The sequence below is a fragment of the Maribacter algicola genome (assembly GCF_003933245.1).
In the GTDB taxonomy this organism is placed as follows: Bacteria; Bacteroidota; Bacteroidia; order Flavobacteriales; family Flavobacteriaceae; genus Maribacter; species Maribacter algicola.
On sequence record NZ_QUSX01000001.1, the window covers coordinates 2,018,232 to 2,075,902 of the forward strand.

Below are 57,671 nucleotides of genomic sequence, written 5' to 3' on the forward strand. Positions count from 1 at the left end.
TGACAATCATCATATTTAGTCTTATTAGTATTGGTATGACCGAAATCATTTCTTTCCCTATAAATCCGTAATATATTTAGTAAACAATTTACAACAAGTTCTTCGCCAAGTAAATTCCTAATCAGTGTAATGGTATTAGCCGGAATTAGGATGTAAAGAATCAAATGTATAGCATGTTAACCAAAGGAAGTATTTGTTAATCCATTAAAAACGACATAGATGTACTTTAATTAAATAGATTCCTAAAAAGCTAGAAGAAAATGAAAACAATTCTATTGATAGAGGATAATGAAACTGTAAGGGAGAATACGGCAGAAATAATGACTTTGGCCAATTATAACGTAATAACTGCAGAGAACGGAAAAATTGGATTGGAAAAGGCCAAGAAATTTTTACCTGACTTAGTTATCTGTGATATCATGATGCCACAAATGGATGGATATGAGGTGCTAAGGTCTTTAACCAACAACAGTGGAACATCAAGTACTCCGTTTATTTTTCTAACGGCAAAAACAGATAGGTCTGATAGACGAATGGGGATGAACCTTGGTGCCGATGACTATTTGACCAAACCTTTTGAAGAGGAAGAGTTATTGGATGCGATTTCTTGTCGTTTAAAAAAGCATGATAATTTAGAAAAGGAAATTACAAAAAAACTAGAGGGTATCCATTCATTTCTAGTGGAGGCTTCAGAATATGTTGATTTGGAAGGACTTTCTAAAAACCGCACCGCTAGGCCTTTTGAGAAAAAGGAAATGGTTTTTTGGGAAGGCGATAATGCTCAGTCTCTTTATTTCATTGTAGCTGGATCTATAAAAACATATAAAGGTACCGAATCTGGTAAGGAACTTGTCACTGGAATTTATGGCCCAGGTGATTTTATAGGACAATTATCACTGCTCAATGTGGCCGGGACATATGTAGAGAATGCAGTTGTTTTGGAGGATGCTGAAATTGGTGCGATACCCAAAAAGGACTTCCTAAAACTGTTATACGAAAACCCTATGGTATCCCAAAAATTCATCAATATCATTTCAAATAATCTAATTGACGTTCAAACACAGTTGGTAGACATGGCCTTTGCATCAGTGAGACAACGTGCCGCAAAGGCTCTATTAGAGCTATATGACAAGGGATTGATCAAAGATAAACCAGAAGATGGAAAGTCTATTCCCCGTGAGGATTTTGCCGGCATGATAGGTACAGCAACTGAAACGGCCATTCGTACCCTTTCTGATTTTAAGGATGAAGGCTTAATCACCACAGATCGTAGCAGAAGAATTGTTATTTTGAACAAAAAAGAACTAGAAACCGTTGCGGATTCCGGATAAAAAAACTGAATTTATGATTGGCGTCTATTGCGAATCAAATCCATTACTTTTTTTACAAAATATGCCACTATTAAATTTTTCCATCCACCGGTGGTTCCAATATTCGACCCTAGGCTTTTAATTAAATTCAAAGGAGCTAAATCTGTCCTGGCTCGGTGATAATGAATTTTAAGGCTTTCTAGACTTATTTCCCGCTGCAGCTTTAATATTTTTAAGCGGGTATCTACTTCCTCAAATGAACTATACTCCCTTTTCATGGTTGTTCGAAATAATAATTAGAAAATTTCCTTAGGATAGGAGCGTTAAGTTTCTTCCTGAAAATATAAAGCATGATTCCTACGAGTACATAAAAAGTACCAATTATGATAAAACCGCCATAGTAACTGTCCAACGATTCTGATATTGCCAAACAGGCGGCGAACGATAAAAAGAGTAAAGCAAAAACGGAACCTATACCAATGAGCAGGGATTGCGTGATAGAGGTAACAAAGAGCATGAGAATCTTGAAAATCCTTAGTCTCACATACTCATCGCTAGTTTCCACATAAGACCTCATTTCGGCTTGCGCACCCATGAGGTCTTCTTTGAATTCATCAAAAGCCATAGCCGCTATTTTTGTAGTTGGGCGTTCTTCCTTTTAAGCTCTTCGAGTTTACGCTCTAGATTTTCAATAATATCATCTGCCTTGTAGCTCATTGTTGAGATGGCTTCATCCAATTTTCTATCAAAAGCGTCCTTTTTTTCGTTTGCTGTTTTTGTAAGTTCTTCTTTGGCATGAGTTATACGCTCTGCAAGATCGTGAGCGGTATCGTCAACCTTCCTTTTAATTTTATGGCGTGTCTCAACGCCCTTATCGGGAGCATAAAGAATTCCTATTCCCGCGCCTATGGCGGCACCTGTTAATAGTGCCAGTAAAACACTTCCGTTATCGTTTGTCATAATTTTGATTTTTAAATTACTATGTTCATTAAAATTCTACTTAAAAATAGGTTGGAAATAATGTACTTGAAATGATTTTGGTCATGCTTCTCGAATTTGATGATTTGCGGGAGTTTTATAAAATCCTTATAGTTGTAAATGTGCGCTAATGATATTCCTTTAATTCCCGTGCATTTGGGAATAATACCATATGAAGGCTATAGCTTTTGACAAAAAAGGATTTTTAACAGAAGACCATATCAGCAAGAAATTAAGATTGCTTTCTGTACGACTTCTAACCAAGATTTTTGAGGTATAATTTGTCTATAAGGCATATAAAAACAGGAGACTAAAATCTCCTGTTTTCCGTGAAACGTTCAAATTTGTTTATGCTTTCTATCTAGCTCGTAAATCGCTTTATTTCTAAAATGACCTAAAAGACGATTTTAGCATTAACGGTATCTTCCGTTACACTATGGTCCATTTTTCCTTTCGGAACTATAGACCAATTTCGTATGTTAAAAGAAACCGAGGTACCAAGGTGCCTCGGTTTCATAGAAGATGTTCTTCAACTCAATCTCCACTTACATTGATTCATATGGAATATATTGCTATATCCCTTGGTGATACAAACGGTTTAAAATGGGTGTCCTTAACCTCTTCTTATCTAACAACTTAGTTTTCGAAATCGATTACTAAGTGTATTAAATTTATCAATGAACTTTTACTTTTGAATATACAGCTAAAATACAGTGCTAAATGTTTATACAAAATGACCTAGGTCATTTTGCCTATATTTTTCTAAAAAAATTCAGCATAGTACTGAACGACAATATCATGCTGAACATACCGTACACCAAGTGCTTTATAAGCGGTTTTATCTGCAAGTTCCCGTTCCTTAAAAGAATGTACTCTACCCTTAAGCTGCACCGTATCACCATCTACCTGTACGCGTATTCCCTTAGCTTCAAGACCGGCCAAGCGCTCGTAGGCTTTTGTTATTTGACTCTCAATAATATTTGCATTTGTTTTAGGTACTATTTCTATTCTTATCCCTAAAGGATCTTGTAAAATAAGTTGGGCCAATTTCCTTTGATAATCCCAAGAAACTTGCCCTGACAAATGAATATAAACATCTTCCGCAAATACCATTTTTTTACTTTGGGTATAGCTTTATTCCATTCTAAGGCATTCACAGCCGCTCTCGCAATTTCAGTATCCGTTTTTTCGTAGTCCGCCCCATAGTTTACTTCAATGTTCTATTTTTTGGGGTATCATCATAGGGAGGTGTTTGGGTACACAGTAATGAGTTGCCATCAAGGTACAATAATGCTAAATAAGCGCGCTCGCGTTATGAAAGAATTCAAAATTATAGTGAGGAGAATATTAGTAGTGATCATCAAAATAACAATACAAATCGAGGAAGGAGTAATAGTACTGTTAAAAGAAATAATTAATGACTAAGAAATCAAATTAAATACTTGTTTTGCAATCTCCAATTCCTCATTAGTAGGAATGACCAAAATCTTGACCTGAGAGGAATCGGTATTAATTTCTCGTAATACATTTGACCGTTTTTCATTTTTGACCGAATCCAATTTAATACCCAGATAATCCATGTCCAAGCAGGTAAGTTTTCGAATTAAACTGGAGTTCTCACCAATACCGGCAGTAAATATGAGAGCATCGAGTCCGTTCATCACCGCAGTGTAGCTTCCAATATATTTTTTAATTCGGTAGGCGTTCATTTCAAGTGCCAATTGACAGTTTTTGTCCCCTTCTTCAGCTTTTGCTTGTATATCCCGTAAATCACTAGATCCTGTTAGGCCAAGCATTCCACTTTTTTTATTCAATAATTGTTTTACCTCGTTTAGGGAGTAACCTAAACCATCCACCAAGTGAAATATAACGGAATGGTCTATATCTCCACTTCTTGAGCCCATAACCAATCCATTGGAAGGGGCAAAACCCAAACTATGGTCCACACTTTTACCGTTAACTATAGCCGTCATACTACATCCATTTCCTAAATGAACAGATATTATTTTTGAGGTTTCCCGGCCAAGATATTTTATGGCTTTTTCGGAAACGTATTTATGACTGGTACCGTGGAATCCATAAACCTTAATGTTGTCCTCGGTATAAAATGTATTGGGAATAGCATATTTTCTAGCCTTAACAGGCATGGTTTGATAGAAGGCCGTATCAAAAACAGCCACCTGTTTTGCCGTTGGAAATAATTTTTCTGCGATTTCAATACCTTCCAGGTTAGGTGGATTGTGCAATGGGGCCAATGCAGAATAGTAATTTATTTCATCTTTTACAGCCCCGTTGATTAGGGTCGTTTCCGCAAAGGAATCCCCACCATGTACGACACGGTGACCCACCGCAAAGATATCTTGCGGATTTTTAATTACCCCTTTTTCTGGATGTGTCAAATAACTGACAATGATACTTAAACCTTCACGATGCGACTTTATTGGAACGGTTTCTTGAATATTGATTTCATCCTTTTTAATACTCAAAATAGCATCTTCATAACCAATACGTTCCACCATTCCGGAGCAAATCATCTTTTCCAAAGGCATTTGCAATAGTTTGAACTTAATCGAGGAGCTTCCGGAATTGAGAACAAGTATTTTCATTATTCATTTTTCTATTAAAGACCTTGGGCCTGTATTGCCGTAATAATGACTGTATTGTAGATGTCCTCTACAGTACACCCGCGGCTAAGATCGTTTACCGGTTTATTAAGTCCTTGAAGCATTGGACCAATGGCCAGTGCCCCTGTTTCCCGTTGTACGGCCTTATAAGTGTTGTTTCCTGTATTGAGGTCAGGAAAAATGAAGACGCTTGCTTGGCCTGCTACCTGGGAATCAGGTAGTTTGGCGAGACCCACCTTACTGTCAACGGCTGCATCATATTGAATTGGACCTTCAACTTTGAGTTCCGGTCTTTTTTTCTTGATGATTTCAGTTGCTTTCCTTACACGATCTACATCTTCACCAACGCCCGATGCTCCCGATGAATATGAAAGCATGGCTATCTTGGGTTCAATGCCAAAAGCGATACTGGTAGCCGCAGATGAGATGGCAATTTCCGAAAGTTGTTCCGCGGTAGGATTGGGATTGATGGCACAATCTCCAAAGATAGTTACTCTGTTGGGCAAGCACATAAAGAACACAGAGGAAACAATGGAGACCCCTGGCCTTGTCTTAATAAATTGTAGGGCGGGCCGTATGGTATGTTGTGTGGTATGCACGGCTCCGGATACCATACCATCCGCATGTCCCATGTAAACCATCATTGTGCCAAAATAGGAAACATCCTCCATCAAGTCTTTTGCCATGGCCAGATTAACGTTCTTATGCTTTCTAAGTTCAAAAAGAGTAGTTGCATACTCCATGAAATGTGGTGACTCCGCTGGATTTACGATGTTTATGGTCGATGCATCCAAAACTATATCCAATTCAATGATTTTACTCTTGATTTCTTCTGGGTTTCCCAATAGGGTAAGGGTTACGGCATCTGCATCTATGAGCCTTTTAGTGGCGAGCAAAATACGCTCATCCGTACCCTCTGGTAATACTATGTGCTTTTTTTCCGATTTTGCCCTTTTTAGGAGATTGTACTGGAACATTCTAGGAGTGATACCACGGGGCTTGAACGTTATTAGGCGTTCCGCCAATTGGGTGGTGGGAACATGTTTCTCAAATTCCTGTATGGATGTATTGATTTTTACGGTGTTCTCAGCGTAGATTTTGGGTCGAATGGTACCAATTTGGTTTGTGACGGAAAAAGTACCTCCCTGTACGGATAGGATGGGTACAATATCGGAAAGTCCTTTGATCAATTTTACAATTGATTTCTCCGGCAACAATCCACCAGTTAATACAATTCCGGAAATATTGGGATAATTAGCAGAAATATTTGCCTGTAAAGCGCCTAATATTATATCTGCCCTATCGCCAGGTGTAATCACTAAACTGTCCTTTTTAAGATGGGTGAGATAATTCCTTAATTGCATTGCCCCAACACTAAAGCCACCGGCTTGGTTGTTCAAAAATTCTTCACCAAATAGAACTTTGGCCTCCAGTTCTTTTGAGATTTCTTTGACAGTTGGGTTCCCCAATAGCGGATTTATTGGAATGACACCCACCAAAACACTATTTGGAAGTTTCTTTTGTAACCCTTTAGTTACAATATCTATATTTTTTGGCTCAACTTTATTGGCAACGGTCAATAACACTTCTACACCCTTTTCTTTAAAGGAATCATAGGCCATAAAAAGGTTGCCGATGAGTTCTTCCAAAGTTTTACCGGTTCCGCTTGCAATAATTACTGTAGGAATGCCAAGGTTTTTGGCCACAAGCACATTGATGTCCCACTCGATTATCGCACCTTCGCCAGAAAAATCTGTTCCCTCAACTAGGATAAAGTCGAAACGGTCCTCTATAGCCTTGTATTTATGTATTATATGACCAAGAATTTCGTCGTCCCTGTCTAAGTTTTTTTGTTTTACAACTTCACTTCTAGTATAGGCGTAGGCATCTTTAAATGCCAAATCCAACTCAAAATGGGTAATAATAGTGTGGATATGGCTGTCCATAGTCCCTTTTTCAAAGTCGTCTATTATTGGCCTGAAATAGCCAACTTTTGCGGCTTTTCCCAGTAGGAGTTGCATTAATCCCAAAGAAACTATCGATTTTCCACTATTTGTTTCAGTGGTAGCAATATAAATGGCTTTGCTCACAGGTAAAGGGTTTTGTGGCTAACAAATTTATGGGATTCTTTAATGTTAACCCATTTAGTCTTTACAAACAAAAGAAGAAATCTTTAATTATACGTTCTAGATTGAATTTCCTTTTTATAGGATCTTAGTGAAGATAGGGCAAATACCAGCTTCCATAATAAGGATTTAGTGCTAATTGCTACTTTCTGCCGTTCCAAAAGTTACTTTCTGTTGTTCGGCCTTGTTGATATTTTCGATACCCTGTAGTAAAGCATCAGGATTAAAAGAAATGCTATCAATCCCTTCTAGAATAAGAAATTTTGCAAACTCAGGAAAGTCACTGGGAGCTTGACCGCATAATCCGATTTTTATATTTGATTTTTTTGCGGATTTAATTGCCATGGAAATCATGCGTTTGACGGCTTCATCATTTTCATTGAACAGTTTTCCCATAATTTCAGAATCCCTATCAATGCCCAATGTCAATTGGGTAAGATCATTAGAGCCAATGGAGAATCCATCGAAGATTTTCGCAAACTCCTCGGCTAATATGACATTGCTTGGAATCTCTACCATGGTATAAACTTCCAAACCATTTTCGGTACGTTTAAGTCCATTATCTTCCATTACTTTAAGCACTTTTTTACCTTCTTCGACAGTTCTGCAAAAAGGAACCATTACCTTAAGATTGATTAGCCCCATTTTTTCCCGAATTTTTTTAATAGCGGCACATTCCAAGGCAAAACCATCTTTATATAAATCACTATAGTATCGTGAGGCACCCCTAAAACCCAACATAGGATTTTCTTCGAAGGGTTCAAAATCCGATCCCCCAATAAGGTTCGCATATTCGTTTGTCTTAAAATCACTTAGTCTTACGATGACCTCTTTTGGATAAAAGGCCGCTGCTATAACTGCTATTCCTTCCGCCAGTTTATCAACAAAATAGTCAGCTTTGTTGGTGTATTGGCTTGTCAATTGCATTATTTTATTTTTTACTTTGGAGTCTTTTATTTCCTCAAATTTCACCAAGGCCATAGGGTGTATCTGTACGGAATGAGTAATGATAAATTCCATCCTTAATAAACCGATTCCATTATTGGGATAAAAGGAAAGTTGAAAAGCGTTTTCGGGATCGGCCAAAATCATTTTAGTTTCCGTTTTTGGAAGATGGATTCCTGTAAAATCAATTTCGCGCTCCTTAAAAGGGAGTTTCCCTTCATAAATATACCCAATCTTTCCTTGGGCACAGGACATGGTAATCATTTTACCGTTCACTATTTCTTCGGTAGCGTTGCCACAACCTACAATGGCCGGAACTCCCAATTCACGGGAAACGATGGCCGCATGACTGGTTCTGCCCCCTTTATTGGTGATAATTCCGCCCACTTTTTTGAGCAAAGGATCCCAATCTGGAGTAATAGTGTCCGTCACAATAATGGAATCTTTGGTCAAAGGTCCCGTTTCTATGGGAGAATTCAATAGTACAGGATATCCTATTTTAATTTTGGACCCTACAGCATCTCCTTTCACCAGCACTTTGCCCTCCTTCAATAGTTGATACTCTACATGTATATTTTTATTCTTAGTCTGATGGACCGTCTCTGGACGGGCTTGTGTGATGAACAATTCCTTTGTAATTCCATCCTTGGCCCATTCAATATCCATGGGTTTTTGGTAATGTTCCTCTATTAGTAGGGCCCACTTGGCCAAGGTAATAATTTCATTATCGGTCAATACATATTGTTCTTGTTGCTTTAATGGGGTATCGATGTTCAAGGTTGTTTCCTTCTCTTTTTCCGAAGCATAGACCATGGTCAGTTTTTTATCGCCCAGTTTTTTCTGAATTATGGGATACATATCTTTCTTAATGCTGGGTTTAAAGACATAAAACTCATCTGGGTTTACTATGCCTTGTACAATGTTCTCACCCAATCCCCAAACCCCCGAGAGTAATACAACGTTCTCAAAGCCGGATTCCGGTTCTATGGTAAAACCCACCCCAGAACAGCTTTTATCTGAACGTACCATTAGCTGTACACCAACTGATAGGGCAACATCTTTGTGTTTGAATCCCTTATCCTCTCGATATTTAATAGCGCGATCGGTATAGAGCGATGAGAAGCATTTTTTGACTGCCTCCAAAAGCTCTGGTTCTCCTTTAACATTTAAAAAAGTATCGTGTTGACCTGCAAAACTGGCATCTGGAAGGTCCTCTGCCGTTGCACTACTGCGCACTGCTACGGCCAATTCACCATCGTCACAGAGTTCCTTATAGGCACGTATAAGGGCGTTAGAAAATTCTTTGGAAAATTCGCTTTCAAGAATCAGGTTCCTTGCCCGATTACCTATCAGATTTAAATTTGTGTATTGGTTTCTGTCCAATTTTGATATGATATTTTCCAGGGCACGCTGTATATCATTTTCCTTTAAGAAGTTCCAAAAAGCAGAGGACGTACTGGCAAAACCATTAGGAATACGTACTCCTTTTGGTAACAATTGATTGTACATTTCTCCAAGAGAAGCATTTTTTCCTCCTACCGTTGATACATCCGTGATACCAATATGACTGAATTTTTTTATAAGCATTACAAAGAGAATTTATGGATTTAATAGAGGTAACTTGCCCAATGTCTTCATAAGACACCTTAACTTATGTTGGACGTTTCTAAGATTCCCTTTTCTTACCTGTAATCTCATTAATATTAATTCGGAATACGATGGGCGAACAATCCGATTCAATCTTGGCCGAAAATTCACTAATGTATTCGCTGTCCATCCCTTTAGTGCGACTCAAAATATTTTTTATACCCTCCGAAAACTCATGAAGCATATGTTTTGCGTCTATACCCTTTAACTCTTCAAAAGTGCCAAGTACTTGAACAGTTTGCCAATCTGCCACTGTTTCAATCTGATTAACTATAAAAGCTACAGCATTATTTTTGCGCATTGCTGCGATCTTGTGTCCTTCTGAAGAGTAACTAGTAATGGTATGGCTTTCTCTATCATAGTAATAGGTCATTGGCACTATAAATGGACTTGTACCCGATATATATGCTAAGTTTCCCATATAGTTGCTGGATAGTATTTGAAGGTTTTCAGCAGGTTCTAAATTTCTTCTCATAGCTTTGGTTTTATCTTCTTCCAAAACTAGTTTTTACAAAGTGAAATCCATATGACATTGGTCATCTAGGAAAAAATGGGAACAATGTTTATTTAATTAGGGATATTTAAAAACCTAAAAAAGAACATATATTCTTAAGAAGACTATAAGTTGCTCATATAAGGTAAGGAAATGACTGAATTTTGCTTTGGTATCCATGAAAACATTCATAGAACGTACAAAAAATTATCAGGACAAAATAGTTGTATTTACAACATCTGGTGAAGGCACGTATAGAATGGAAGGAGTAGATGCCATCACAGGAGAATCGATCATTGAGAATGTACCACTTATTGTGAACAGGATTAAAGTTAGACTGGACCCATTATTTATTAAGAGATAGCAATCTGAAAATAAACAAGATAATCTGGAGTCTTTTTCTAAAATTGCTGTCATTTAGGCGATAAGACCAATACAAAAAATCCTATTCTTTTTCTACAAAGCTTATGGGCTCATCCTTTTGCTCCGCATTTTCCAATAGGGAGTCTTTTTCTCCGTAGAGAAGCTCAGCAACCTCTATTAGATTCTTAATGATTTCGTTTAAGTTGTCTTTATCATTGACCAAAGAAGATGCCATCTTGGGAGTTATTAAATTATCCCTAATTAGCTTATTAATTGATTTGGTAGTTTGATATTTTCCATCTTTAGCTTTATTTTTAAGTATAAAAAGTTTGGTGTCATAGATTTGCTTGTCCACTTGTGTCCTTAACAAATATACTACCCGCAACACCCTTATTATTTTTTCGCGAAACTTGTTATACTCCTGAACCATATGAATATTTTCCGAGGTTCTATATTGGGATACATTTAATCCCAACTCCAAAACACCCTTTATGATTTCCACCATTTTGCGATTGGCTATTTTGATTTCTGAAATCCTATTGTTTAGGTTTTTGCCCATTTTCAAGGTGCTTTGAGCGGTAGTAGCATATCTTAGGATTTCACCATATATGGTTTTTACCTTACTGTAATAGAGATTGCGAACATCTGTTTTGAAATCCTCTTTGGTTTTCATCAAAATATCCTTTGGGTCTAAGTCGGATTTTATGTCCCCTCTATGAATATTCAGTGCATGTGCTATTATTTCAAAAATCGCATTTTCAAAAAGATATTTGGATTCTTCGGTCAATGCTGAAACCACAGTGCTTGGAAACTGTAGTATGCTCTCGTTTAAATATTTTGGTTGTTCAATACCCTTTTCTTTTTCTTCCTTGAAAAATTTGATAAGAAATTTTTCCGTTCTTTTTGTTAGTGGTATCATTATGAGTACGCCCAAAATGTTGAAGATAGTATGGAACATGGCCAATTTGAGCGTAAAATTATCAGCAGACACGCCGGTGATAGCTGAAACGAAATTTACAAAATTGGCAAGAGGAAAAATGATAGTCAAGGCTATGGCTCCAGTAAAAAGATTAAAAAGTAAATGGGCTCCAGCCAGTCTTTTTCCGGCAATGTTGGAACTTAAGGAACCCAAAATTGCTGTAATGGTCGTGCCAATATTTGCACCTATCGCCAAGGCCAGGGCATTTTCATATTGTATTTGTCCAGCAGCTAATGCAGTCAATATCAAAGCCAAGGTTGCACTGCTGGATTGAAGAATTGTGGTAATTATGATGCCAATACCTGCATAAACAATAACCCCTAAGAAACCTGGAATGGCATAATGGGTAAGATCAATATATTCTTTAAACACATCAAAACCTTCTTTCATGTACTGTATTCCCAGAAAGAAAAATCCTAATCCCGCGAGAATATTTCCTATGCCTTTCAAATGCGGTTTTTTTTGTAGGGAAAAAATTATTCCAAACACGAGCATTGGCATGGCAATGACGGCAATATCGATTTTTAGACCAAAACCTGCAACGATCCAAGCCGTTGCTGTTGTTCCTATATTGGCACCGAAAATTATTCCCATTCCACCTCGAAGAGTAACCAATCCTGCACTTATAAAAGAAATGGTTACTGCAGACACTAATGAACTTGATTGTATAAATGCGGTGACCAATGCACCAGCAGCAATGCTTTTGTATAACTTATCAGTTGCCTTTTTTAAAATTTTTTGCAAAGGGCCTTTCGCAAACCCCTTAAATCCTTCTTCCAACATAATCATGCCAAAAAGTAATATGGCAATACCTACAGCGATCGATTCAAAATTTGTGTTTAAGAACAAAACCACGGCAAGCATGATAAGAAATATATAAAACAATGCCTTTTTAATCATAGACTAATAGCGAAAGAGTATTTAATTTGGATTCATAGTTTTTTGTTAAAATTCGGTTCCCAACCTATTCATTCAAGGAATTGGATACTACTCGTATTACTCTTACCTTCAAGATTGGAAATGTACTTGCGAGGTTTAATATAATAAAGTAAAGGATTCTGGATATGTTTAATTTTTGACTAACGTTTTTCTTCCTTTTTCTTCTGTTTCTCTAATTTTCTAAAGTACCCGCGGGTTAAAAAATTATGTTTTAGCGCTTCCATATTTTCATTGAAACGCTCCGTTCCCTGTTCAATATTCCGCATAGTTCTATCTAGTTGGTTTACCAAAACAGTATCTTGAGATAAATAGCCAATTGCCCCATCACCCGTTTTGATATCGCCAACTAGGGTATTTAAGTCCATTGAAATCTTCTTTATTTGGAAACTGGAACTCTCAAGGTTTTGAATGATTTTTTTGATTCTACTCCCAGAAATGGTATCACTGAGCAACACGCCTGCGGCACTTTCTTCAAAATTAAAGTTGTCTACCAAGCGATTTAACTCCCCCATGGAAGTATTAGCATCTTCACTTGTTTGCTTGAGGTTTTTTAGTGTTTGCTCTAAGTGGTCCGCTAAAACAGTGTCATTGAGTAATCTCCCTAATGTACCTTTACCTTCGGTAAGTGCCTTTGATACTTTCAACAGGTCGGCTGTCAACAATGCGGCGTTATCATTTGTTATATTTAATGTACTCATCATATCTTGTGTACCAATTTTGCTAGTAGATTGCAGCTCATCTCCTGGAACAATAAGATCACTAGGCCCTTCACCTGGTGTTATATTGATAAGCATACTGCCCACCAATCCATTAGAGCCAATACTTGCAAGTGCATTTTTTTTAATATGCTTGCGCATGTTATCCTCAATTCTCATAAGTACTCGTATAGTAGTATCATTTATCATTTCAATACCATTTACAGTACCAACGTTAATTCCTGAAAAACGAACATTATTGCCATTTTGGAGACCAGTGGCATTTTTAAATATAGCACTTATACCAAAGGTTTTCCCGAACATATTCTGTCTATTGCCAATTAGAAAAGCTGCAAAAAGCAACAGGACTGTCCCTATGACTACAAACACGCCTAATCTTAAATTTTCCAACTTAGTCTTTGTCATATTCCTATTTTTTAAAAAACGCCTCAACTTTTGGATCGGATGACGATGATAATTCAGAAAAAGTGCCATCTGCATAGTTTATGCCGTCTACCAACAGAATCATTCGCTCGGATATCACACGGGCACAGTCTACGTCGTGGGTAATTATTAAAGAAGAGGTATTATATTTTTTTTGGATACTGCGCATTAATTCAATGATTTCCTTAGCCGTAATAGGGTCCAGTCCACTGGTGGGTTCATCGTATAGGATAATTTTTGGTTTGAGGATAAGCGTACGCGCCAAAGCAACACGTCTCTTCATTCCTCCAGAGAGCTTGGATGGCATTAAATCCATGGTATGGCCCAGACCTACATTTTCCAATGCCTCTAGCACCAGAGGGGTTGTATCATGGAAACCACCCAGTTTCTCTTTGTGTCTGCGCATTGGAAATTCTAGATTCTCTCGCACCGTCATGGAATCATACAGTGCGCTTCCTTGAAAAAGAAACCCTATATCAGAACGTAGTTCGTCCAAGTTTTGACGATTCAAGGTGCCTATCTCCTTACCCATAACTTCTATATATCCACTATCTGGTGTAATTAATCCTACAAGGCATTTTATCATTACAGACTTGCCCGAGCCCGATTTTCCCATGACCACTAAATTTTCACCTTGATGTAGCACCATGTTGAAACCATTTAGTACATGGTTACTGCCAAAGCTTTTACGAAGATCTTCAATACGGATGACTACCTTTCGACTGTTGTCATTTATTGGTTCCATTAAGTTTTTAGAAGCTATTAAAGGCATTTTTTTGATTTAGAGTTCATAAAAAACATCGGAAACGAAAACTGCAATAAAATCCACAACGAACAATAAGAGGGATGCCATTACTACTGCCGTGTTGGCCGCTACACCAACACCGGCCGTGCCTTTTTTGCAATAATATCCCTTATAGCAGCCTACCAAACCAATAACAAAACCGAAAAAAAAGGATTTTACCGTTGCTGGGACCAAATCTCCAAAACTCAAGGCATCAAAAACCGTATTAAAATATAGTTGAAAAGATACTTGTCCCTTCAAATTCTCAACCAAGGCGGAACCATATAGTGCAATCAAATCTCCAAAAATGACCAGAAGCGGAATCATTAGCGTCGTAGCCAAAATTCGTGTCACGACCAAATATTTGAATGGATTGGTTCCAGATACCTCCATGGCATCAATTTGCTCCGTTACCCGCATAGATCCCAATTCGGCCCCAATACCTGAAGCGATCCTGCCTGCACAGATCAAAGCCGTTATGACAGGGCCAATTTCCCTTACTATGGAAATACCTACCATATTGGGCATCATTGATACGGCCCCGAATTGAATCATGGTAGGCCTTGATTGGAGTGTTAACACTAAACCAATAATGAAGTTGGTCATAACAACCAATACCAAGGACCTATTTCCCATATGGTAACATTGGCGTAACAGTTCCTTGAATTCGAAAGGAAGTGTAAATGTCTCTTTGAAAAAGCGGCCTGCAAAATAGGATAGTTCTCCTATTTGGATGAAGAAATTCTTTATCCTACTGACCATTTTTGAAGCGTTAAATACCGGTTTTGCAACGTAACCCATTCTCAAATATAGATTGAATAGGATTTTTTAAAAATGACCAATATCATGCAGGTAATGAGAATTGTCATCTTTTACTTTTTAGATTGGTGATACTTTTATTCAACAAAAATTTACCATGAAACAGAAGTCAAAAATTGATTCCAATTCTTTCTACTTAAGTGAGGAGCGTACTTTTTTAGATGGTCCAAGGAGTAGATTCAAAGAATTTTGGTTTACACTAAAGGTTCAATATCACTTCATCAGGGCTTTTCGTAAATTACACTTTATAGGACCTTGTGTTACAGTATTTGGTTCTGCAAGGTTCGAGGAGGATAATATCTATTATAAACAAGCGGTGGAGGTTGGTAAGGCATTATCAGAAATGGGTTTTGCAGTGATGACAGGTGGCGGGCCAGGAATCATGGAGGCCGCTAACAAGGGGGCCTATCTCAATAATGGTTTTTCCATTGGTTGTAATATTATATTGCCATTTGAGCAAAAACCTAATCCTTATTTACATAAATGGATCAATATTCCTTATTTCTTCGTACGTAAGTTTTTGTTATTGAAATATTCCTATGCATTTGTGGTTATGCCAGGGGGTATTGGCACTTTAGATGAACTCTTTGAGGCATTGACGCTGATTCAAACAAAAATGATACACCATTTCCCAGTGGTAATTTTTGGAAAGGCATACCATAAGGAATTATATCACCATATTCAGACCATGGCGAAAAATGAAAGTATTTCGAAGGAGGATATGAATCTATTGTTTCTTACTGATTCTGTGGAGGAAATGACGCAACACCTTAAGGAATATGCCGTAAAGAGATTCGGACTTGTTAAAAAGCCTATGGAAACTAGGTGGTGGTTTGGGGAGACCCGTCCTAAACGAACATGATGAGGATCATTTTTCTGTACAGTTAGAGACCCTATTTTTAACCATAAAATTATTTAAGGGAATAGTGATAGTTCTACTGAAAAAGACAGATATGGTTAGATTCGTGTACTTTGGTATTTGGTCCCTATTATTGATTTTGACGTCATGTAACGCAAAAAACTCCTATGCGTTAGAGAAAAGGCAGATGGAAAGGATTATTTCAAATACCGGTGGAGATGATATCAAACAGCCAATAATGGTGCAAATAAACAGAAATGTCACCATAAGGGAGTACTTTGATTACATTGATTCATTGGTAATTCGTTATGATTCTTTATTATCTTATCCATTATCAGAACATATTATTGTTAGGAATAATCCATGGATAATTGACACTTTGGCCAATACGGATTATTACAGGATGATTTCCCGTGATTCCTTTGTTTATGACCAACGACAATTGACCGTACTGCCAAAAGGAAGTAAGCTTCATATTCCGGATTCGATTAAAGCCGAACAAATACTAGGGCAAATTGCAAAAACTGAAATCGATGTTAATATTCCTGAATTTAAATTAAGGATATTCCAAGATTCTGTATTGTTATATTCATTTCCCGTTCGAGTAGGGCAAAACAAGGAACGTTACTTGAAATTTGGAGACCGTATTACTGATTTGCGCACCAAAACTGGTATTGGGACCATAGTTGATCATGTTAGGCACCCTGAGTTCTATAATCCGGTAAACGGCAAACAGTTTTATGTTACCAAACGTGATGATGGAAAAACGACCATCATGCCTCAAATTCCTTGGATAGAAACAGAAATCAATGGGATAAGAAATGGACAAATGATACATCCGACTACCAATCCTGAAACGTTAGGAAAGGCCTATTCTAATGGATGTATTGGTACAAGGGAAGCAGATGCGTGGATAATTTATTATTACTCGCCCATTGGAACAAAGCTAAGGATTCGCTATGATTTAAAAACGTACGAAGAAGGTAGGGTAGTGGCCGTATTTAAGGATATTTACGATAAGAATAATTAAAATCAAATTTAGATTGCGCAAAGATAATGTTCGAAACCGTTGTTTCTACTCATCTACTCAAAGTCCAGCATTGTCTATCTTTTCTCGGCTCATATTATTGTAATGATTTGCCATGTTTTTCCTTTTTCGCCGCCAAGTGAGTAGAAGCTGGTTAAATTGAACTACAAAAAAAGGAATTTTTTGAGCTACTTAAAAAGTCATGTTATACATGGCCATAAAAGGGTTTACATAATTATTGCTATGCTCACTTAAATCAGGCCAACGTTGTATACTAGGACTGGGTCATCCACATATGATATATTCAAACTGATTTTAAGATTAAAATCGAAATAATAATCGTTTGAAAGTAAACTTTTTTCAAGATATAAAGGATACTATTGTGTTCACTTAATTTAAAAAAACCCTGAATGTAAAATTGGGTGTAAGAGAAAGAGCTCCCTCGTTTATTTCCTCGACCTCCCCATTTCTTATTCTGTAATAATGGTTTAGGGTGTTCTGGTTATTCAATGAATTCCAAATGGAAAATCCTGCAAGACCATTCAAATTTTCATTAATCCTGAAATTGTAAATGGCTGAAAAATCCAATCGGAAAAAGTCCTTGATATTTTCATTGTTTGGAAAATCGTAGTTCAGTGCTCCATTTTCATTTTCCATGTTTAGGAGAATTGTAGTGGGCTTTCCGGTATGCCAGTTTAATCCAGAGGAAACTTTTAAATTGCCAATCGTATAATTGATGCCAGTAGTGATGGCATTTTTTATGTGTAAATTATTTGGAAATACACTGGGCATGAAGTTATTAAAACGATAGTTGTTGGATGTATATGAATAGCTAAACCAGGTGTTTATTCTTTTATACTGACGGTTGACCAAGAGATCCAAGCCCTGTATCGTGTAACTCCCTGTTTCTCTTGCATCTTCAAATTGATTTTGAAAACCTTGGCTCTGACTTGTAATCCCTGTGATTTTTTTAATATAGCCATCCGCACTGGCAAGCCAGCCCTTTCTTTTAAAGGTAAAGCCCGTACTTAGTTGTTTACCTTGAATGATGGGTATTTGATTTGGTGATGAAAGTACCCATCGCCTGTTCTCTACCCCCAAGAAATCATTTTGAAAATCGATGATCTGTGAGGTGGTCTGACTTTTAATTTCACCTAATACCTGAACGGAAAAGTATTTCAAAAATCGTTTGTTCATACTAATTCGTGGCTCAACCAAAACCGTGTTGAATTTATTGATGTGGTTTGCCCTAACTCCTCCGTAAATGACCGTCTTAAGTTTTGGTATTGTATAATTTAACTGTGCATAAAGGCTATTTGTTCTTAAGACCTGTTTATCCAGTTGCCTTAATAAGGGATTGTTTATTTCTTGAAAGTTTTCGATACCTGTTTCATTGAATTGATATCCTACCGCTAGCTTTAAATCTGAATTGAAATTAAAATTGCCCCCAATCTTTAAACCATTTTCGGTAACGTGATTTTCTTGGGACAGGGCTTGATTGTCAGGTATGTTCGCGTTTACGGCTTTCAGTTTGTACAAGCTACCATATGCTTGAATTTCCGTAAAGAATTTTTGGCTCCAATTTTTTCTGTAATACAATCCTGTACTAATATTATTTTGAGATAGATTACTGTTTCTAAAAACCTGCTCATTATTGACATCACCCACCTCGGTCAAACCCAATTGGTTACCCAAGATGATAAAATTGAAATTGAATAGATCATTTTCGGTAGGTTTATAAAGCAATCTCGCATTGGTGTCAAAGAAAGAAAAGCCAACTTGTGATGGTTTTTCTTCTTTTCCAAAGCCCACTACTTCGGTGTTCTGAAAGGACTTTTCAAAATAGGAAGCATACGTGGGCGACTCGATTAAATTATTTATAGATTTTCTTCCGGATAGTTGCAAGGACATTTTTGGCGATAACGGTAGGTCTAAAAAAGCATCTGTGCTCAAAAGATTAAAGCCCCAATTAACCTTGTATGTAGTGTTCAATTTTTTTTCCGTTTCCAATTCCACGATTCCCGAAACGCCATCACCATAAAAAGAACTACTGCCATTTTTGGTTATGGTAGCTCTGCTGGTGAGATAGGGGTTGAATGCCGAGATAAGTCCAAAGAAATGACCTGTTTGGTACATTTTAATTCCGTCCCAAAGTATAAGGGTCTGATCGCTTGTACCTCCTCGAATGTTGATATTGGAGACGGTTTCGTTAACACTCAATATGCCGGGCAGCTCTTGGATTGATTTGAGGACATCGGGCTCAATAAGTCCGGGAAGAATATCAAACTCATTAAAGTCTATGGTAGTGCTTCCATTTAAATTTTGACTAATGCCCCTTGCAAGATAATTGCTGATGAGCGTAACGGGTTGAAGCATTTCAACCATCTCATCGAAAACAATTGTTCTGCAATCTTCATTTTCAAAAAAATCCATAGAAACGGATTTTGCCCGATTATCTGGAGGGTATATAAATATCACTTCAGAATCATTCTTGGAAAGAAATGTGAAATTTTTATCGCCCTCGATTGTTAATCGTTGATAGTCGGTTATAACGGTATATTTATTATGTTCTTCATTTTTGTTTGCATTCCTAATGCGTCCACATACTTTTTTTAAATCATGCTTTAAGGACACGGCAATAATTTCTTTATCAAGAAGGGTAAAGTTGAAAAGGGTTTTATCGGTTAAAATAGAAAGTGCCTCTGAAAGACTTTTTGGTTTGTTAAAATCGACGAAATGTGATTCTAATTGTTGGTCGTGATAATTGAAATTACATTGGAAATCGTTTTCTAAAGCTGTAAGAACACTTTTAAGGGATTGTTTTGAAATATTTTGCTGTGCGTAACTTATTGACGACAATAAGATTACGCCTAAAACAAATAACCTTGACACAGTATTCAAATTCCTATTCTTTTATTAACACGATGTCTCCTGTAATTTCGAATTGTAAATTTAGTGGAACGGTCAATGCCTTTAATGCTTCTTCTAAATTATCACTGCTGATTTTTCCCGTAAAATTTTGGCTTAGGTCTATGGCACTTGATAGTTCTAAGGTTATACCATACTGTTTTTCGATGTTCTCGATTACTTTGTTCAAAGGAATGCTTTTAAATAAAAGGCTGTTAGAAATCCAAGTAGGCTCCGAAATGAAAACATCCAGAGGCGCATCTCCCATTGCTGTATTTAACTCTTTTCCAGCCTCTAAGATTGTATTCTTGTTATTTGCCATAATACTAACCTTGCCTTCATAACATGTTACAACTAAGCCGTTGTCTTCCTTTACATTGAATTGGGTACCTAGCACCGTTATGATCGCCTCTTTTGCATGCACAACGAAGGACGAACCTTTCTCAACCTTGAAAAATCCCTCTCCGTTCAGTGTAACGTCCCGCTGTTGTTTCCAGGTCCGTTTATTATAAACAATACTGCTGCCCTGGGTCAATACAACACTACTCTCATCAGGTAGGGTAACAGAAAAACCATTAAGGTTTGCCGTTATTGTAGTTACATGCGTTCTAAAAAAACTGAAATAAAGGCCAAAAATGACCACCACGCTGGCAGCGACGGCTATAATGGAACGGTATACAAATTGGCGTTTTCTTTTTTCGCTCTTTATTTTATTTTTAATAGTGATGTAGGAATCATCTATTTCAAAAGCGGGCGCTTTAAATTTATGGGCGTTATCTATAATATATTCATAATCAGAAAAATCATCCGAAGTTTTTAAGACCTTCAATTCTTCGCTGGTAATTGAGCTATTCAGCCACTTTTTTAACAATATTTTATTTTCAAGTTTGTCCATTCTATATTAAAAACAATTACGCATAAAATACTCCTACCCTTTTTTACTACTTTTTTATAGCCTCCTTGATTTTTTTGAGGGCCGCATAGATTCTTTTTTCAACCGTTTTTTGACTAATCCCTAGAATTTCAGCTATATCGCTGTGCTTCTTGCCTTCTATTTTACTCAACATAAAGGCTACCCTTTGTGACTCCGTTAGTTTTTCCAGTGCTTCCTTATATCTTAATAACTTTGGATCTGCCTCTTTTATGAACTCTGGCTCCTCTTCCTGTTGTGTAGGTGCAGTATTGGCAAAGTTTAAAACTACTTTGTTGTGCTTTATTTCATTTAGACCTAAATTTTTTGCAGTTACAAATAAAAACCCTTTTGCATTTTCAAATTCGATGTTTTTACAATTTTCCCATAATTTAACAAAAGCATCCTGAACTTTGTCCTTTGTATTTATTTGATTTCCATATCTGTAGTATAAAGTATCGTACAATTCTTTTGAAAATCTTTTATAGATTAGGGAAAAAATTTGTTCCTCACACACATTATTGAATAACTTTTTAGGCATTAGGGTGGGAGAATTTAATGTTAAGTTGTCTTTATAGAAAATACAATGTTATGAAGAATTTTATATTTATTGCATTTCTATTTATGTTCTCTACCTGCCAAAAGGAAGAATTTTCTTTGGAGACCGATCCTCAGGAATCTTCTTTTTTAAACGACGGACAGCTTACCAATTTGGTGAAATCGATAGCCCTGCACGATGGGTCATTTGATGATGCGGTTGATGGATCCAATTGTTTCAGTATCAATTTTCCGTACGAAATCACCCTTGACAATAGTACACACAATATAACTGGGATAGATGATTTGAGTATCTTCCAAAGCGGTCAAGAAATAAGACCCGTGTTTCCAATTCAAATAACATTTTCAAACCATGAACAGATCCAATTGGAAGATTATCAAACACTATTGAATTTACAGCATAATTGTGCCGAAGGACTTATGGACAATAATTTTATAAGCTGTTTGGATTTTGTTTACAATATAGATGTCGCCTTGTTCGATTCCTCATTGGGCACTTTTTCATCGATAACATTCGATCACGATCGTACCACCTATCAGTCCATACAAGGATTTTCTAAAAGTACGCTGGCCTCCATACAATTTCCGGTTATTCTTAAGTTGCATGGCAGTTCTGACATATCCGTTCATAGTAATGAAGAATTAAAGGAAATTATTCTAGAACATCAATCAGCCTGTAACTAGATTCCTTAAGGATTCTCCCAATATTTTTCTTGAGCGCTCGAAAGTACCTCCCTAGCGGCCTACGGCCATTACAAACCTTTCTAAATGCATTTTGGCAACCGTTTCTTTGACTTTCTTCCAGGTTTCAGCCCGCCAAATAGGGTATAGATTTCCTGCGCACGTTTTAGGTTCCATCTGTGGCCGTGCTTGAGGCTGTGGTTGAAAAGCTTATCAAAGCCCCTGCTGGAATTGGTTTATGCCAACTTAGTTGGTCTATTGATAGCTTCCGTATCGCCTCAATGCCTAGGTTAGTACCATAACGAACTGGAGAGTTTTACTGTATTATTGGCTCTGGCCAAGTTCATGGGACTTGCTTCAAACGTACTTTCGCAATAGTGCAACGCTCTGAGTTTCTGTAAACCTGCCTTTTTCACAATCTAAAATAACTGATTTTTAAACTGTTCGAAAAACAGGTAAGCCTTCACTGATAAGAACCTTTTTCTTTCTTTTTTAAAATAAAACACCCTCCCCTTAAATGTTAAAATAGAATTAAAATTCCTGAACATAGGGGTAGATTTCAAAAGGCTGTTGTTTTTATACAAGACGTCCAAAATTAAATAACTGAAATTTTTAACATAATTCTAAAATCCCATACATTATGAAAAAAGTATTACATTTTAAAACATTTATGATACTGTTGACTACCCTATTTATGGTCATTTCTTGCGAAAAGGAAGATGGTATCGAGACTTCAAAGGAAGATGGCCTGACCATTGTGGAGACTGCCCAAGGCCAAGACGCCCTAACATCCCTCGTTAGTGCACTGATCACCGCAGATGTTAATGAGGGAACCGATTTGGTAGGAACTTTGAGTTCTGAAGGTCCCTTTACTGTATTTGCCCCTACAAACGATGCCTTCGCAGCGCTGTTAGGGCAATTGGACGGTTTTGATTCCTTGGAAGATTTTGATACAGATGAAGAAAGGGCCATTCTTGCCAAAATTCTAACCTATCATGTGGTGGCAGGTACGGCAGCAGCATCCACGGACTTGTCGGATGGTATGATGGTTACCACCGTTCAGGGAGAGGACCTGACCATTAGTCTGGAAGGTGGCGTTTTCATTGATGATGCAACTGATATGAATGCCCAAGTAATTATTCCGGACGTAGCAGCTAGCAATGGTATCGTACACGTAATAGATAAAGTGTTGCTTCCACAAGAAATAATCGACGCTCTAAATGCGGGCGAAATGGAAAATGAAACGGGTACCTTGGTAGATATCGTAGTAGCTACGGAAGCCCTGTCCATCCTAGAGGCTGCGGTAATCAAGGCAGATTTGGCCGCTACCTTAAGTTCTGATGGCCCCTTTACCGTTTTTGCACCAACGGATGATGCTTTTGTAGCCCTTTTGGACATTCTTGGGGACGAGTACAATAGTCTGGATGACTTTGACACCATGGAAGAAATGGCCCTCTTAAAGGACATCTTGTTATACCATGTAATAGCGGCAGAGGTCAAGTCGACCGATTTAGCACCTGGTCAAGTACCAACTGCCCTACCGGATAACAGCATCGAAGTAATCGCTTCAGGGGATACGTTTGTAATTGGAGACGCTTCTGGAACGGACGCCAATATTACTGGGGTCGATATAATGGCCTCCAACGGCGTTGCTCATACGATCAATAAGGTTTTATTGCCTCAAAGTGCCATTGATTTTGTAACCCAACTGCAATTAAAGTCTATTGTGGAAATCGCCGTAGAGACTGAGGATTTAAGCTTATTGGTAGGTGCCTTGACCCAAGCGAATGCCGGATTGGTGGAAACGTTGAACGGTGATGGCCCTTTTACCGTTTTTGCTCCAACCAACGAAGCCTTCGTGGCGTTGTTGGATACATTGGGTGAGGATTATAATAGCTTAGCCGATTTTGATACCGATGCCGAAAAGGATTTATTGGTAACCATTCTTACCTATCATGTCGTTGCCGGTACTGCCGCTTTTTCTTCCGGACTTAGCGATGGACAGGAAATTGAGACCTTTCAAGGCGAAAACGTGACCATTAATATAAAGGATGGAACCGTACATGTAGCCGATGCAACTGGGGAAAACGCGACCGTAACAATGCCCGATGTCGAGGCCAGCAATGGAGTTGTACACATTATAAACAAAGTATTGTTACCGCAGGCAGCTTTGGACGCTTTGGAACCTCCCATGCCTAACATTGTTGAAGCTGCACAAGCTACCGAAAGCTTAAGTTCATTGGTAGCAGCATTGATACAAGCGGATGCCGGTTTGGTAGAAACTTTGAGTGGAGAGGGCCCCTTTACAGTTTTCGCACCCACAAATGCAGCTTTTGTGGATTTGCTGAACAATTTAGGTCCTAATTATAATAGTCTGGAAGATTTTGATACGGACCAGGAGAAGGCACTATTGGCCCAATTACTTACCTATCATGTGGTTGCAGGTGCCGCAGTGGCCTCCACAGACCTAACTGACCATCAGGAAATTGTAACCGTACAGGGAGAATCACTATTTGCAATCCTTGGGCATGGTGTACAAATAAGGGATAAAACACATGTGGATGCCAACGTTACCATAGCGGACGTTATGACCAGCAACGGTATTGTACACATCATTGATAAAGTGCTTTTGCCACAGGAAATCATAGATGCCCTACACTAAATAAGCATAAGGCTTTTGCTTTAAAAAAACCTTCCTCAATATAGAGGAAGGTTTTTTTGTTTGGAAAGTTTTTGTGAGGTATGTGGTATATCGTTTGTCATGCGGCGTACTAAAAATCGGCCCATCGTTCCTATATGCCGCACGGCAAAACTCCTGCAAATAGCTACTTAGATGGCAAGACTAGATGTCGGTCAAAGTATTCGATTATCTTACCAAACAGATAGCGATCGTAATATTGCTCACGGCTCCATCCATGCGTCGCACCCGGTGCAAACGCAAAGTCGAAGTCTTTGCCCTGTTTGATTAGTTCTTCGGCTAACACGGCTATCGTCTTGAAGGGCACCACATGGTCCTGCATGCCGTGGATAAACAGGAGTTTATCTTTCAGATTCGCTGCATAGTTGAGCGCTTTTCTTTCGAAGACCTCTGGGTGTGACTGTGGGCTACGAACAATCGCAACGTCGTCCGTGCCAAAGAACATTGGGTCAACAGCCGCCGCTGCAGCAACACCCACCTGGAATAAGCCCGGCTTCATCAACAGCGAATAAACGGAGAGAGTGCCACCGTAACTGCTGCCCCAGATGCCGATGCGATCGGGATCGACATAATCCAGAGACTCCATGTAGGCAACGGCACTCGCATAATCCTCAATGTCTTGGTCGGCAAAACCCAGAAGGAATTCTTCACGGAATGCCCGGCCATAACCATTGCTACCACGTGAATCCACCTGTACGATAATATATCCCTTCTTGACCAGCAATTGCTGTACGAGGCTGTAGTTACCTGCCCATCGGTTCCTTGCTGTATTCGAATACACGGGCCCAAACAGCACTGGATACTTCGTACCGGGCTGCATGTTGGTAGGTTTCAGAATCCTGGCATGCAGCGTGTAGTCATCTACAAGACTAGGGAAACTAACGTATTCCGCAGCTGTCCAGGTTCGCTTCGTGAAGGCGGGCAATGGCGAGTGGGTTACTCGCGTAGCGTCACCACCCTCGCTGCTTACTGCGTAAAGTTCGGGCGGCGATGTGTCGTTGCTATGTATGAATGCCAAGTGCCGGCCATGTGGTGAGGGGTAGCCAACGTTCTGGCCGGAAAGATTTGTCACTTGTTTTGGATCACCACCGGACAGATTCAGGCGATACACGTGTTGTTCATACGGATTAACGCCGTTGCCTTCATAAAACAGCGCACCACCAGCAATAATTGGGGCGGATAACACATCGTAGGAGGGATCTGTCAGTAGCTGCGGACTATCCCTAGACGGTGAGGCATCGATTGTATAAAGGCCGTAGCGATCACCCATATCGCTTAAGAAAACGACACTCTTTCCATCAGAATCCCAGGTAGACCCAAACGATGTATACATGCGGCTCTCTCGAACACCTCGCCAAATCTCGCGCAGTTGGCTTTCTCTGGGTGCAACGACGAACAGCTTACGTTCAACGGCGGTGTCGGATGCGGTATCAACCAGCAGAGCACCGTCCGGTGACCAGTTGAAGTCAATGACCTGGTTGGCGTTCGGGTCTGGTAAATTTAAATACATAATGGTACCACTCTCTACATCGAGGAGGCCAACCCTGCGAAGCTCGTTTGGATCGCCCGGATAACTTCTGCGTACCTCGTTAGGATTGGTTTCGGTAGCGAGGAAATCTGGGAACGGCACTTTTCGCATCTCGCGTCGGTCAACGACATGAATTGCGATTATCTTGCCATTGGGCGACCACTTGTACGTTGGCCCACTCCAGATGCCTGGACCTATTTCACGTTCCGGTCGACTGTAGCGTCCCTTCCCTAAGCTCGAGAGACTGGCGATGCCGATCTCGGTGAGCTGGCGATTCTGTTTGGAAGAGAAGTCAGCAAGCCAAAGGTCACCGTTCCGTATATAAGCCGCTTGGTTGCCGCTTGGTGATATCGACAGGTCATGTGCACCTGACTCGACTGGCATAAGCTTGAGGTCGTCTCCTTGGCTCAGGGATGTTTGCCAAAGGTCATTACCTCGAAGGCTGACGATTGTATTCGCGCCGCTCCAGACAATATCGCGTACGGATGCGGATGCCGTATTGGAACGGAGGCGCACTTCCTTCCCATCGCTCGTGGATACCCAGAGGCCACGTTCAGGATTTCCAGGTTCACTCCAGGAAAAGGCGAAGTGCTTGCTATTCGGTGCCCACACAGGCCGGGAAGGGGTTGTTCCCGTCAGTTTTGGTTTTGCAAATAGGTCATCCAGCGTGAGCTCACCTTCCTGTGCTGTGACTTTTGCGTGCATCGCCATCAGTAAACCTAGCACTACCAATGTTTGCCAAAAAGAAATCTGTTGCATGTTTTTTTGCTTTAGTAACTGTCTAGTAAAATACTTTTATACTGCTTAAATAGTACTCTCGCCATTGAAGCGTGTGCTTTCTGAACGTCTTTCAAGTCGGATTTTTTTGGTTTTCTTGTCATCACTTCCATTGCGCATACCGGTCTCGGCACGTATGTTTGCCCAGTATTGGTTATTATTTATAAATATAGTAGATTCCTAATTACTAATAAGAGCTTAAAATAGAAGGGACAAGGAGGTCCTGGCGAGATACATTAAATGATATCGTTTCAAAGAAATCACGCCCATCTATATTTTTCTTTGAATCCTTACAGTACCTAAATCCTGTTTCTCAAAGGTCTAATGATGTGCGAGCAAGGATGATAAAGAGAGGTATGTTTAATAGGTTTTCTAAAAAGTTGTTTGTGTTACAGATGTGTTACAAGAACAAAAAAGCACTCAAGCAAGCTCGGCGTTTTCTATGCGAATTCTTTTTTAGTGATTGCGACAAGATTCGAACGTGTGACAGTCTGCTAGCGCGCGAATCCTTATCGAGTGGTCTACAGACTATCGGTTTTCTTTACCACACTATTGGAATCGTGCGGTAGAGGGGGTAATCTTGTTGCATAAAAACAACTATTATTTATTATTCAAACTGTGCGAAAATTATTATTGAATTCACAAAACAAAATTATACGTATTTGAACCATTTTTCCGAATGTGCCTTTTGACCTCAAAATTCGCATTTTGGTTCCAATATGAGATGTTAGAAAAGAAATAATTCGTTGGATAAGCCTTAACATAGATAGTATCTCCTTGTTTAAAACCAACTTCTTCAAATAGTTTAAAATCAAACCTGGACCAAAGGAAAATTCTGTCAGTAGTATAGCCTTCTTCCAAAGGGGAGGAACTGTTATTATCACCTCCGTAGGAACTTGCGGATAAATAACGTAAATCATAATTCAGAAAATTAACAGAAGAATCTTTTGAAAAAAAGAACTCATTTCTAACTAATTGCCAGTTATCATCAGCAAAATAAGTATGGGTGGTTCTACCAAGATATCCATTTTCGAATTTCATGTTTAGAATGGTCAAGTCTGCTTTTGGAAATTCCAGTAATCTAACCTTGGAAATGATATCAATTGTTTCATTATTCTTTATCTTAAGTGTATCATAAGATCCATATCTTGGCTTTTCGAGTACCATTAGCAATTCACCTATTTCAATATCTTCAATTATATAAGTGCTATCCTTATACATTGAATAATTACCTAAAATGGTATTATCTTTAAGAATTTTGATTTTAATGTCACTATAGTTGTAGGACTCTTTTCCGTACCTATCAAAAAGTTGTAGGGTTCCTTTAATGGAGCCAGTTTTTATTGGTATCTCCTGTAGTTCCTCTGATTCCGGTTTAATAGATTCTTTTGAACAACCTAAGAGAACTACGATCGTGAGAAGCAAAATTTCGAATTTCAGAAACCTGTTTATGTATTTTGTATTCATTGGATTATTATTCGTTGTAAGGTAAACCGATATATTCGTGTGATTGCAAAAGTGAATTTCCTGGAACTTGTTGTCTCCATAAATATAATACTGTAGATTGAAACTCAAGATTATCTAAATCCATTTTCGGAAAACGTGTTTTAAGTTCTTTAGGGAAATCTTCAAGTGTTAATTTATTTTCATCATCCAAATCAATTGCCCAACTTGTAAAGCTATAATTAGCATTGAGCTGTGAGCCTGCAGAGTTTTTCCAATAATGTTGAGTAGCAGCAAACTCAACGTTGGCCTCAAATTCAAAATTAAATGGGGTGGTTTCCAACCATTTTGCGTTTGGTTTTGAAGGAATAACGATTTCGGTTAGTTTATTTCCATAGTTAACTATACCATAATTATAACCTTCATTAAGGGAAATATTGAATATGGTTCTATAGCGTTCGAAACGATCTAAATACCCCAATTTCAAGGGACTGGTAGTGACAGAAGGGTTTAGTGGCTTGATTACATCGTTCAGACAATAACCATAGCGATCATGAAAGGCCTGCCATTCATCAAAACCGGCAATATTAAGAAGATAAAAACTATTTCTGGGCAATACCAATTCTACATAATGATCGAAATTCTTAAAATCAGTCAAAAAATCGGCTTTTACAGGATAAGTTCCATCCGCATTGAACTCATCATAATATTTAAGATTATTATAGGCGTCTAAAATGGTTATAATACCATCATATACTTTGTATTTATCAAAATCTACATTAAGCTCTAAATAGCCATTGATACTTCTTCCGGAACCTCTTATTCCCGATTTTTGGGTGGCATCTGTAAAAATAATGTTGGCTGGCCATGCCCCTGTATTATTGTTAACCGGAATGTTGGTGATATTGCAATCAATGGTGACCCTTTCCAAAGTAGAATTTTCATTTGGAACCTCCTCAAAACCAAAAACATCTTCAGCACCCCTTTTAATCAAGCTTTTTGTATTTAAATAATGTATGTCTCCAGATTCATGTCTGTAATCCAGTGTGGTAATACGAATGTTTTCTGAGATAGTGTCAAGAGAGCCATAAAATGATATTTTTCCTATAGATTCAATTTTTTTGTAATCAAGTAATTTTCCTGTTTCTTCATGGATAATTATCCAATATTCACTTACAGGAAGTGATTTGACGTCAAGTGTGTAATATGGAACCGGGTCAGGTAAAGACTCTGGCTCAAATTGTTCGGGGGATTGTTCCTTTGAACATCCAGTAGCTAATAGAATTAAAATTAACAGATTAAGAGAAATGAATGATTTCATGGAATAGAATTTTGAATAAATTGTTAATTTAAACTAAAATAAATGCCTTTCAGATTTTGGCCTTATTTTCCGATAAATTGTTCTCAAAACATGTTTAAAAGAATAAAATAATACTCAATTCCCATTTTATATTCTAAAAGAATAATCTCAATTTGCAAATAATTAAATGGTTTAATTCAGAGCAAGGGTTTGCATATTCCTAGAGCATAATGTCCTAAAAATAGTCCAAACAAAAAACGATCAAGCAAGCTCGGCGTTTTTTTACTTACTCGTGATCGCGACACGATTGCATATCGATTGCACTCAAAGTTGCAAATTCAAAACCTAGCAGTGTAGATACCCCTATTTATCGTATATTCTCATACTCATAAAATTGTTTTCATTTGTTTTATTGATTTTTTTAGACCATATGTCCAATAATTGAACCCAATAGGATGTATTATAATTTATTATTTAAATAGTTAATTAATAATCACATTTTCAATAAAGGACTTCTTTTAAAACCATAAGATTTATCTGATAAAATGTTCAAATAAAGACCGTAGGTCGGGATAGAAAAGAAAAATCACCCTTCAAAAATCTTTAGTACTTTAAAAAGTTACCTATTAGGCACATCAAAATATTTTCATATTTGCAACATTTAACAAATTGTACATAAATGGATTATATAATTTTACCTACTTTTTAATTGGTAAGATATATTTTAGGTAACTAAATTTCAATGGCATGACCTTAATTCCTTTTAGTTTACGCGGACTTATTGAATTCGAATTAATTTGATGAGAATAAGATTATTGACTTTCGTAATGGCTCTTGGATGGAGTTCCTATGCTCTGTCCCAACTTCCCATAAAAACCTTGGAAAAGAGTATAAAACCGCTTTCTAAAATGGTGGATACCTCGTTGCAGCAAAAGCTTGAAAACGAGCTCATAAAAAACAAGGATTGGGCACAACTCATCGATTCAAAAAAAATGGCGGTTGGTATCGTAGACTTGAGTAATCCTGAAGATATACGATATGCCAGGGTCAATGGTACCCATATGATGTACGCGGCGAGCTTGCCAAAGATTGCCATATTATTGGCTTCAATGGATGCCATTGAAAAAGGGGAATTGAAGGAAACTGTTGAAATTAAAAAGGATATGCGCCTAATGATCAGTAAATCTGATAATGCGGCCTCTACCCGAATGATCGACCGTTTGGGGTATGACAAAATCGAAGAGGTTATGACAGATTCCAAATATGCCTTTTATGATGAGGAGACTGGTGGAGGTCTCTGGGTGGGAAAACGATATGGTGGAGGTGGTGATACGCATCGTGAACCACTAAAAAACCTAAGCCATGCTGCATCGGTATCACAAGTATGCCGGTTCTACTATCTTTTGGCCCATGGTAAATTGGTCAATGAAAGACGTTCAAAACAGATGCTCGACATTATGGAAAATCCTGAACTGCACCATAAGTTTGTCAATACGTTGGATCAGATTGCACCAAATGCCAGACTTTTCAGAAAGTCAGGTTCTTGGAAAACCTACCACTCCGATTCGGTTTTGGTTTGGGGCAAGGACCCTGAAAGGCGTTACATCTTAGTCGCCTTGATTGACGACGCCAATGGGGAGCAGATTATCCGCGATTTAGTCAAACCTGTGGAGAAAGTCTTAAAAAAGCCCGTTCTTTGATGAAGCCCAATAAGTAACGAACATTTTCCAATGGTCCAAAAATTAATTTCGGACTTCTTTGATATTCGCAGGGGAGAATTGCGTATTTCTATTTTTATGTTCTGCTACATTTTTATCGTTGTAGCGGTACTTTTGGTCTTAAAACCTACGGTAAGTGCTCTTTTTCTTTCTGAACTTGGCCCAGAGCAGCTTCCGTTCGGTTACCTTTTGGTGGCAATTGGTGCCATCTTGAGTTCCTTGTGGTATTCCCAATTACTTTCAAAATACAGACTTAAAACTATCATTCGATACACACTCGTTTTTTCAAGTTTGGTGTTGATTTCTGCCGCAATTTTTGTGTTTTTGAATATTTTAAAAGGTTGGATGCTTTATCTTATCTATACATGGGTAGCCATCTACGGGGTTTTGGCGGCCTCACAATTTTGGGTATTGGCGAACTTGGTCTTCAATGTAAGGGATGCCAAAAGGTTGTTTGGATTTATTGGCTCTGGCGCCATCATGGGCGGTCTTTTTGGTGGTTACCTCACTTCTTTGTTGGCCCCTTGGTTTGGTAACGGAATCATGATGCTCCTTGCAGCTGCTTTACTACTTCTTTTACTCCCGCTCTTACAAAGTATCTGGAGCTTTCGCGTTACGCAATTGAATGAATTCAAGAAGAGCAAAACATATCCAACAAGTTCAGAAAAACCTTTTCAGCTGGTGAAAAATGAACCACATTTAAGAAATCTTGCAATGCTTGTTGGCATTAGCGTTTTGGTGGCCAAACTTGTTGATTACCTGTTCAGCGATTATGCTGCGAACGCCATTTCCGACCCAGATGAACTGTCTTCTTTTTTTGGGTTTTGGTTTTCGACCTTCAACTTGGTCTCTTTAGCATTACAATTATTTCTAACTCAGCGTATTGTTGGTGTTTGGGGGGTTGGTTTTTCCCTGTTACTGCTGCCCTTGGGTATCCTGGTGGGTAGCGTTTTTTTCCTTTTTCTGCCTGAGCTATCCGCTGTTGTTGCTATCAAGGCTATGGATGGTGTTCTAAAACAATCAATAAACAAAAGTGCTTTTGAGTTACTGGCTTTACCCTTGCCCTTTGATTTAAAGAATAGGACCAAATCATTCATTGATGTTGTCATAGATAGCTTGGCCACAGGTATCGCTGGCATTTTATTGGTGTTTTTGATAAAAGGTTTTGAGTGGCAAAGTTATCAGGTCACTTGGTTGATTATCGCATTGGTAGTGCTTTGGGCCTATTTTATTTTTAGGGTTCGCAAAACCTACTACAAAGCGTTCAGGGCTAACTTAAGGGGGCAAACTAATGAAGAAGTGGCTCCTCCGGTAGTCAAACAAATTTCCGTTTTGAAAGGTATGCGCAAGGTTTTTTCTGAAGGAAGTGAAAATCAAATCCTTTTTATGCTGGATAAGTTGATGGAAATTAATGACAAACGTTTCGCACCCGATGTTCGCAACCTTTTGGACCATCCTTCCATTAAAGTCAAGACATCGGCTATCAAAAATCTCTACTTTTTGGATAGTGCATCCATGCCATGGAACATAAACGAGTTACTTTCAATTGGTAATGAAGATTTGAACTTGGCGGCTATGGATTTTTTGCTTCTGCATTCTAGAAATGATCCTGAGGCTATTTTTTCATACTACCTTGAGCATAAGGATAAGAACATCTCTGAGGCGGCTCTTTTTTCGTTGGCAAAGGAATCGATAAATAACCGAAGGATGCAAAAACGATATGATTTGGAAAAACGCATTCAAAAAGGTGTGGACGATTCTGATGAGAATTTATCTCCTTATTTGATAAAGACCATAGGTGTTGCCGGGTTGACAAAATTCCACCCCCTACTCACCCAAATCTTGAATGGCCATGATGTGGATTTACAGATGGAAGCCATCGAAGCAGTGGGGTTAAGCATGGAATCATCTTTTGTTCCCCATTTAGTGGAACTGCTTCCAAAAAAAATCTATCGAGGACCAGTAATAGCTTCCCTAAGGAATTATGGACCTGGGGTGATGCCAGTTTTAGTAAGGATGGTAAAGGACCAAACGGTAAGCATCGAGGCGTGTAGGTTCATTCCCAAGGTCATTGAAAACTTTGGCAACCAAGAGGCCGTACAGCATCTTTTTCAATTGTTCAATGACGTAGATTTGAGCGTTCGATTGGAAAGTGTTCGTTCACTCAGTAACTTGCGTTCATCGCACCCCGAAATAAAGTTCAACCGTTTTGAGGTGGCCTCTAAGATTTATGAAGAGTGTAAACTTTTTCACCAGACCCTTAATGCAATGCACACCCAAATCATCATCTCGTACCGAAATCGCAAGAGTCCCCGGCATGAAGTTGAGCAAAAGGAACGGGAGGCCAGAACGTCACTATTAGAATTGTTGGAACGCCGTCTTGATGCTGCTTTGGAACGCATTTTTAGGTTATTGGGTCTGAAATATACTCAAGAGGATATCTCATTGGCCTTTGAAAGATTGACAAGTGATGAAGAAGAGCTTCGCTCCAATGCAATTGATTTTTTGGACAATCTGTTGACAGGAAACCTCAAACAACAGCTTTTTCTTATCATTGAAGAAGTAGTAAGGGATTTTTCTTCTGAAGAGACAATTCAGCGCATCAAACCAAAAATTCCCTCAGAAAAGGAATGCTTTGAACTGCTTTTAAAGATGCCTGATTTAAAAATGCAGTTGGCAGTTCTTTATCTTATAGGAAAACAGGTTGATAAAAGGTATTTACCTATTTTGGAAGATTTGTCCAGACAAGACAATTTAAAAATCAGGACTTTTGCGTTGAGTGCCATATCAGAAATAAATGCAGAAAACTAAAGTTTTGCAACAAATGAAAGAATGGGTAAAACATGTGGCAAACGAATCAATGATTCAGGTCACCGCATTGTTGCGAAAATCCAAAAACGTTATTTTAAAATCTCTGGGATTTATTAGAAAGCACCCCATCAAATCCACCTCATATATCTTCGTATCTTGCCTTGGTTTTGTGATTTCATTTTTTTTGCTGACTTATTTTGGTGTATTTGGCCACATTCCTACAAAGGAAGAATTAAAATCACTTGAGAACCCTGTTACTTCCACTATTTATAGTAAAGATGAACAGCCCATAGGTACATTTTTTTTTCAAAATAGGTCCAATATTGAACATGCCGAGCTCACAAATGAAATCATCAATGCCTTAGTAGCAACTGAAGACGTCCGTTTTTATTCACATGGTGGGATAGATTACAAAAGCTATGCACGGGTTTTGATTAAGTCGGTTTTGCTGGGTCAAGATGCAGGGGGCGGAAGTACCATTACCCAACAGATTGCAAAGAATTTGTTCGGTCGCAAAAAACAAAGGTTTCTGACCACTCCGATCAATAAGATGAGGGAGGTCATCATCGCAAAGCGATTGGAGAATATTTATACCAAGGATGAATTAATATTGCTTTATTTCAACACGGTTTCCTTTGGTGAGAATCTATATGGCTTGGAAAAGGCAGCCTTTAGATTTTTTAATAAGTCTACAAACGACCTGAATCTTTCGGAGAGTGCTACCTTGGTAGGTCTTTTAAAGGCACCAACGTTCTATAACCCTAGAAATCATCCTGAAAGAGCCGAAAAAAGAAGAAATATCGTTCTCGAACAAATGATTAAATATGGTTATAGAGATGATAGCTTAGCCAATTTGGCCAAGGTACCGCTTAAGCTCAACTACCAGCCCCCTGTAAAACAATCCTCTTTTGCTTCTTATTATAAAGAATTTATTCGACAAGAATTTGATAAATGGGCACTTAAAAACCCAACAAGTAATGGTGGACTGTACGATGTAGAGCTGGATGGTCTAAAAATATTTACTACGCTTAATCCCAATATACAGCGATATCTTGAAAATGCAATGACCCGTCAAATGAACCGGTTGCAGTCCGATATGGATAGGTCTTGGACCAGTGCCACTGTTGAAGGGGGTAAAGAGGGTTTGGTCAAACGACTGTTAGCCGACCATCCGCAGGTCAAAAAACTAAGGCAGCACGGAAAAACTGAGGAAGAGATAGATCAATATATCAATTTAAGGCAAAACCGAAAATACTGGGAGCTAGGAATGGGCTGGGTCGATGTGGAACAATCATTAAAGGATTCCATAGTCAAGGCGATAACAAGGTTGCATACGGGTATTTTGGCAATGAACAGCAGAAGCGGTGAGATTATGGGATACCTTGGAGGCATTGATTACGGTTATTCTCAAAAAGACCACATTCAAGAACCGAAACAAGTGGGCTCCGTATTTAAGCCCATTACCTATCTGGCTGCCCTAAACTCTGGCGAAGATGCCTGTACATTCTATGACAACATTTTGAGAAAATACGCCAAGTTTGAAGATTGGAAACCAAGGAACGCCGATCACAGGTATGGGGGCAGTTATAGCATGCATGGCGCATTGGCAAATTCAATCAATACCGTTTCGGTCGAACTTCAGTTGAAAACGGGTAACCAAAATGTCATGGCCCTGGCCAAAAAAATGGGAATCAATACTGAAATACCAGATGTACCATCTATTGTATTGGGTACGGCCGAAATTTCACTTTTTGAAATGGTTAAAGCCTATGCTTCCATTTCAAATGGGGGGCGTTCGGTTACGCCCTATATCATTGAACGAATAGAACAGGAAGATGGTACGGTCCTTTTTACCGCGGATAAAAAAAATATTGGGAATCGGGTTTCCTCAACAGAAAATGTAAAAACGCTACAAAAAATGATGCTCGAGGTTACCAAAGAGGGCACAGGAAAGGGTTTTCAGGCATACGGCGTTTCTTTCAATGTAATTGGAAAAACAGGAACCACCCAGAACAATTCCGATGGTTGGTTCATTGGTTGCTCACCAGAACTTGTAATCGGTTCTTGGGCGGGTACATTGGACAAAAGGGTGCAACTAGGGTATGGTTCCGGAGCAAGAACGGCCATGCCTATGGTCGCTTCCACCTTTAGGAGTCTTAGTAGTTGGAAAAGACCCATGCTAACGAACTTTGAGTTTGATCAGGAACATTTTGGTTGCCCCTCGTACTCTGAGCTGGATGCAGCTTCTACCATGGCACATTATTCTGCAGATTCTGTCTATATAAAAGAACTTTTTATAAAAGATTCGATCATTCAAGATTCAATCAATCGAAAGGTCTTGATCGACAGTATTGGTGTTCCAATAATTCAGCCGGACAGCCTTACGCTTGAAACAATTGGCTCAGAACAGTTATAATGTACCAATAACCGAAACTACCCTTTTCGTATGGCTTTGTCTATTAAATTGGCCAAATACATATGATCTGAGGCCGAATTCTTCCTTAGTACGTTACTCATCAAGGCGACTATATATTTACAATTATCGGGATGTTCTACGATGATAATCGAGTTCATATAGTTCATAACATTGCCCATATACTTGCCACATTCCTCTCCTTTGCTTCGGTCACATTTGTATAGGCTGCCCGATTTAAAATATACCGCTGCTTCTTTTAAAGAAGGTGATTGCGCATAGCGAATACGCCTATCGGTCATATACATTAACCGCTTCATTTCAAGACTTGATGCTTCATCAATCACTTTGCCCTGTTCCAACTGGACCAAAAATTTCATCAACCCCAATGGGGTGCCAATACTACCTCCTTTGTCGCCCACATAGGTGTTCGCCCCTCCGGTAAAAAAACTGCCCAGACGCCATTCTTCATGGGTTATACCCAATTGCCGTAAAGGAAGGTTGACAATATCATTGGCCATATCGGTCAATAGCTTTTTTGGAGTTTCCTTAAAATAGGCATCTGCCTCTTCTTGGGTCAATTCCGGATATTTTTCGCAAAAGACAGACATTAACAAAGCCTCACGCCAAACAATACTTGCCGCACCGTTATTACTGACCGAAAGCATGTGATCTGCCCATTCAAAAAGCGTAAAGACATCACTTGCGATGACCTGCCTTTTGACCAAGGTATTTTTTTCTATATTGAAAATAGGAACGGTGTGTTCATCTGTAAGGCCCCAAACCCCTGACTTTACCGACTTATTTTTTAGCAGCTCGATCCGCTGTTCAAAGGAGTCAGGATATATCTTGGCCAATTGAGTGAACAAAGCGTTCAAAACTGCCAACTTACCAACGCTTCCCGGTTGGTAGCCCAAGGTTTCATTTCGCTGTGCATAGCGTGTGCTGTCAGGATTCGAAATATCAAGCACTGCAATGGAATAGCTTCTGTCAAGTCCTCGAAATAATCCACCTATTTCCCTTTGGAGACCATCATCAACTTGAAAAAAAGACCCCAGACTATCTTCTTTTCTTGACGCTAAATTCAACGAAATCTCTTCCCAAGATTTTAAAGCTCCCAACGGGATGGTTGCGGCATCCTTGAGTTCGCCACTTTGGATGAGTTCCAACCGCTTCAATCGCTTTATGCCGGTTCGTTCATAGCCGTCAATGGGATAGGGCGATACAGTAAAGGCCATCACCAGAAAACAAATCGACGCCAATGCAACTATTTTTTTCATAGCTATAGATTTTTTGATAAGGAAATCATTTTGTTCAATTCCACTTTTGGGGTAATCGATTCCAAATAATCAGAGCTCAGGGCCTTTTTGTTTTCTACAAAGGGACGGATTTGAAACAACCACAATTTATCATCCTTAAAACCAAGTTCAACATCATAGGCCCCATGATAATCGGATTTTGTTTCCTTTGGAATACGTTCTTGAATCGTTGTGGCCATACCGCGAATATCTTTAAGATTCTTTGGGTTGAGCACGGGAGATTCAAAAGTGGCGCTTTTTTTTAGGGTTCCCCCAGTTTTGGGTAGGCTGTTATAGTAGGATTCACGGGCAGGTGCCAGCAACATATTCTGGCCATTTTCCTTCAATAAGTATTGTTCGGCAGCCTGCCCATCCACCGCACCACCTGCACCACGGCTAAAGGCAATAGTTAAATCCTTTTCGTTGCCCGAAACGATTCCCTTAGTAATCAAAACTCCGGAATAATCAACATCGACACTTGGAATCACCAAAATGGAAGGAAATACATTTTCTGGGTTCAACAAATACTTTTGTCTCCATTTGAAACTACGCTCCGTATAAGGGGAAGCCCAGACGGCACGAACTCCATCCAATATCTTCTCCTCTTCAAACACATTGAAAAGGGTAAGATTGAGTCCTGCTCCGGTAAAATCCTTTAAATCTTCCATATTGGTATCGCTCCTAAGGAAGACCGGGACTTTACCTATTTCTGAACCCAAGACATTTTTAAACCCTGCCTTTAACGCTTCCACGAATTTAGCATTCAGCGGCATTATTTTAATGGCTTCGCGAAGTACTTCCAACTGCTGTAACTGGTAGTTTTCAACCTCTTTTTCTTCTACGGAATTTGAACGCATTCGGTCAGCTTCGGTAAACACCCCGTTTAGAAAAGTCCAATAGCTTACAGTTTGCCCCGGCATGGTCTGGTCCATATGTTCCCTAAAAATCCCAAAGGGAATGACCAACCCTTCAACCACATAATCTGGAAACATTTTTTTCAACTGCCCTAGATTTGCTGCTTTTGGGCCACATAGTTTTCCAGAATCTTCGACATCAACAGTGCGCATATCCAAGACCTCTTTTTCATCCAAACGAATTTGTCCGACAGGCACTTCAATGCGTTCATCCTTCCGTTCTTTTTTTGTAAATAAGCTTTTTTCTGTCTCACTCATTTGCGCTTCGGGTTTCAATATCACATTTCCCTTGTTAGAAACGGCAAAGAACACCCGTTGCCCGTCATACTTTTTGAGTTGTTGCAAGTTTTCATCGGAAAGTGCTGCATTGGGGATTGCCAAATTGCGGGCCAATAATTGCACATGGGAAACCATATTTCCTTCGGCTACCGTGGCAATTCCTGCCACTGGCTTCAAGTCGGAAGGGGGACTTTGAAACACATAGATTTTATCCGAAGATACTTCGATATCATCTGAACTGCCTCCAATAACTACCAACTCCCCAAATGCATACCCGGGATTCAATCCGCGAATGGTGCTTTGGTTGGACAAATCCATCACTTTATTGGTCAATGAGGATTCCGAAGCGATAAAACTACCAAGCTCCCCCACGGCATTTCCCAAGTGAAGGGCCACGGAGCCCCTGATTCTGTCATCGATAAAACCGGACGCCAAGGGCTCAAAGCCGGAGTAGGTTTTAACAACATCGTCGTAATTGGCCTTGACCATGCTGGCACTCCATTCCACCCCACTTAGCGCTTGTTGCAGGGTTTCTGTCAACTCGGCCAGTGAAAGGGTTCGAGATTCATAGTTGGAAAGGTAGCCCTGAAGTTGATTCCATTCCCATTCCTCTAAATATCCAGCTCCAGCGGAAGCCATACCTAAGTGGCATATTTTCTCTAGGAGAGATTGTAAGTTATTGGTTTTCCAATTCAATGCATTTTTGAAGACCAAACCTTCCAGTTTTAGGGAAACATCCAAAAGGTTCAATCGAACCTGTGGATCGGTCTCCAATAAAATTCCCTCCCTAAGCTTTAAAAGTAAATCTGAAGCCTCACGAACCAATTCGGTAGGATTAGTAGCCAGATTGCCATTATTTGCAAATTGGTTCAGGACGGTTTTCAGTTCTGAATTTTGAAGGTTACCACTATTTTTGCTAAGCGATCCCAAATCTATAGGCTTGTGAAATTCACGCATGGTAGAAAGCAATTCCTTGAACTGGGAGTTCAAGGTACCGGTCAATTTATCTTGATGTTTATTTACGAACTGCTCCACTTTTTGAATATCGGAAGGTTCTGGTCGTCCATGAATTTTGATGCGTAGTTCCATAAAAGGCACATATTCATCTGACAGCACTTTCGACTCACTTCTCATTTTTTGGGCAATGTTGCTATCACCGCTATGTGGCACATCTTTGAGCGACTGCCGAATCAAAAAATAGTTTTTCGTAAGGTTTTCATCCTCTTTCAACAATCCTTTATAAAAGTCGATACCCCAAGACTCTTCATCTTCAGCCTGAACGGCACCCCTGTAGTACTGACCTTTTTGTAAAATCCAACCATCATCAACACTTTTTAGGTATTGCTCCAACTGGTATTGTTTCAAACGGGCATGGTTATTATCAGCATCCCAAAAATCCTTTGGGTCCGTGTAGGCAAGAATTTGACCAAAATAAATATGGTTTGACTTGCCCAACTCCACAACATCATCACGATATCTGGCATGTTGCCAGCCTGGGCCTATTTCATCAGGGCAAGGATCCTTCGGCTGGCGAATGCTCCCATCGGTACAGAACCAACGAATGTCTTTGTAGGGGCCGCGAATGTCCTGCTTTAATTTAGATATTAGCTCTGAAATTCCCTTATTGTCCCTTATTTGAGCTAGAATAGAACTTTGCCAAAAAAAGCACGTTAAAAAAAATAAAACATATTTTTTCAAGTTTCTACAATTTTTTTAGGTGTTATAGGATAATACTCCTTTAAAGACAGACTTACCTTTATTACGCCTTCCCCAATTTAATATAGCTCTAAATTCAACAATTTTTGGTTAAAAGTGTCCGTTTCGAGGAAGAATTCTTCTCCGGAACACTCTTTGTAATTCTTTCGGTGAATTTTTATAAAATCAAGGGAGGCTAGCTATAATTTACTTACAAAAAAATAAAGGCAAGCTACGTTTTAGCTTGCTTTGTTTACAACCTTGTTTGGATTTACTCGTGAACGCAACACGATTGCATATCGATTTTATTCAAAGTTGTAAATACAAAACCTAGCTACTATCGCTGCCTGCCTTCATTTTTGTCCGAATTGGCAAACAAGTTTGCATTTCTCCCAAAAATAAAGAACCACGCCAATTGGCGTGGTTTTGTGAGTGTCGTGATCGCGAGAGGATTCGCACCTCTGACCATCTGCTAACCCTTAATTTTATTGGGTTTCGCCTTGCTTATGTTTTGTAACTAACCAAATTACAGACTACTATGAGCAATCTCATTTCGTAGGACCCAAAATTAACTATAAAATATTAAACCTGTCCTAAAAATCGGGGTATCTACATTCATGCCCATGAATAAATTCAAAGGTTTGTATGAGTATATTATATGAGGCTTTGTCTTCTAGCCTTTTGAACAGCCTCTAACTTGTTGTGGACCTGAAGCTTCCTGTAAATATTCTCGATATGCTTCCTTACAGTACTTGGGGATAGGAAGAGATTATTGGCAATCACGGTATAGCTTAACCCTTCCGCCAGTTGTTCCAATACTTCTTTTTCACGTGTACTTAACGAAACGTCATCTTCCTGTACGGATAGTGATTCTTGTTTTTCCGGATATCGTAATAATTTGAGCGTCTTTACCGCAATGGAAGGGCTCATCGCCGCACCTCCCCCAAGAGTCTCGGTAATGGCATTGTACAACTTTTGTCCTTCAATTTCCTTGAGCAAATACCCATCGGCACCGGCCTGGATAGCATTAAAAATATTCTCGTCATTATCAAAAACGGTAAGCATGAGAACCTTAATATGAGGATATTTTTGTTTCATTATCCTAACCGTTTCAATACCATCTAAAACGGGCATTTCTATGTCCATGAGCACCAAATCTAGATTATGGTTTTTTTCCAACCGTGCCAGTAAATCGCTACCGTTAGAGACCATGTGCTTGATGCTCAATTCATTAAAATCGACCAGTTTTTCACGGATGGCCCGCGCCAAAAATGTATTGTCGTCTACAATAGCCAGTTTTATTTTGCTCATGGTCTTATTTTTTTAGTAGTACGGTAATTAAACCCTTACAGTCAACGTTACCTTGGTACCTTTGCCGATAACACTTTTCTGGTTAAAATCAATACTCGCTTTTTCTGCTCTGTTACGCATTATATGGAGACCGTTTCCGGTTGATTCTCTTGCTGTATCGAATCCTTTGCCAAAATCTTGGATAACGAGTTTGACCAGATTTTCAGACTCCTTAAACGATACGACTATCTGGGGGCTTTCCGAATGTTTTACCGCGTTGTTGACGGATTCTTGAATAATCCGGAACAGGTTCATTCCAACAAACGCATTAAGCACCTTATTGTTGGGGGTTCCCTCAATTTTTACATTGACTTTATCATCCGTTGCCTCATGTACAGTTGCCGCTAATTGCCGGGTCCGTTCCATAATGTCTTCCAAACTAATCTCGTCCTTGTTCATCGCCCAAATGGTATCCCGAAGCTCGGTGATGGTAACCAGTGAAAACTGTTTCATTTGGGTGAGCTTTTCTATTAAGAATACTTCGCCTTTATCTATTCCGCGCTTTGCGGCATCGGTTATTGAGGTGAGGTAGGTGAGCTGCGACCCAATATTGTCATGTAAATCTCGGGCAATACGTAAACGTTGTTCCTTAAGGTTTTCCTGTGCTCGGGCCTCTGCCATCGCCTTTTGCAGTGCGGTTTCTCTAGCAAAGTTCTTTGCTTTCAATTTTTGTTCTCTAAATAGAACAAAGCTTAATACCAAAAGTATCACCATCAAACCACCACTGCCAATCAGCATATTGTTGCGGTTTTTCAGAGCTAGTTCATTTTCTGCCAACTCTTTTTGTTGGCGCAGAATCTCATTTTGCTTCTGCTCCGACTCGTACTTTGCCTTTAGGTTGAACATTTCCCTCGCTTTTTCGGCAAAGTAAAGACTGTCCCTAGCGGCCTTATGTTTTTGATGATAAACATAGGCCTTTTTGAAATCCAGTTTTTCTTCATATATCAGGGACAACGTTTTGGCAAGCACATCAATACCTGGAAGGTAATCTATTGAATCTGCTTCTTGATATGTGTTCAAAGCTAAGTTTTCGGCACGATTGGTTTTTCCCTGTTCAAGATAGATATTGGCCAAATCGTTTTTTAAGGAAACCTGTGCCAAACGTTCTCCCCTTTCCTCTTGAATGGCTATGGCCCGGTTATAAAAAAGTTCAGCATCATCAAAATTTCCAAGCGCCCAACTTGCCAAGGCCATGTTCGTCAACGGATACCCTGTATCCAATCTTGCTCCGATGGTGTTGTAGTCCTCAAATGATTTTTTGGCATATTCAAATGCTTTATCAAACTGCTTTTTTTCAAGATAGGCCGCAGCCAAGCTATTATAGGACATCGCCACAAAATAATCGTTTCCTATCTTCCTGTACATATCCAATGCCTTTTGGTAATATTCCAGTGAAAGGTCAGGCTCTTGAACCAGCTTGTATCTGTTTCCCAAATTCAAATAGGATCCTGCAATCCATAGACTGTCCTTCCCTGCAATAAAGTTCTCCAAGGCTTTGAACTGATAATCTACAGCGATGTCAAATTCAGAAAGGGCCTCATAGGCATTGGATATATTGGTATAGAGACTTCCCAACACATAGTATTCCTTTGAATTTTCCAAAATGGGCCTAGCCTTCATGTGATATTCCAATGCTTCTTTAGGTCTGCCAGTATCCCATGAAAGAATACCGTAGGTCATCCAAATTCTTGCCCTGTAATAATCATCATCCAATGCTTCTGCTTCCTTGAAAGCCAAGTCGACATAATATCTGGCACTGTCCACATTTATGGATCGAAACTTCATTCCGACATCCTTAAGGGCCAACACTTTATCGCCGCCCTTCTTCAATTGGGCGGTATCCTTTAGTGCTTTGATTTCTCTTTTAAAATCCTGTGCCAAAATTGACTGTCCTGAGAATATCAAAAAGAATAGAAAGGTGATTGGAAATTTGTAATAAGTGGTCATTAAAGCAAAAAAATGGTTGGTGCCTAAAACTAGTTCAATTGATTTTATAATTTAAGTCTTTGCAGAAAAATTAATTTGCTTTGTCCACCAACTTTTGGATAGTGGCATCCAGAAACGATTCAATGGCCATTTCAGCACCCCGCTTATATTTTTCCGAATCGCATTTTACGACCGAAACATTGATGTCTTCCTTGTCCTCAACCCTCCAGACATGGAACACCCCGGCATCCATTCCGCGCTTGTCAACATCTGCCCCTTGTGAAGCATCAAATTTTTGCTTTTCTAGTACGCCTTCAACTTCCACTCCATGATTGGAAACCACCTGCCCAATGTTGAACCTGTTGAAACTGGATTCATCAATCTTAAAATCGGTCTCGGCCTTTACCTGTGCGTACCCGGCATGTCTGTTCAAGGCTCTTGTGGTTTCGCTCAATGCATTATCAAAAGAAATTACGTTCAATACTACTTTGTTGAAAATAAAATCGTTTTTCTGGTTGGCCACCTTCATTTCGACCTGCTCCTCGTAATTGGCTAGCTTTAATGGCCCAGCGTTCTTGTTCTCCATATTTTGCTTTGCCACGATAAATTTTTGTCCTGTGGGACGCATTACTATGTCACCGAACTCATCTCCTTTTTCGCCACCTTGACCAGACCTCAAATCCCATCTTTGTTCACGGTTTTTCTCATAGGCGCTATGGTTCCATAATTCCTCAATGGGAGCTATTTCAAATCCTTTTGCTGCAAGGTCCGCCTTGTACTCTTCAAAGAGTTTATCGGTAAGTTGTTGAAGATCTTCAATATTAAGTCCATCGAGCACCAAGGTCAGGGACGCCTTTGCATCTCCTTTTAATCCTCCTCGCCACATTTTGCCTCCTTTTTTCTTGTCCTCTAACTGCAAAGCAGTTTGAAAATTGACCTGGAAATCGGAAATGACGATTCGTTTTGGACTTTTTCTAAAATTGAGATTGGCCGGCCCCAACATTTTTATCTTAAAATCCTTTACATTTTGTGCAAATGCCACAGGAGAGGCACAAAGTAGAATCAATAAAAAAGATAACATGGGTAAATTGATACGTTTCATACTATTGGTTTAAAGTTTTGAACAAACATAGCATCCAATGGCGTTGAACTCAATAGGGCAATTGTCGTAAAATGACAGGCAATAGGTGGGCTATGTGTCAAATATCAAAATAGAAAAAGCTTAAAAGCCCTATAACGAATGTTGCCAAAAGCAAAGCCGAATTGAGACGTTGCAACTTTGGGTTCAATTTTTTAAGAGTTGCATAAATGTGCAACGCCAATGCCAAAAAAAACGCAGGTAGACTCAAATAGAAGTTGAAAAGGTAGAACCATAGCCAACTGGTGCACAGCGCCCACGCTGAAATCGCCGATATTGCCGGTGGTATGCATTGATTCATACGGCTCACAGCTGTATCAGGATAACGATAATACAGAATAGTTGCCAAAAGTACCATGGGCCCAAGCATCGCGATCAACAATAGCACACTACCGAACATAATATGTTTTTTATACCAAATAAACTTCTTCACCATTGGGCAGCACAATGCTCAACGGCACATTTCCATATTGTGTCTTGTAAACCAATACTTTGTCCCCAATAAAGAGTTTGTCGTACAGTGTTGAGCTTACCAAGAGTGGTCCTGATGTAAGTATGATTCGACTGGAATTGGCATATCGGTTGGAAGTCAGTGCGAATTTATCTTCGACGATGGATGGAACTCCACGTTTATGGGACCTTTCCTTGTTCCTGTTATAATTTCGGTAAGCCACATATAATCTATAACATTGGAAAAGAGGTGCGGCCCAAATTGGAAACAATAACACGACAAAACTCCAGAAACCGCTGATGATCATTAAAAAGCCAATAGTGATAAATGGACTGGACCTTACCAAACGCTTTTTTATTTCCAATTTCCAAACCCTATGCAAGGCTTCATGGTCTTTTGGGGTGTAGCGAGTATGTGGAATGTGCTTTTCCAGAAACTTTTCTTCTTCATCAAGCTTTTGAGCAACATGGGTATCCTCAACTTGCCCCAAAACTTGAAGATCTAGTGTAATTCCTGATTTGGGCGCTCGGTCCAGCTGCACGTCTGTTCCGACCCTGGCTTTTGAGTAACAGGAATAGTCCACCGAAAACTCCTCATCATCTATATAAACATAATATGACCTCCTGTTTCGGGTCCTTGTTTTGTGCCCGTAAACAGGCCTATCTCCCGTTGTGGCCCAATGCATCCTTTTGTCGGTGATTTTTCCGGAGACCCGAGATTTTATACCTCGTTTTAAATCGATTGCGGTGGATGCAATAATATAGGCTATGACGCTAAAAAATAAGACCGAGAAGGCCACCATCATGTAGATTCCAAAGGAATCATCTGCAAAACCTGAATTGAACATAAACGACAGGAACAACCAGAATATGCCGATAACCACGACCGGAAATAACAACATTCCATATAATTGACGCCTTAGCTTGGTCTTATCTCTATGTGCTAAGGGCAATGTTTCCAATTTAGGCATGATCCACAATTTGGTAGTGCCAAAATTAGGGCCTCCTCGAATCCCTACAATAGGGCAATTGTCCTATTGCGCCATAGCATGGCTTACAGATAGTTTTGCTGAAAACCAATCCAGCAAAAAAATGAATTCCATTACCAATACCAAAAGACTTTACCCTGCCCTATTTATAATTCTTGCCCACTTTTTTCATTACCAAGGGTCTGCCCAAAACCTGCACCTCAGCAATTTTGACATCAAGGATGCACAGGTAACAGCGATGTCCATTACCAAATATCATGCTATCGGAGCCCATTTGTACAGTGAGAAGAACCAACTCGTGTTCAACCCCGATGGTTATTTAACAGAGGACAAACTTTACCTGGATAATAATTACGAAAAGCTTACCACTTATGATTACATTGATAATGCGTCAAAAGCCATAGAGAAAAAATTCAATCCATTAGGTAAACAAGAAGGTTTGGATAAAACCCTTTATATCTATGAAACACCCATTGGCATAATTTCGGATGACCTACCCGAAACCGTAAAAAACGATGAAGGTCAATACATTGTTCTTGGCGGTTTAAAATACGGTGCAATCTTTAAGTACAAAAAATACGTGATCGTCTATGAGCTTGCGGAAGCAAACAATGGAGAAAACAAGGTGTTCTACTCCAGTGAATATACCTACGATGGACTAAAACTAGATGAATCCTACAATCAAAAGGATATACGTTATTTTAAATACAATGACAAAAAGTTATTGGAGGAAGAATTGGGCATGTCCAAGATTTGGGAAAGCCTTTTATATAAGTATGTTTACGACCAACGTGGCAATTGGATTGAAAAAACCAAATTTAGGGCATCAAACTTTACCGAAACCAAATATCAATGGATCATCGATGAGGTAAAATACAGGACCATCACGTACTCAGATGGTACGGTAACAGGCAGCACTGTGCCAAGTACTCCAGAAATCGCCTATTCATCCAACCAAAACAAATTGAAAGACCTCCCAAAACTCAGCGATCCCATATTGATGTCCAAATCCATGAAATTCCTTCAAGATATCACTAGGCTCAGAAACAAAAACAACGAAGGTACAAGCAACGCAACTAAAAACGAGATTTCCCCAACATGTTTAAACGGTGACTGTTCCAATGGGTTTGGCAAAGCTGATTTTGGGACATATACCATTGAAGGTTTTTTTAGTAATGGCAAGGCCAATGGCCAAGGAACTTTATTCTACAAGGATAATTCAGGATACTATCAAGGCAACTTTGTAAATGGTTTCAGGGAAGGCTTCGGCATTTATACTTGGCTCAACAGTAAAAACTATTACATCGGGCAATGGGAAAAAGGCTTTCAAAATGGATATGGGTATGTAAAGAACGGCGGAGAAATTCTACAGGCAGGTAAATTTGAAAAGGGAAAACTAGTCCAAGATTTACTCACCTATGACTATAAGAACAAAATAGCAAAGGGAAACTGTGTAGGTGAATGTCAGAATGGATTTGGGTACTATAAGTTTGATAATGGAGATAGCTATGTTGGATTTTTCACCAATGGTAAAAGAGATCATGTAGGTGCTTACTCTTGGAAATCTGGAATGGCGCATATCGGAACAATTGTTAATGAACAGCATAATGGTTACGGTCAAGAATTCTATAGGCCTAGCGAACAATATTATCTAGGTAATTTTTCACAAGGAAAACGCAATGGTCTTGGGATTTTCTATAACAAAGAGCATCAAGTACTACAAAAAGGTATTTGGAGTGATGGGCAATTGACCGGAAAGTTCTAGAAAACTTGAGCGCTTTTATGAAAAGCTTAAGCTACTCAAGATTCCTTGAGTATTAAAAAATCAAAATTTAGCGAACGGAACGCAGTGAAGTGCTGCAAGCCCCAAATCTTGCCAAACTAACCATACTGGGCGAGGCAATTTTATCTATTAATCCGCTATACTCTTAACATCATTTGAGTTAATCCAATGGTCTGTTGACCTCAATTTTATATTTCCAATCTCCATTCCGTTATTTTAAGCTTTAGATTGCTTTTCCATAGGTCCAATTTATTTTTTCGTCAAATTGCGTCAATTTTTTCGTCAAAATTTTCCAGTGTTTACAGGGCTTCCCAAAGGGTTTACTGTAGATTTCGGAAAATCCTACTGTAGACCCCTGATTTTGAACAGTATTCCAAAATCCATTCAGCTAACTGGTATTCAACGTGTTGAAGACACGAAAACAACCGTGATGGCGCAATTTGCGTATCACCCTCTTGCTATTCCTTCGTCCCGCATGCGGAACCGAATAAATACAAGCTGATTTGGATATCAGCTGTCCAATAAATATTCTTTGGTTTGTACGGACTTTAGGAAAGTCAAATCAAAATTAGCATGCCGTACAAATGATGCATTATAGCATAGATTAAAGATAATGATTTAAAACTCAAATTCCTTTCTCGAGAATGCTAGTTCCATAGTCATATTTCAGCTAACAACTACTAGATCATGATTTAAGTATTCAAAGGAAGTGTTTGAACTCGAAATACAAACAAATTTCGCCTACAAAAGTTAAAAAGTGTTAAAATTAATGGCGTTTGCAAATTGTTTGCAAAAAATAGGTCTCAAAAAGATAAACTCTCTGAGACCCTATGAATAATAGTGATCGCGACACGATTCGAACGTGTGACCGTCTGCTTAGAAGGCAGATGCTCTATCCAGCTGAGCTACGCGACCGTAGTACATTTAAAAGAATGGGTTTTTTAAATGTGGCTGCAAATTTAGTAAAAAATATATAGTGGTAAAACCAAAATCATTAAAAGATACAGCTTCTCAAATTCAACCTGTTTTAAGTCTTTTTGTATCCATCGTATTTGTCAAAGTTATCGTATAACTGGTCAAGGACCTGATAGAAGGTTTCAAAGGCTTCTTCTGAAATATTTATGGTACTGACCCTTCTCAAATCCTGAATCAAAGGAAGTACTTTTTCCATGAGCTGCTGTCCCTCTACGGTCATGACCAATTTGTAGCGTTTTTGATCGTCCCGAAAGCGTGATTTTTTCAATAAGCCCTTCTTACAAAGTCCGCTGATGACCCTTGAGGTCGTGGCTCTGTTTCTAAAATTGGATTTAGCAATGTCTGCCTGGGAGGCATCCGTACCTTCCAAATGTACCCGTTGAAGGATGACCCACTGTTCTATGGTCAAATCGATGTCGTTCTCCGCGAATACCTGTAAAAAAGTACTTTGAACCTTTTTTAAAGTACGGTCAATGTATACGCCAAATCCTTCTGTCCGGTCCATAAATTGCTTTTGGTCGAACAAAAATACATAGAATATCGTTAAAATTGTTGTTAATGCAACAAAATGAAATATTTTTTGTAATTTTAAGCCAAGATTGGGTAACCTATTAAGCATCATGTCCATACAGTTCAAAACATATATTTTAGAGGATAGCACGTATAAAGGTGGCAGCAAGAAAATTGTAATGCCCGAAGGTATTGAGGTGCATAAATTATCCTCCAATGAAAATCCACTGGGGTATTCTCCAAGGGTAAGGCAAGCATTGATGGATTCAATGGAGGACCTTAGTCAATATCCTGACAATACGGATATCCGTTTGCGCCAGGCTTTGGTAAAGGATTTTGACCATGAACTTTCTGAAGATCATTTCATTACGGCGAACAGCGGTTCGGAAATTATCGACCTAATTTCAAAGGCTTTCTTGAATGAAGGCGATCAGGTCATTGTGAGTCAGCCCTGCTTTCTGCCTTATACGGCATTCACTAGGTGGATGGGGGCCACGGCTATCAATGTACCCATGACCGCCGATTACGACTATGACTTTGAAGGTATTCTGAATGCCATGACGGATAATGTCAAATTGGTCTTTCTGGCTTCGCCCAATAATCCTTCGGGAACCTACATTCCAAAAGATGTTCTGGAGGATTTTATTGATAAAGTTCCAGAACACGTAATTGTAGTATTGGATGAGGTGTATCGGCATTTTGCCGAAGCCCCGGATTATGTGACCGGACTTCCCTTTGTAAAACAGCAAAAAAATATCATCGCCATCAATAGCTTTTCCAAGACCTATGGATTGGCTGGACTCAGAGTTGGGTATTGCTATGCACCGTTACACATCAGCAGTTATATCCGAAAAATTTGTAAACCGTTCCTATTGTCGTCCATGGCCTTGGAAGGTGCCATTGCGGCTCTTGAAGACGTTGAATTTGTCCAGAAGACGGTCGATTTGGTTTTCAAGGAAAGGGCATTCGTACTGAAAAGGTTAAAGGAACTTAAGATCCAATATTGGCCTACCCAGGGCAACTTTGTCTTGATTAATCCTCCAATTCCCGATGTAGATTTGGTAAAACAATTGGAACAAAAAGGAATTATGGTACGGCCCGTGGGCAATTTTGGTGCTCCCGGATTGGTCCGTATCTCCTTTGGCACACGACAGGCAAATAGTGCCTTGTTGAAAGCGCTGGAAGCTATCATTAAACTAAAGGAAGTAACAATCTAAATATTTCTTTGGCAACTATGTTGCAACAACAACAATATTAAAATAAAGAATTATGTCAACAATCGTAGCAGCACAAAATAAACAAGAAAAAACGACCGATTTCATGCCCATAAACGGCACGGATTATTTGGAACTGTATGTAAGCAACTCCAAACAGGCGGCCCATTTTTATAAAACCGCTTTCGGTTTTGAATCCTTGGCCTATAGAGGTTTGGAAACAGGTAGCAGGGAATTTGAATCCTACGTGGTTCAGCAGGATAAAATTAGATTGGTTCTTACATCTCCGTTAAAAAGTGGCACCGAAGTGGGTAAACACATAGATAAGCACGGTGATGGTGTAAAGGTAACGGCCCTTTGGGTAGATGATGCTACCTATGCCTATGAAGAGGCGGTGAAGCGCGGGGCCAAAAGTTTTATGAAGCCCCAAGTGGAGGAAGATGATCATGGAAAAGTGGTGCGTTCCGGCATTCATACCTATGGAGAAGTAGTCCATATTTTTGTAGAGCGAAAGGATTATAATGGGGTATTTTTACCCGGATATAGGAAATGGGAATCGGATTATAGACCGGAATCCGTTGGACTCAAATTTGTAGACCACATGGTGGGGAATGTGGAAGAAGGCAAAATGAATTATTGGGTGAAGTTCTATGAAGAAGTGATGGGCTTCAAACAGATTCTTTCTTTTGACGATAAGGAAATCTCTACGGAATACACCGCTTTGATGAGCAAGGTGATGAGCAATGGCAATGGGCGAATCAAATTTCCTATCAATGAACCGGCTCCGGGAAAGAAAAAATCACAAGTAGATGAATATCTGGAGTTTTATGAAGGTGAAGGGGTGCAACATATTGCTGTCGCTACCGATGATATTGTAAAAACCGTTTCCGACTTAAAAAGTAGAGGCGTTGAATTTTTGACCGTACCCACTACGTATTACGATGTCTTGACCGAAAGAGTTGGCAAAATCGATGAAGACATAGACTCTTTGCGAAAATTAGGAATTTTGGTGGATCGTGACGATGAGGGTTATTTGTTGCAGATTTTCACTAAAACGGTACAGGCAAGACCTACTATGTTTTTTGAGATCATTCAGAGGAAGGGAGCTACTTCCTTTGGAAAAGGAAACTTTAAGGCATTGTTTGAAGCTATCGAGCGCGAACAAGAACTTAGGGGTACTTTGTAATACTCCAAATTGAGTAACTTTAAAGAAACCTAAGATTAAAAAAATTCTATGCCTATATATCATAAACAAGGAACTATACCCCCAAAGCGGCACACGCAATTTCGTAGGCCAGACGGGGAACTGTATTCAGAGCAACTGTTCGGGACCATAGGTTTTGATGGCATGTCTTCATTACTCTATCACCACAATAGGCCTACAATGGTTAAGGAAATTGTGAAGAGTACAGATATGTCCCCTAAAATCGCCATGGAAAAACATATTCGTTCGTTAAAATTGGTGAGTTTTAATGTGGAACCCAAGGACGATTTCCTCGAAGCACGCGAACCCCTTTTGGTGAATAGCGATGTGCATATAGGTGTGGCGGCGCCCAGACATTCCATGACCACCTATTTTTATAAGAATGCCGATGCGGATGAAATGTTGTTCATCCACAAGGGCACGGGTACGCTCAGGACCATTTTTGGAAACATTCCTTTTGAATATGGCGACTATCTCATTATTCCAAGAGGGGTCATTTATCAAATCGATTTTGATTCTGAGGAAAACCGAATTTTTTACGCGGAGTCCTTCACGCCCATATATACGCCAAAACGGTATAGAAATTGGTTTGGTCAATTGTTGGAACATTCACCGTATTGCGAACGTGATTATAAACTCCCTCAGGACTTGGAAACTTTCACGGATACTCAGGAGCATCTTATGAAGGTTAAAAAGCAAGGGGTGCTCCATGAAATGATTTACGAAGGACATCCTTTTGATGTTGTGGGATGGGACGGTTACAATTATCCCTACGGATTTTCAATCCATAATTTTGAACCGATTACCGGGAGGATACACCAACCACCACCGGTACATCAGACCTTTGAGACATCGGCCTTTGTTATCTGCTCCTTTGTGCCCAGATTGTACGATTATCATCCAAAATCCATTCCGGCTCCATACAACCATTCCAATATAGATTCAGATGAGGTACTGTACTATGTGGACGGTGATTTTATGAGCAGGAACGGGGTGGCCCCGGGCAATATTTCCTTACATCCTGCCGGTATTCCACACGGTCCGCACCCGGGTGCCGTAGAGCGAAGTATCGGCCAAAAAGGTTCCGAGGAATTGGCTGTGATGATAGACACCTTCAGACCTTTGATGGTCACGGAAAATGCCCTAAAACTGGACGACGGGGATTATTATCGTTCTTGGTTGAATTCATAAATCCAGCAGAACCTACATGAAGCCTTTGACCACTTGGGTGCACGTGCCACAAAATTCGGATTTCACTATTTATAATTTGCCCTTCGGGATATTTTCTACCGATGGAAAGAGCCCTAGGGCGGGTATGGCCATAGGCGAACAGATCGTGGACCTTTCCGTTTTGGCAAAAGCCGATTTAATAAAGGTGGAAGCGCATAATTTTTTGCAATCCAGTCTGAACGATTTTATCGCGCTCGGTAAATCCATTACCAACAAAGTTAGGTTAGATGTTCAGCAATTATTGATAGATGAAGTTTCACCCCTAAAAAATAGGCCCGATGCCTTTGTGCCCCAAGACAAAGCGACGATGCACCTTCCCGTCCAAATTGGGGACTATACAGATTTTTACAGCAGTTTGGAGCACGCCACCAATGTGGGTAAAATGTTCCGTGACCCGGAAAACGCTTTGCTGCCCAATTGGAAACACCTTCCAGTGGGTTATCACGGTCGGGCCTCTTCCATCGTTGTCAGCGGCACAGAAATACATCGACCCAAAGGCCAAGTATTGCCAAGAGGAGCGGAAACGCCCGTTTTTAAACCTTCCGGTCGGTTGGATTTTGAATTGGAAATGGCGTTTATTGTGGGCAAGGAAACCAAATTGGGAGAATCTATTCTTGTGGATAAGGCATCGGATTATATCTTTGGCATGGTATTGTTTAACGATTGGTCCGCCCGGGATATTCAGAAATGGGAATACGTTCCCTTGGGACCTTTTTTGGGCAAGAGTTTTGCCTCATCCGTATCGCCGTGGATTGTCACCTTAGAGGCCTTGGAACCATTTAAGGTATCGGGACCAAAACAAGATCCGGAAGTACTTCCCTATTTAAAATATGAACGGCCCTTCAATTATGATATTCAATTGGAAGTAACCTTAGCTCCCGAAAATTCGGAACCCCAAACCATTTGCAAATCCAATTTTAAATACATGTATTGGAACATGGCCCAGCAGTTGGCGCATCATACCGTAAACGGATGTAATGTGAAGGTGGGCGATATGATGGCTTCCGGTACCATTTCCGGGAAGGACGAAACGGCATACGGCTCGCTTTTGGAGCTTTCTTGGGGCGGTAAAAAAACAATTCGGCTTACAAACGGACAAACCCGAACATTTATAGAAGATAATGACACCATAACCCTAAAAGGGTTTGCAGAAAAGGATTTTATAAAGGTAGGTTTCGGTGAAGTTTCGGGAAAAATTCTTCCTGCTAAAAAATAAAATATGATAAAGACCATTGATCCAAATAGCGTTTCCCAACAGGAACTACATGCCTATCTTTTGTCGGCCGTAGCACCTAGGCCCATTTGTTTTGCCAGTACGGTAGATAAGGACGGAAACGTAAATTTGAGTCCTTACAGCTATTTCAATATTTTCAGTATCAACCCACCTATTATGATTTTCTCGCCCAACCGAAGTGGTAGGGATGGGTCCATGAAGCATTCCCATCAGAATGTACTAGAGGTTCCGGAAGTAGTGATCAATATCGTGAACTATGCCATGGTGGAACAGATGTCCTTGGCAAGTACTTCCTACGATAAAGGCGTCAATGAATTTATAAAGGCCGGATTTACCCAAGTGCCCAGTGAAAAAGTGAAACCGCCCAGGGTAGGGGAGGCGCCAGTGGCTATTGAATGCACGGTTACCGAAGTGATAGAATTGGCCGACACACCTGGAGCTGGAAACCTCATTTTAGCCAAAGTGGAACTCGTACACATTAACGATGCTTATTTGAATGAAAATGCCCAATTGGATACACAAAAATTGGACTTGGTAGGCCGTATGGGCGGAAACTGGTATACACGTTCCAGTGGTGCGTCCCTTTTTGAGATTCCCAAACCCATTAGAAACCAAGGAATTGGTGTGGACCAATTACCCGAAAATGTGAGGAACAGTACCGTTTTAACGGGTAATAATTTAGGCCGATTAGGGAATCTGGAATCCCTTCCCCCACAGGAATCCATCGATAGGATTGCGGCTTTGCCCGAAATAAAGGAACTTCTGGAAAGTACCATTGATGACGTGAAAATCCATAAGCTTGCACAAAAATGGCTGGAAGAGAATCGGACAGAGGACGCCATGGCCCTTTTGTGTATTCGATAATTTAGGGGCCACACATTCAAAGCAGTTAAACAAAAGTCCTTTTGAGGAAAGCCGGCAATACGGAATCGATAATTTTGTTCTTCAACCAAAATTAATCGTCATGCCCATCATTGGAAGTGTTATCAAAGGTCTTATCGATGTTACCGGTTCCATTACTGGTGATTCTGACCCTATAGCGGAGCAAAAGGAGGTACTGAAATCCCTTTTGGAAAGAGCTGAAGAAACGCAATTTGGCATTGCACATAACTTTTCGGAAATTCTTTCATCCGAGAACATTCAGCGAACTTTTGCTGAAACCGTACCCTACTTTGATTACGATTCAATTAATACCAAATGGTGGAAAAAGCTCCATGAAGGGGAAGAAAATGTAACATGGCCGGGCAATCCGGATTATTTTGCCTTAAGTTCTGGAACAACGGGTAAAACAAGTAAGCGCATTCCCGTAACCGAAGATATGATCAAGGCCATTCGTTGGGCAGGTATCAAACAGGTATTGGCACTTAGCAATTTTGATTTTCCTTCTGATTTTTTTGAAAAGGGTATTTTAATGCTGGGAAGCTCTACAGATTTAATAAAGCAAGAAGACCATTTGGAAGGAGAAATTAGCGGTATTAGCGCCAGTAATATTCCTTCTTGGTTTCGTGGCTATTACAAACCTGGCGAGGAGATCGCCAAGATAGACGATTGGGACGAGCGGGTGGAAAAGATTGTGGAGGAGGCTCCCAATTGGGATATTGGTGGGCTTAGCGGAATTCCCTCTTGGATAGAGTTGATGTTGAAAGAGGTCATTAAGGCCCACAACCTAAAAAACATCCATGAAATTTGGCCCAATCTGGAGGTCTATACCTCTGGGGGCGTCGCTTTTGGGCCTTATGAAAAGAGCTTCAATGCCTTAATGGGTAGGCCTATAACGGTAATAGATACTTATTTAGCGTCTGAAGGGTTCATTGCTTTCCAGGCGAGACCGGAGACCGATGCTATGAAATTGGTAACCGACAATGGAATTTATTTCGAGTTCGTTCCTTTTGATCCAGACCAGATACAAGAAGACGGATCATTAAGTCTGGATGCAAAATCATTGACCCTTTCAGAGGTGGAAAAAGGTCAAAACTATGTTTTGATTATCAGTACTGTAAGCGGTGCATGGCGTTATCTTATAGGGGATACCATAGAGTTTACCGATGTGGAAAGGGCCGAAATCAAGATTACGGGCAGGACCAAGTTTTTCCTGAATACCGTGGGTTCCCAATTATCCGTAAATAAACTGGACGATGCCCTCCAGGAACTGGAACATACATTTGATGTGGAAGTACCGGAATATACCCTTTGTGCAAAAAAGTACGAGGACGGTTTTTACCATACTTGGTACTTGGGTACAAACGCGCAATTGGATTCTAATGAAGCGGCAAAGGCTTTGGATGACTCCTTGAAAAAGGCGAACAAAAACTACAAGGTGGCACGATCAAAGGCCTTGCAAGGGGTTAAGGTATTTGTAGTAAAACCCGATGTTTTTTACGGATGGAACGATCAAAACAAGAAAAAAGGCGGACAGGTAAAAATGGAACGCGTCATGGACGAAGAAAAATTTAGCGAATGGGAAGATTTTGTTGATAAGCAAAACTAAATTCCCAGGCTTTAATGAAGGGCCGCATCCCGCTCTTCTACCATGGACATGATTTCTTCGGGACTCACGTACAACCTTTTTATTCTATTGATATATTTATCAGGTAGTCCAGCTTTTTCCAGAATAAATGACTTTGTTTCCAATATATATTTTTCCATACCGTGGCCTACCGCGTAGAAGTCGGCACGCCGCTCGGCTTTTTTAAGGTACTTTTTTGA

At 39.6% G+C, this 57,671-nt stretch carries 41 protein-coding genes and 1 tRNA gene (1 of these 42 only partly in view); 15 read left to right on the plus strand and 27 right to left on the minus strand.

Annotated features, from left to right (window positions below):
* Nucleotides 1-260 precede the first annotated feature (260 nt).
* On the plus strand, nt 261-1,331 hold the full coding sequence (locus tag DZC72_RS08550; RefSeq protein ID WP_125222409.1) for a response regulator: 1,071 nt from the start codon (nt 261-263) through the stop codon (nt 1,329-1,331).
* Between the two features lie 11 nt (nt 1,332-1,342).
* Here DZC72_RS08550 and DZC72_RS08555 read toward each other — a convergent pair whose 3' ends face one another.
* From DZC72_RS08555 to DZC72_RS08610, 12 genes are all read right to left on the minus strand, one after another.
* Nucleotides 1,343-1,588 (minus strand): DUF6327 family protein, encoded by a 246-nt coding sequence (locus DZC72_RS08555; RefSeq protein ID WP_125222410.1) that lies wholly within the window; start codon nt 1,586-1,588, stop codon nt 1,343-1,345.
* Entirely contained in the window at nt 1,585-1,935 is a 351-nt protein-coding gene (locus tag DZC72_RS08560) for a hypothetical protein (RefSeq protein WP_125222411.1), read from the minus strand. The genes DZC72_RS08555 and DZC72_RS08560 overlap by 4 nt, the downstream gene beginning before the upstream one ends.
* 5 nt (nt 1,936-1,940) lie before the next feature.
* The gene (locus tag DZC72_RS08565; RefSeq protein ID WP_125222412.1) at nt 1,941-2,270 is read right to left on the minus strand and encodes a YtxH domain-containing protein; all 330 of its coding nucleotides are present in this window, start codon (nt 2,268-2,270) and stop codon (nt 1,941-1,943) included.
* A gap of 780 nt (nt 2,271-3,050) precedes the next feature.
* Nucleotides 3,051-3,401: a BON domain-containing protein gene (locus DZC72_RS08570; RefSeq protein ID WP_125222413.1), complete on the minus strand. Its 351-nt coding sequence runs from the start codon at nt 3,399-3,401 to the stop codon at nt 3,051-3,053.
* A 308-nt stretch (nt 3,402-3,709) separates the two neighbouring features.
* On the minus strand, nt 3,710-4,894 hold the full coding sequence (locus DZC72_RS08575) for an acetate/propionate family kinase (protein WP_125222414.1): 1,185 nt from the start codon (nt 4,892-4,894) through the stop codon (nt 3,710-3,712).
* Nucleotides 4,895-4,908: 14 nt separating this feature from the next.
* Nucleotides 4,909-7,002, minus strand: coding sequence for a phosphate acetyltransferase (gene pta / locus DZC72_RS08580; RefSeq protein ID WP_125222415.1), 2,094 nt, complete (start codon nt 7,000-7,002; stop codon nt 4,909-4,911).
* A 171-nt stretch (nt 7,003-7,173) separates the two neighbouring features.
* A complete protein-coding gene (ppsA, locus tag DZC72_RS08585; RefSeq protein WP_125222416.1) occupies nt 7,174-9,570 on the minus strand; it encodes a phosphoenolpyruvate synthase in 2,397 nt (798 codons plus the stop codon).
* Between the two features lie 79 nt (nt 9,571-9,649).
* A complete protein-coding gene (locus DZC72_RS08590) occupies nt 9,650-10,129 on the minus strand; it encodes a pyridoxamine 5'-phosphate oxidase family protein (RefSeq protein WP_243641680.1) in 480 nt (159 codons plus the stop codon).
* 439 nt (nt 10,130-10,568) lie between these two features.
* Nucleotides 10,569-12,365 (minus strand): Na/Pi cotransporter family protein, encoded by a 1,797-nt coding sequence (locus tag DZC72_RS08595; RefSeq protein WP_125222417.1) that lies wholly within the window; start codon nt 12,363-12,365, stop codon nt 10,569-10,571.
* Nucleotides 12,366-12,544: 179 nt separating this feature from the next.
* Nucleotides 12,545-13,525 carry an MlaD family protein gene (locus DZC72_RS08600; protein ID WP_125222418.1) on the minus strand — a complete coding sequence of 327 codons (981 nt, stop codon included), beginning with the start codon at nt 13,523-13,525 and terminating at the stop codon, nt 12,545-12,547.
* A gap of 4 nt (nt 13,526-13,529) precedes the next feature.
* Nucleotides 13,530-14,288 carry an ABC transporter ATP-binding protein gene (locus DZC72_RS08605; RefSeq protein ID WP_125222419.1) on the minus strand — a complete coding sequence of 253 codons (759 nt, stop codon included), beginning with the start codon at nt 14,286-14,288 and terminating at the stop codon, nt 13,530-13,532.
* 36 nt (nt 14,289-14,324) lie between these two features.
* On the minus strand, nt 14,325-15,128 hold the full coding sequence (locus tag DZC72_RS08610) for an MlaE family ABC transporter permease (RefSeq protein WP_125222420.1): 804 nt from the start codon (nt 15,126-15,128) through the stop codon (nt 14,325-14,327).
* A gap of 115 nt (nt 15,129-15,243) precedes the next feature.
* Between DZC72_RS08610 and DZC72_RS08615 the strand changes: the two genes are divergently transcribed.
* On the plus strand, nt 15,244-16,008 hold the full coding sequence (locus tag DZC72_RS08615) for an LOG family protein (protein WP_125222421.1): 765 nt from the start codon (nt 15,244-15,246) through the stop codon (nt 16,006-16,008).
* Nucleotides 16,009-16,099: 91 nt separating this feature from the next.
* Nucleotides 16,100-17,035 (plus strand): L,D-transpeptidase, encoded by a 936-nt coding sequence (locus DZC72_RS08620; protein WP_125222422.1) that lies wholly within the window; start codon nt 16,100-16,102, stop codon nt 17,033-17,035.
* Between the two features lie 387 nt (nt 17,036-17,422).
* Here the strand turns inward: DZC72_RS08620 and DZC72_RS08625 are convergent, their stop codons facing one another.
* Genes DZC72_RS08625 through DZC72_RS08635 form a run of 3 tightly spaced genes read right to left on the minus strand, consistent with a single transcriptional unit; the run spans nt 17,423 to nt 21,390 of the window.
* Complete coding sequence (locus DZC72_RS08625) at nt 17,423-19,924, minus strand: TonB-dependent receptor plug domain-containing protein (protein WP_125222423.1); 2,502 nt, start codon at nt 19,922-19,924, stop codon at nt 17,423-17,425.
* A 13-nt stretch (nt 19,925-19,937) separates the two neighbouring features.
* Nucleotides 19,938-20,834, minus strand: coding sequence for a FecR family protein (locus DZC72_RS08630; protein ID WP_125222424.1), 897 nt, complete (start codon nt 20,832-20,834; stop codon nt 19,938-19,940).
* A gap of 46 nt (nt 20,835-20,880) precedes the next feature.
* On the minus strand, nt 20,881-21,390 hold the full coding sequence (locus tag DZC72_RS08635; protein ID WP_125222425.1) for an RNA polymerase sigma factor: 510 nt from the start codon (nt 21,388-21,390) through the stop codon (nt 20,881-20,883).
* Between the two features lie 50 nt (nt 21,391-21,440).
* Here DZC72_RS08635 and DZC72_RS08640 point away from each other — a divergent pair, with 50 nt between their 5' ends.
* Together DZC72_RS08640 and DZC72_RS08645 are read left to right on the plus strand one after the other, a co-directional pair.
* Complete coding sequence (locus DZC72_RS08640) at nt 21,441-22,091, plus strand: hypothetical protein (RefSeq protein WP_125222426.1); 651 nt, start codon at nt 21,441-21,443, stop codon at nt 22,089-22,091.
* Between the two features lie 637 nt (nt 22,092-22,728).
* Nucleotides 22,729-24,750, plus strand: coding sequence for a fasciclin domain-containing protein (locus DZC72_RS08645; RefSeq protein WP_243641681.1), 2,022 nt, complete (start codon nt 22,729-22,731; stop codon nt 24,748-24,750).
* A gap of 163 nt (nt 24,751-24,913) precedes the next feature.
* Here the strand turns inward: DZC72_RS08645 and DZC72_RS08650 are convergent, their stop codons facing one another.
* The 3 genes from DZC72_RS08650 to DZC72_RS08660 all read right to left on the minus strand — a co-directional run bounded on the left by DZC72_RS08650 (nt 24,914) and on the right by DZC72_RS08660 (nt 29,855).
* Complete coding sequence (locus DZC72_RS08650) at nt 24,914-27,073, minus strand: S9 family peptidase (RefSeq protein WP_125222427.1); 2,160 nt, start codon at nt 27,071-27,073, stop codon at nt 24,914-24,916.
* A gap of 657 nt (nt 27,074-27,730) precedes the next feature.
* A complete protein-coding gene (locus tag DZC72_RS08655; RefSeq protein WP_125222428.1) occupies nt 27,731-28,558 on the minus strand; it encodes a hypothetical protein in 828 nt (275 codons plus the stop codon).
* 7 nt (nt 28,559-28,565) lie between these two features.
* The gene (locus tag DZC72_RS08660) at nt 28,566-29,855 is read right to left on the minus strand and encodes a hypothetical protein (RefSeq protein ID WP_125222429.1); all 1,290 of its coding nucleotides are present in this window, start codon (nt 29,853-29,855) and stop codon (nt 28,566-28,568) included.
* A 779-nt stretch (nt 29,856-30,634) separates the two neighbouring features.
* Between DZC72_RS08660 and DZC72_RS08665 the strand changes: the two genes are divergently transcribed.
* From DZC72_RS08665 to DZC72_RS08675, 3 genes are read left to right on the plus strand one after another with little or no spacing between them, the layout of a single operon-like run.
* Nucleotides 30,635-31,534: a serine hydrolase gene (locus DZC72_RS08665; protein ID WP_125222430.1), complete on the plus strand. Its 900-nt coding sequence runs from the start codon at nt 30,635-30,637 to the stop codon at nt 31,532-31,534.
* 30 nt (nt 31,535-31,564) lie between these two features.
* Complete coding sequence (locus DZC72_RS08670) at nt 31,565-34,363, plus strand: Npt1/Npt2 family nucleotide transporter (RefSeq protein WP_125222431.1); 2,799 nt, start codon at nt 31,565-31,567, stop codon at nt 34,361-34,363.
* Complete coding sequence (locus DZC72_RS08675) at nt 34,350-36,779, plus strand: transglycosylase domain-containing protein (protein ID WP_243641682.1); 2,430 nt, start codon at nt 34,350-34,352, stop codon at nt 36,777-36,779. The genes DZC72_RS08670 and DZC72_RS08675 overlap by 14 nt, the downstream gene beginning before the upstream one ends.
* A gap of 17 nt (nt 36,780-36,796) precedes the next feature.
* Here DZC72_RS08675 and DZC72_RS08680 read toward each other — a convergent pair whose 3' ends face one another.
* The 6 genes from DZC72_RS08680 to DZC72_RS08705 all read right to left on the minus strand — a co-directional run bounded on the left by DZC72_RS08680 (nt 36,797) and on the right by DZC72_RS08705 (nt 46,797).
* The gene (locus DZC72_RS08680; RefSeq protein WP_125222432.1) at nt 36,797-38,056 is read right to left on the minus strand and encodes a serine hydrolase; all 1,260 of its coding nucleotides are present in this window, start codon (nt 38,054-38,056) and stop codon (nt 36,797-36,799) included.
* Nucleotides 38,057-38,058: 2 nt separating this feature from the next.
* Nucleotides 38,059-40,965 (minus strand): PEP/pyruvate-binding domain-containing protein, encoded by a 2,907-nt coding sequence (locus DZC72_RS08685; protein ID WP_125222433.1) that lies wholly within the window; start codon nt 40,963-40,965, stop codon nt 38,059-38,061.
* 651 nt (nt 40,966-41,616) lie between these two features.
* Nucleotides 41,617-42,273, minus strand: a complete 657-nt coding sequence (locus tag DZC72_RS08690; protein ID WP_125222434.1) for a response regulator — start codon at nt 42,271-42,273, stop codon at nt 41,617-41,619.
* A gap of 27 nt (nt 42,274-42,300) precedes the next feature.
* Nucleotides 42,301-44,259: a tetratricopeptide repeat-containing sensor histidine kinase gene (locus tag DZC72_RS08695; RefSeq protein ID WP_125222435.1), complete on the minus strand. Its 1,959-nt coding sequence runs from the start codon at nt 44,257-44,259 to the stop codon at nt 42,301-42,303.
* A 70-nt stretch (nt 44,260-44,329) separates the two neighbouring features.
* Complete coding sequence (locus DZC72_RS08700) at nt 44,330-45,340, minus strand: hypothetical protein (RefSeq protein ID WP_125222436.1); 1,011 nt, start codon at nt 45,338-45,340, stop codon at nt 44,330-44,332.
* 446 nt (nt 45,341-45,786) lie between these two features.
* Complete coding sequence (locus tag DZC72_RS08705) at nt 45,787-46,797, minus strand: hypothetical protein (RefSeq protein WP_125222437.1); 1,011 nt, start codon at nt 46,795-46,797, stop codon at nt 45,787-45,789.
* Between DZC72_RS08705 and DZC72_RS08710 the strand changes: the two genes are divergently transcribed.
* Nucleotides 46,796-48,580, plus strand: coding sequence for an MORN repeat-containing protein (locus tag DZC72_RS08710; RefSeq protein WP_125222438.1), 1,785 nt, complete (start codon nt 46,796-46,798; stop codon nt 48,578-48,580). The genes DZC72_RS08705 and DZC72_RS08710 overlap by 2 nt on opposite strands.
* An 859-nt stretch (nt 48,581-49,439) precedes the next feature.
* On the opposite strand, the gene DZC72_RS08715 is transcribed toward DZC72_RS08710, so the two are convergent.
* Nucleotides 49,440-49,513, minus strand: a tRNA-Arg gene (locus tag DZC72_RS08715).
* A gap of 112 nt (nt 49,514-49,625) precedes the next feature.
* Nucleotides 49,626-50,078 carry a MarR family winged helix-turn-helix transcriptional regulator gene (locus DZC72_RS08720; protein WP_165869291.1) on the minus strand — a complete coding sequence of 151 codons (453 nt, stop codon included), beginning with the start codon at nt 50,076-50,078 and terminating at the stop codon, nt 49,626-49,628.
* A 115-nt stretch (nt 50,079-50,193) separates the two neighbouring features.
* Between DZC72_RS08720 and hisC the strand changes: the two genes are divergently transcribed.
* The 6 genes from hisC to DZC72_RS08750 all read left to right on the plus strand — a co-directional run bounded on the left by hisC (nt 50,194) and on the right by DZC72_RS08750 (nt 57,453).
* Complete coding sequence (hisC, locus tag DZC72_RS08725; protein ID WP_125222440.1) at nt 50,194-51,300, plus strand: histidinol-phosphate transaminase; 1,107 nt, start codon at nt 50,194-50,196, stop codon at nt 51,298-51,300.
* 52 nt (nt 51,301-51,352) lie between these two features.
* Nucleotides 51,353-52,483, plus strand: coding sequence for a 4-hydroxyphenylpyruvate dioxygenase (gene hppD, locus DZC72_RS08730; RefSeq protein WP_125222441.1), 1,131 nt, complete (start codon nt 51,353-51,355; stop codon nt 52,481-52,483).
* 48 nt (nt 52,484-52,531) lie between these two features.
* Entirely contained in the window at nt 52,532-53,692 is a 1,161-nt protein-coding gene (locus DZC72_RS08735) for a homogentisate 1,2-dioxygenase (RefSeq protein ID WP_125222442.1), read from the plus strand.
* A 25-nt stretch (nt 53,693-53,717) separates the two neighbouring features.
* On the plus strand, nt 53,718-54,947 hold the full coding sequence (gene fahA, locus DZC72_RS08740) for a fumarylacetoacetase (protein ID WP_125222656.1): 1,230 nt from the start codon (nt 53,718-53,720) through the stop codon (nt 54,945-54,947).
* A gap of 3 nt (nt 54,948-54,950) precedes the next feature.
* Nucleotides 54,951-55,829 (plus strand): flavin reductase family protein, encoded by an 879-nt coding sequence (locus tag DZC72_RS08745; protein WP_125222443.1) that lies wholly within the window; start codon nt 54,951-54,953, stop codon nt 55,827-55,829.
* Between the two features lie 100 nt (nt 55,830-55,929).
* Nucleotides 55,930-57,453 carry a GH3 family domain-containing protein gene (locus tag DZC72_RS08750; protein ID WP_125222657.1) on the plus strand — a complete coding sequence of 508 codons (1,524 nt, stop codon included), beginning with the start codon at nt 55,930-55,932 and terminating at the stop codon, nt 57,451-57,453.
* 11 nt (nt 57,454-57,464) lie between these two features.
* Here the strand turns inward: DZC72_RS08750 and DZC72_RS08755 are convergent, their stop codons facing one another.
* Nucleotides 57,465-57,671: the final stretch of a hypothetical protein gene (locus DZC72_RS08755; RefSeq protein WP_243641683.1), read on the minus strand. It continues 393 nt past the right edge of the window; only the last 207 of its 600 coding nucleotides appear in the window; its start codon lies beyond the right edge, outside the window — the gene reads right to left on this strand; the stop codon is at nt 57,465-57,467.

Bases quoted from the DNA above. Each gene is read 5' to 3' on its own strand.
- DZC72_RS08575 (WP_125222414.1), bottom strand. From the start codon at position 4,894: ATGAAAATACTTGTTCTCAATTCCGGAAGCTCCTCGATTAAGTTCAAA.
- DZC72_RS08680 (WP_125222432.1), bottom strand. From the start codon at position 38,056: ATGAAAAAAATAGTTGCATTGGCGTCGATTTGTTTTCTGGTGATGGCC.
- DZC72_RS08595 (WP_125222417.1), bottom strand. From the start codon at position 12,365: ATGATTAAAAAGGCATTGTTTTATATATTTCTTATCATGCTTGCCGTG.
- DZC72_RS08555 (WP_125222410.1), bottom strand. From the start codon at position 1,588: ATGAAAAGGGAGTATAGTTCATTTGAGGAAGTAGATACCCGCTTAAAA.
- DZC72_RS08645 (WP_243641681.1), top strand. From the start codon at position 22,729: ATGAAAAAAGTATTACATTTTAAAACATTTATGATACTGTTGACTACC.
- DZC72_RS08705 (WP_125222437.1), bottom strand. From the start codon at position 46,797: ATGCCTAAATTGGAAACATTGCCCTTAGCACATAGAGATAAGACCAAG.
- DZC72_RS08700 (WP_125222436.1), bottom strand. From the start codon at position 45,340: ATGAAACGTATCAATTTACCCATGTTATCTTTTTTATTGATTCTACTT.
- DZC72_RS08615 (WP_125222421.1), top strand. From the start codon at position 15,244: ATGAAACAGAAGTCAAAAATTGATTCCAATTCTTTCTACTTAAGTGAG.
- DZC72_RS08690 (WP_125222434.1), bottom strand. From the start codon at position 42,273: ATGAGCAAAATAAAACTGGCTATTGTAGACGACAATACATTTTTGGCG.
- DZC72_RS08670 (WP_125222431.1), top strand. From the start codon at position 31,565: ATGGTCCAAAAATTAATTTCGGACTTCTTTGATATTCGCAGGGGAGAA.
- DZC72_RS08630 (WP_125222424.1), bottom strand. From the start codon at position 20,834: ATGGACAAACTTGAAAATAAAATATTGTTAAAAAAGTGGCTGAATAGC.
- DZC72_RS08745 (WP_125222443.1), top strand. From the start codon at position 54,951: ATGATAAAGACCATTGATCCAAATAGCGTTTCCCAACAGGAACTACAT.
- DZC72_RS08720 (WP_165869291.1), bottom strand. From the start codon at position 50,078: ATGGACCGGACAGAAGGATTTGGCGTATACATTGACCGTACTTTAAAA.
- hisC (WP_125222440.1), top strand. From the start codon at position 50,194: ATGTCCATACAGTTCAAAACATATATTTTAGAGGATAGCACGTATAAA.
- DZC72_RS08695 (WP_125222435.1), bottom strand. From the start codon at position 44,259: ATGACCACTTATTACAAATTTCCAATCACCTTTCTATTCTTTTTGATA.
- DZC72_RS08660 (WP_125222429.1), bottom strand. From the start codon at position 29,855: ATGAAATCATTCATTTCTCTTAATCTGTTAATTTTAATTCTATTAGCT.
- DZC72_RS08565 (WP_125222412.1), bottom strand. From the start codon at position 2,270: ATGACAAACGATAACGGAAGTGTTTTACTGGCACTATTAACAGGTGCC.
- DZC72_RS08570 (WP_125222413.1), bottom strand. From the start codon at position 3,401: ATGGTATTTGCGGAAGATGTTTATATTCATTTGTCAGGGCAAGTTTCT.
- ppsA (WP_125222416.1), bottom strand. From the start codon at position 9,570: ATGCTTATAAAAAAATTCAGTCATATTGGTATCACGGATGTATCAACG.
- DZC72_RS08640 (WP_125222426.1), top strand. From the start codon at position 21,441: ATGAAGAATTTTATATTTATTGCATTTCTATTTATGTTCTCTACCTGC.
- hppD (WP_125222441.1), top strand. From the start codon at position 51,353: ATGTCAACAATCGTAGCAGCACAAAATAAACAAGAAAAAACGACCGAT.
- DZC72_RS08675 (WP_243641682.1), top strand. From the start codon at position 34,350: ATGCAGAAAACTAAAGTTTTGCAACAAATGAAAGAATGGGTAAAACAT.
- DZC72_RS08710 (WP_125222438.1), top strand. From the start codon at position 46,796: ATGATCCACAATTTGGTAGTGCCAAAATTAGGGCCTCCTCGAATCCCT.
- DZC72_RS08605 (WP_125222419.1), bottom strand. From the start codon at position 14,288: ATGGAACCAATAAATGACAACAGTCGAAAGGTAGTCATCCGTATTGAA.
- DZC72_RS08610 (WP_125222420.1), bottom strand. From the start codon at position 15,128: ATGGGTTACGTTGCAAAACCGGTATTTAACGCTTCAAAAATGGTCAGT.
- DZC72_RS08550 (WP_125222409.1), top strand. From the start codon at position 261: ATGAAAACAATTCTATTGATAGAGGATAATGAAACTGTAAGGGAGAAT.
- DZC72_RS08635 (WP_125222425.1), bottom strand. From the start codon at position 21,390: ATGCCTAAAAAGTTATTCAATAATGTGTGTGAGGAACAAATTTTTTCC.
- DZC72_RS08665 (WP_125222430.1), top strand. From the start codon at position 30,635: ATGAGAATAAGATTATTGACTTTCGTAATGGCTCTTGGATGGAGTTCC.
- DZC72_RS08735 (WP_125222442.1), top strand. From the start codon at position 52,532: ATGCCTATATATCATAAACAAGGAACTATACCCCCAAAGCGGCACACG.
- DZC72_RS08650 (WP_125222427.1), bottom strand. From the start codon at position 27,073: ATGCAACAGATTTCTTTTTGGCAAACATTGGTAGTGCTAGGTTTACTG.
- DZC72_RS08655 (WP_125222428.1), bottom strand. From the start codon at position 28,558: ATGAATACAAAATACATAAACAGGTTTCTGAAATTCGAAATTTTGCTT.
- DZC72_RS08620 (WP_125222422.1), top strand. From the start codon at position 16,100: ATGGTTAGATTCGTGTACTTTGGTATTTGGTCCCTATTATTGATTTTG.
- DZC72_RS08600 (WP_125222418.1), bottom strand. From the start codon at position 13,525: ATGACAAAGACTAAGTTGGAAAATTTAAGATTAGGCGTGTTTGTAGTC.
- DZC72_RS08560 (WP_125222411.1), bottom strand. From the start codon at position 1,935: ATGGCTTTTGATGAATTCAAAGAAGACCTCATGGGTGCGCAAGCCGAA.
- DZC72_RS08750 (WP_125222657.1), top strand. From the start codon at position 55,930: ATGCCCATCATTGGAAGTGTTATCAAAGGTCTTATCGATGTTACCGGT.